We start from the raw sequence: 55434 nt of genomic DNA, 5'->3' as shown, positions 1-55434 counted from the left end.
ACCACATGCGACACGCCACCGATCACCCCGTGGGTGACGTGGCCGGCCGCGCCGGTGAGCCCGGCGACGCCGGATGCCGACCCGGTGATGCCGCCCAGCGCGCTGCCAGTACCGTGCAAGGCCGCGGCGATGGTGCCGTCAACCGTCGCCAGTGCATGGTTGACGGTGCCGGCCACATGGCCCTGCGCCAGCGCGCCACTCGTGTTTTCAAGGCCGCTGGTGAGTGCGTCGACGGTGTGATCCACGCCCGCACCCAGCGCACTGGAGCCCGTCACTCCGGCCAGCACGCCTGCCGCCGTATGGCCGGTGCTGTTCGCCACCGGCGTCGCGCCGTTGACCACGCCGTCCACCAGCGCACCGATGCCGGCCCCCTGCAACAGGCCGCCGGTCAGTTCCTCGACCGCGCTGACCGTGGCGCCGGTCACCGCGCGTACCGGGTTGCCACCTTCCTCCTTGCCCGGCAACAGCACGTTGCCCAGCCCCAGCAGTCCGCCATGGCCCGGTGCCCCGGACGTCGGCGCCGACACCTGCAGCAGGGCCGTTCCGCCCACGCCGGTCTTGATCGCGCCGGCCGCCGACGCCACCGTGGCCAGCGCCGCGGTCGTCGCCGATACCGATGGGGCGGCATGGCCATGCGTGGCGCGTGCGCCGACCGACAGTCCCGCGCCAATGCGGGTCGGTGCAACCTGCAACCGTGCCTGCACCGGCACCTGCACGACCACCGGCGCCGGCAGCTGCACCGCTACCGTCGCGTTGACGCGCGCCTGCACGCCGCCGACCGGCAAGGCGCTGGCGACGATGCTGTGCGCGTCGGTCTGGCTGTACTTGGCGACCAGCGACTGCAGGTCATCCAGCCGCGCGTCGGTGGCGTGTGCCGCACCGGCGAGCCCCAGGGCCAGCAAGCCACCGGCGCCCACCATGGCCACCGACCAGGGGGGCAACAGGCAGTTCGCGCCGCTGCGCTTGCCATGCGCCGCGGTCAGCTCCGAGCCGACCACGTAGGCGTTGAGGGTGCGGTTCCAGATCAATCGATAGATGCGATTCATGGCAGGGGCCTCTGGTAGGAACCGTCCCGGGCTTGGACGATCCGTTTGCGTGAGGCCAGTACAGCGCTGAAACACAACGTCCCTTACCCGCATCCGGCACATCCATGCCGGCAATTGGCAAAGCGTTGCGCGTTACCGGCAGTGCAATGCACCTATTCGGCAACGTCCCGCCAAGTTTGATGGACCGCACATTCCGGACGAACGTGCGCTCAGCTGTTCGAATAAGTTCCGCGCATGAGTGTTTCGCTGGGCAGTTCGCCGAACACGCGGCGGTAGTTGTCGGCGAAGCGCGACAGGTCCCACAGCCCGCAGCTGAGCGCGATCGACTTGACCGACTTTCGCCCCGCGTCGGCGTTGGACAAGCTGCGGCAGGCTTCGCACAGGCGCAGCATGGACAGGTAGCGCACCGGCGAGATGCCGACCAGTTCCTCGAAGGCATAGCGCAGCGCCCGCTCGCTCACCCCGGCCGCGTCGCACAGCTCCTGCATGTAGATGTGCCGGCGCAGGTTGGCGTACATCATGTCCTCGGCACGGCGGAAGATCAGGTAGCGCGCGCGCCGGCTGCGGCTGCACGAGACCCGTTCGGGCGAACCGTTGGCGACGATCTCGCGCACGTGCGCCTCGAGCATCGCGTCGATCTCGTCGCCGGAGATCTCGCCTTCGCAGATGCGTTCGTGCAGCCCTTCGTAGTACGCCTGCAGCGGCACGTGCGTGCGCCCGCTGACCAACGGCACGTTGCCGCCTTCACCCAGTCCGCCCAGGCGCGCGGCGGTGGCACGCTCCTCGAAGCGCTTGAGCGGCACCAGCACGAAGGTGACCTTGCTGCCCGCCCCCAACGCGAACTCGGTGACGCCTTCGGGCATGACCGAGATGATGTTGCCGGAGGTCAACGGCACCCCATGGCACCAACTGGCCTCGGCGTCGACGCTCTGCAGGCAGCCGAGCAGGCACCAATCCAGCGGCAGCACGAAGCGCCCGCGTGCGCGCGCACCGATCTGGAAGGTGCACAGCAAGGCCTGGTCGTGCACGAACGAGGTCACCGCGGCCGTGGGGGGCTGGTCGTCCAGCAGCACCAACTCCACGTGACAGACGCGCAGGGTGCTGCCCAACGCCGCCAGGTCGAACGATTTCAATCCGTTCCCGTCCGCAATCGCATCCATGTCCACGCCTTTGCGGGATCCCTCTGGGATCCGCTCCAGAAGTCCGATTCCCCGTCTGCGGCCTGGCACCTCCGGCCGCAACCCCGTCACGCACGATCTGAAACCAGCAACAAAGCGTAATTCGCGTTTCCAGAGCATCCGCGTTGCGCGGCGCTTGAAGCGGATACTGACAAAAAAAAACGGCACGCTCCGTAAGAGCTTTATGTGAAATGGCGATTGACGTCACACATATGGAAAACATTTTGTTCTTGCCGAATATGCGCATGCATCGCGATGCGCGATTGCAATGATGCTCCCGGGCATGCCATGCGTGCCGACAGGGGAAAACAGCGGAAATAGGGGCTCGTAGGAGTTTTCCTTACACCCCCACGACCATCGACACTCCCGTCGGTGTCAGGCAGATCCCAATGACCTTCATCGGGCAGCGATGCCCATCTTTGCCCGGCTGCAGTCGGTGCAACACCGACACCGGGTCATCAGGGAGAACGCTATGAACGCTATCCGCAAGTTCCTCAAGCAGGAAGACGGTGTCACCGCCCTGGAATATGGCCTGCTGGCCGCCGTCATCGCCGGCATCATCATCTTCTTCGCGCGCGACGGCCTGACCGCGATCTTCACCACCGTGTTGGCGCGACTGGAAGACGTGGTGGCAGGCACCTGAGCCGGGAGGGCATCGCACCATGACCGCCGTCGGGCTGCTGGCACTGCTGCTGGGGTTGCAGGTCACGATCAGTGACCTGGCCGCCCGGCGCGTCTCCAATGGCGTGCTGGCCGTCACGTTGGCCCTGGTGCTGTCCCTCCAGCTCAGCCACAACGCCGCACCGGTGGGGCTGGCAAGCTGCCTGGCCGGCGGCGTGCTGGGCCTGCTCGTGCTGCTGCCCTTCCATGTCATCGGCTGGATGGGCGCCGGCGACGTGAAACTCTTCGCCACCATCGGCTTCCTGCTCGGCACCAAGGCACTGCTTCCCATCTGGGTGATCGCCAGCCTGGCCGCCGGTGTCCACGCGCTCCTCGTCGTCGCGTGGCCCCTGCTGTCCAGCTCGGCACCCGGCATGCAGCGCAGGGTCGCCGGCTGGGGCAACACCGGCTGGATCCGGGATTGGCGGATGGACCTGCGTTCGACACGGCAAGGACGCCGTGGCATCCCGTACGCGGCCTACCTTGGCCTGGCGATGATCGGCTATGTACTGCAAGGAGCCAGCCATGGCTGATCGAGGACGACTGAAGCACCGTGGGCAACGCGGCGTGGTGACGCTCGAGTTCGCCTTCATGCTGATGTTCGGCGTGCTGCCGCTGCTGCTGGTGACCTTCACCGGGGTGATGGTGTTCGCCGCCAAGCAATCACTGACGCTGGCCGCCGGCGAAGGCGCACGTGCCGCCCTGCGATACGGCGATACCGCACAACGTCGCAGCAATGCATGCCAGGCCGCCGCGCATTCGATGCAGTGGCTGCTGAACTTCTCCCGCGCCAGCGCTTCATGCAGCAATCCCAGCGCGGCGCCCATCAACGTGTCGCAACCGTTCGCCTGCACCTCCGATGCCACCGTGAAGTGCATCCGGGTCACCGCGTCCTACGACTACGACAGCCATCCGTTCATGCCCGGCACCGGCCCGCTGCTGGGCTGGACCCTGGGCCAGACCCTGCGCAGCACCGCAACCGTACAACTGGACCTCGGCGGCAACTGACCCACGCTCAACCGGAGCTTCAACGATGCCAAAGGCAATCCGCATTGCGGCCATCCTCCTGCTGGTACTCGCCGGCATCCTGGCTGTACTGGCCTTTGGCCTTGGGCGACGCCCGCCGCCGGCCGAGGCAGGCACGCAGGCCAGCAGCGCGCCGGGCATCCCGCGCCGGGCGGTGGTGGTCGCCACCCGTGCCCTGCCCGCCGGCCAGGCCATCAGCGCCGCCGACCTGTCCACCACCGAGTTGCCGGTGCCCGCCGGCGAAGGCTTCGCCAACGTCGGTGACGTCACCGGGCGGATCCCCGCCGTGGCCATCGCCGCGGGCGCCATGCTGGTGCCCGGGCAACTGCTGCAGGGCATCGCCGCCGGCATCAAGCCCGGCGAGCGGGCGGTATCAGTGCCGGTCGACGAACTGGCCGGCGTCAGCAACCGCATCACCCCGGGCGACTACGTGGATGTCTTCATGAGCCTGCAGGCACCGTCCGAGGCCGGCGCCGGCCGCAACGACAACCCGCAGGCGCGCTTGCTGCTGTCGCGGCTGCGGGTGCTGGGCTACGGCGATGACGACGTCGGCAAGCCGCACCCGGCCACGGCGGCCAGCAGCGGCGACGGCGCCGCACCCGAGCCCGGCAGCCGCGCCGAGACCATCGCCTCGCGCTCCGGCAGTTCCTCTTCCAGCGGCAGCAACGCCACCCAGGCACGCAGCGCGATCCTGGCCGTACCGGTGGAAGACGCCGGCCGCCTGCTGCTGGCCGCGCATAGCGGCAAGTTGTTCCTGGCCCTGCGCAACCCCGGCGATACCGCCCTGGCCGATGCCTCGATCTTCGTCGCACCGGCGCCGGTACTGGCCCTGCGCCGCGATCTCGACGCCGCGACGGCCAGCGCCGCCGAGCGTCCGGAGAACCAGGCGTATGCCGGCATCGACCTGCAGGCGCTGGCCGGCGACAGCCCGGCCAGGCCCGCGGTCACCGCCAACGCCACCCGCGCACCGGCGCGCAGCCGTGCACCGCGTGCCGCCGCCCGGCCGGGCATCGAAATCATCCGCGGGACAACACCGTCCAACCGCCTGTCTTCGCCTTGATCGGGGGATCCGCCTTGCTCCAGCGTCCGTACAACACCGCATCACTCATCGCTGTCCTGGCCCTGTCCAGCGTCGCATCGCTGGCGCTGGCGCCCCTGCAGCCGGCGCATGCCCAGCAGCTGCCGGCCGCCTCCAGCGTGTTGCTGGAGCTCAACGAGCAACGCCCCTGGAACCTGCCGGCCGGCGTGGAGCGCATCGCCATCGCCGACCCCTCCATCGCCGACATCACCCGGCTGGGACGCAACAACGACGCCCTGCTGGTCGGCAAGTCGCCTGGCAGTACCACGCTGCTGCTGTGGATGCGCAACCAGCCGGTGCCCTCGCGGATCCGCGTGGAAGTGCGCAATGCCATCCAGGGAGGCCTGCTCGGCGAGGGGGGCACCCAGGTCACCGTGCAGGGCGGCCAGGCGCTGCTGTCCGGCAGTTCCCCGTCGCTGCTCGAACACGAGGCCAGCCGCAAGGCGGCGGCCTCGGCGGTCGGTGAAAAGGGCGCTATCAACGATGCCGCCACCATCGCCAGCACCGGCGTGGTGCAGGTCGAGGTGAAGGTGGTCGAGTTCAACAAGACCGTGCTGCGCCAGGTCGGCATCAGCTTCAAGAACACCAATGGCGGCTTCACCTACGGCATCAGCTCGCCCACCGGCAGCGGTGGCAGCAGCGCGTTGTCCTCGGCCTTCAACCTGGTGGCCAGTTCCATCCCCGGCGCGTGGAACGCCAACATCGACCTGCTGCAGAGCAACGGCATGGCGCGCGTGCTGGCCGAACCCACGCTGGTCGCCCTGTCCGGCCAGAGCGCCAGCTTCCTGGCCGGTGGCGAGCTGCCGATCCTCGAACCGCAGGGTCTGGGCACCACCACGGTCACCTTCAAGCCGTTCGGCATCGGCCTGACCGTTACCCCGACCGTGCTGTCCGCCGATCGCATCGCGCTGAAGGTCGCGCCCGAAGCCAGCGACCTGGACTACAGCCGGGGTATCAGCCTGGACGGCACCCAGATCCCGGCCATCTCCACCCGCCGTGCCGACACCACCATCGAGCTGGGTGACGGCGAGAGCTTCGTGATCGGCGGGCTGGTCAGCAGCCAGCTGTCCTCGATGGTGGACAAGGTGCCGTTCCTGGGCGACCTGCCGATCATCGGTTCGTTCTTCCGCAACCTCAATTACAAACGCGAAGACAAGGAACTGGTGATCGTGGTGACGCCGCGCCTGGTACGCCCGCTGGCGCGCGGCACCCAGTTCGCCCTGCCCGGCGAACGCGAAGCCCAACCCAACCTGCCGGTCTGGGGCTCCTGGCTGCTGCACCCGGCCAGCCCTGACCAGCTCCCCGGATTCTCACGCTGAAGCACTCCTCATGTCCTCGGTGATGCCGTTGCCGCAAAATCAGAGCAATACCGAACGCAAGCTGTTGCTGTATGCGCCGGACAACCGGCACATGGCCCGGCTGGGTGCCGTGCTGTCCGGCCACGTGGAGCTGCGCTGGGTCGACAGCCGAGACGTCAGCCCGCGTGAGCTGCTCGACACCGCACCGCCCTCGGCGGTGGTGCTGCTGGACTACTGCGGCGGCAACGCCTCCTATTCCACCGACATCGCCCGCCAGCTGAGTCACCTGGCCTCGTTGCCGGTGCTGATCGGCATCGGCACCACCGGCCCGGAACAGGCCACGCACCTGCTGGCGGCAATGCGCGCCGGGGTGCGCGACTTCATCGACGTCGACAACACCAGCGCGCAGATGCTGGAAGTATTCGACCACGCCTGCGCCACCCAGGCACCGGCCCGCACCAGCGTCGCCGCGCCACCGGAACCACAGCCCACCGGGCGCCTGATCGTGCTGCTGGGCGTGCGCGCCGGCGTCGGCACCAGCACCCTGACGACCCACCTGGGCGTCACCCTGGCCGAGCAAAACCCGCCCGCGCTGGACAACGGCCAGCCGCAGGGATGGCTGCTGTTGCTGGACCTGGGCCAGCCCTCGGCCGATGCAGCCCTCTACCTCGGCACCGAGAGCCACTTCAGCTACGAGGAAGCCCTGCGCAACGTCGAACGCATGGACCCGACCTTCGCGGCCAGCGCCTTCGCCCACCACCCCAGCGGCCTGGCCCTGCTCGGCACCACCAGCGGCACGCTGCTGAAGAAGCACGAACCCACCGCGCTGCTGGACCGGCTGCGCAGCGTGTTCCCGCTGACCCTGTGCGATACCGGCGGACTGCCGATCCAGCTGATGCCTACCTCGCTGCTGAAGAACGCCAGCGAGATCTGGCTGGTCACCGACCAGGCGATCGGCTCGCTGGTATCGCTGGACCAGACCATGCGCGAGCTGGAGCAACGCGGCGTGCGCGATGCCCGCCTGCAGCTGGTCGTCAACCGCTACGACCCCAATGGCGGCCTGGCCGACACCCAGATCGCGCAGCGCTTCAACCTGCCCCTGCTGGCGACACTGCCCGACCGCTCGCGCGTGCTGCGCTCCTGTGCCGGGCTCGGGCGCCTGCTCACCGATGCGGCCCCTCGCGACCCGTACCTCAAGGCGCTGCTTCCCCTGCTGCAACGCATCGACCGCCGACGCGCGGGGCCCGCCGCCCCGATGCCCACTTCCCCGCTGGCGCGCCTGGCCAGCCTGCTCGGTAAATAAGCATGGAAGACAAAGTCACCCCGCTCTCCCCGCGCATCGCGGCAACGGCCCTGGCCGCCGAACCCGCCGCGCAGGTGCCGTTCGAGCAGACCGAGCAATTCCAGAGCGTGCTGTCGGCCGCGCACGAGTACCTGCTCAACCACGTCGAGGACCAGCGCGTGGACATCGACGCATGGTCGCCGGAGACGGTCGGCAAGTACGTGCAGGCGCAGACCGCGGCCTTCGTCAAGGAATGGAAGATCCCGGTCAACGCACAGGAGATGGAAGCCGTCGCCAATGCCCTGCAGAAGGAGCTGACCGGCTTCGGCCCGCTCGATGACCTGCTGCATGACCCGGAGATCGAGGACATCCTGATCAATGGCTACAAGGACGTGCATGTCTCCAGCGGTGGCCAGCTCAAGCGCTCCACCCAGCGTTTCAGCGACGACCGCCACCTGTTGCGCATCCTGCGCCGCATCATCGCCCCGCTCGGCCGCCGCCTGGACGACTCCAACCCGATGGTCGATGCACGCCTGCCCAACGGCGGCCGCCTCAACGCGATCATCTCCCCGCTAGCGGTGGATGGGCCGATGGTGTCCATCCGCAAGTTCCGCAAGGACCCGTTCACGCCGGACGAACTGCTCGGTCGCGGCGCGTTCGACAAGCCCATGTACGCCCTGCTCAACGCCATGGTGCGCGGCCGCTGCAACATCCTGATCTCCGGTGGCACCAGCTCCGGCAAGACCTCGCTGCTCAATGCGCTGGCCACGTTCATCCCGCACAACGAGCGCGTCATCACGGTCGAGGACACCGCCGAGCTGGCCCTGAACCACCCGCACGTGGTGCGCCTGGAAAGCCGCATGGGCGGCTTCGACGGCGCCGGCGCGGTCAGCATCCGCGATCTGGTGCGCAACAGCCTGCGCATGCGCCCGGACCGCATCGTGGTCGGTGAAGTGCGTGGCGCCGAAGTGCTGGAGATGCTGCAGGCGATGAACACCGGCCATGACGGCTCGATGGCCACCATCCACGCCAACTCCCCGCGCGACTGCCTGTACCGGCTGGAGATGCTGGCCGGCTTTGCCGGTTTCCAGGGCAGCGAGGAAAGCCTGCGCCGGCAGATCGCCAGCGCCATCGACTTCATCGTGCAGATCTCGCGGCTGGGCAGTGGCCGTCGCGTGATCCTCTCCATCACCGAGATCACCGGCGTCAGCGACACCGTCATCACCAGCCAGGAGCTGTTCAAGCACGAGGCCTGGTTCGACCAGGACAACCGCGAACGCGACCGTTGGCACGGGCTGGGCTTCCACCCGCATTGCTACAAGCTCGAACCGTTCCGGCAGGAACTGCGCGAGGCCAACTTCGGGAGCCAGTCATGACCGCGGCGCTGCTGCTGGCCAGCACCGCACTGCTGCTGGTGGCCGCGGCGATGGGCCTGTGGTGGGGCCTGGCCACGCGCGTGCAGCAGCGTGCCGCCGCCGAACATGCCGAAAGCCGCCTCTCGCATCCGGAGGCAGCGCGCAGCCACGAAGCGCCACGCGCGCCGCGCCCGCCCACCCGTCGCTGGGCCGACCTGCTGCGCCGCGCCGGCCTGAGCGAGTCTCCGCGGACGCTGGTGCTGCTGCTCGTGCCCGGCGTGGTGCTGGCCTTCGGCGCGGGCATGCGCCTGGGCGCGGCGGTGTTCGGCGTGTTCGTGTTCGCGCTGTACCTGCTGGCACTGGGGCTGTGGCTGTTCCGGCGAATGGAGAAGATGCAGCAACGGCTGGTCGCGCAGATGCCGGACTTCCTGGAGAACATGGTGCGTATCGCCGGCATCGGCAACAGCCTGTCGATGGCGTTCCAGAACGCCACCCAGAACGTCGAGCCCCCGTTGCGCCCCATCCTCGACAGTGCGCTGGCCTACACCCGCGCGGGCATGGATCTGGACCGTGCCCTGCAGCAGGCCGCGCAGGCCTACCGCCTGCGGCCGCTGGAAATGCTGGCGGTCATCCTGGGCACCAGCATCCGCATCGGCGGCCGCAGCGACCAGATCCTGCAGCGCATGAGCGACTTCATGCGTGACCTGGAGGAAGTGCAGCGCGAACTGCAGGCCACCACCTCCGAAACGCGCATGTCGGCCTGGGTGCTGGGCCTGCTGCCGATCGGCGCGGCGGTGTTCATGGCCCTGCTGAGCCCGGACTTCTTCCAGCCCATGTTCCATGACCCGCTGGGCAAGAAGATCCTCGTGGCCGCGCTGCTGCTGGAGCTCGGTGGCGGCTTCCTGCTCTACCGCCTGGCCAAGTCGCTATGAGTGCCTCCCTCGCTCCCCACCCGCATCGGAGCCGGCCATGAACACCCTGTTGTTCTTCGCCATGACCCTGGTCGTGCTGGCCCTGCTGCTGGCGGCGGGCGGCCTGCTGTACCACGGCCACCGCAGCCAGCGTGCCACCGCCGCGTTGCAGACCGCGCTGGACCACAACCACCACGTCGCCGACGAGGCGGCACCGAAACAGGGCTGGTGGCGACAGCGCCTGGCCGACCTGTCGGCCATCGGCCAGCAGTTCGAGGGCAGCCGCATCCAGAAGGCGTTGCTGGCGCCGGAGGACAAGCTGCTGCTCGAGCAGGTCGGCTGGAACCACACCACCGGCACGGCCAGCTTCCTGGCGCTGCGCCTGCTGCTGGCGCTGCTGCTGCCGGTGCTGGGCCTGCTGCTGGTGCGGCCACAGGGTTCGCAGGCCTTCATCGTGCTGCTGGTCGGCTTCGCGCTGGGCATCCTGCTGCCCAAGCTGGTCCTGCGCAGCTGGGCCGGACGCCTGCGCCGCAAGGTCGATGAGGAGTTGCCGCTGCTGATCGACCTGCTGCGCCTGCTGCAGGGCGTGGGCTTCAGCATCGACCAGAGCCTGCAGATGATCGGCGACAAGCTGCACATCGCCGTGCCGGTACTGGGCAAGGAACTGCAGGCCGCCAACCTCAGCTACACGCGTGGCCGCAGCCGCGCGCAGTCGCTGCGCCGCCTGTCCGAATCGTTCGACAACGACGACCTGCGCAGCCTGATGCAGATGGTGCTGCAGGTGCACCAGCATGGCGGCGCCGTGCAGGAACCCCTCAAGCAGTTCGGCATGCGCCTGCGCGAGCAGCGAAGGATGAAGATGAAGGAAAAGGTGGGCAAGCTCTCGGTCAAGATGACCGTCGTGATGATGGCGACCCTGCTGCCGGCGCTGATGCTGGTGCTGGCCGGGCCGGCCATCATTTCCCTGGCCAGCGCGATGCGGGGGCTGTGATGCACGGTCCCCGCCCCTTGCTCGCGCTGCTGTTCCCCCTGCTGCTCGTCGGCTGTGGCGGGAAGCAGGCCGCCTACAGGCAGCCGCCGGTGGAACCGGCACTGGTGGAGTCACCGCAGGACGATCGCGGCATGTACCTGGACCTGATCCGCAAGATGCAGGCACAGGGCGCCCACTTCGCTTCGCTCGCGCACATCGACGCCTTCCGCGCCAGCTTCGGCGACAGCCCGGAACTGCGCATCCTGCAAGCCGACGCCCTGCGCGAAACCGGCGACTCCGCCGCGGCCGAACCGATCTACCGCAGCCTGACCAAGGGACCACAGGCCGCCCCGGCATGGCACGGCCTCGGGCTGATCGCGGCCAACCAGCATGACGCCGGCAACGCCAACCTGGCGTTCGCCAATGCCGTGCGCTCGGATCCCTTGAACGCGACCTACCTGGGCGACCAGGGCTTTGCGTTGCTGCAGTCCGGCGATTTCGCCCAGGCACGTGCACCCTTGGCCAAGGCCGCCGAGCTGGCCCCGGGCAATCTGCGCGCCATCTCCAACCTGGCGCTGTGGGCGCTGCTGTCCGGCCAGCCCGGCACCGCGCAGGACATGATGCAGCGCGCGAACCTGCCCGAAGCCACGCGCCTGGAGATCTACCGCCTGTCGCAATCACTGCGCCGCGCACCGGTGGCCGATGCCACCCCGCCGATGCGCCCGGAACCCGCCAGCGAGGCGCCTGCCCCGCGTGGCGCCGCCACCGCGCTGGTCGCACAACCGCAACCGACCGGCGCCGTGCTGCGGCCGCAACCGCCCGGTTCGATGCTGGACCGCTTCAGCCCGACCACCGCCAAGCCGCAGGAGATCACGCAATGAGCCGGTTCCTCGTCACCTCCGCGTTGCTGGCCGCCGTGCTGTGCGCGCCGCTGCCGGTCCAGGCGCAACACGCCCCGCTGATCGAACGCATGGCCGACACCCCTTCCGCGCCGGCGAGCGCGCCACCGGCCGGCGAGGCCAATCCGCCCATCGCCACCGCCGCACCCTACGACAACGCGCCGGCCCCGCGCGCGCAGATCGGCGATGCCACCCGTGCACTGCTGCGCCTGCAGGCCGATGGCGGCAGCGCCGGCAAGCCGCTGCCGATGCTCGGGGAAGCCGCCAGCCGCAGCTACCAGCGCTATCTCACCAGCTTCGATCACCCGATCCCGGAATACTTCGAAACCACCGTGCCGAATTCCTCCAATGGCGGTAACAGCCGCTGAGGTGTTCCATGAAACGCCTGCCCGCGCGCCCCCGCCGGTCCCGGACCGGCACCCCGCCCTCGCCGCCGCGCGGCGGTGCGGCCGTGATGATGATGCTGCTGTTGCTGGGGCTGGTCGTCATCCTCGGCCTGGTCGAGGTCGGCTACCTGTACTGGGTCAAGCGTGACGTGCAGAAAACCGCCGACCTGGCCGCGCTGGCCGGCGCGCAGCGCCTTGAGCAATGCACCACCGACTACACCGACAACCTCGCCGCGCGCCGCAACGCAGTGACCGACAACGGCTTCGGCGGCACGCTCGACGTGCGCTGCGGCTATTGGGGCGCCGAACTGCCGGCCGATGCGCGCTTCGTGGTGGTCACGCCGGAACGCCCGCTCAACGCCGTGCGGGTGACCGCGTCGCGGCAGGCGATCCCGTTCTTCCACCAGCTGGCGTCCATGCCGCAGATCAACGCCACCGCCGTGGCCTGGCATACCCCGCCGCAAGCGGCGTTCACCGTGGGGTCGCGCCTGCTCAACGTCAACAGCAACGCACCGCTGCAGGGCCTGCTGCGGCTGGTCGGCATCGACCTCAACCAGACCCAGATCGCCAGCTACCAGGGGCTGGCCAACGTCAAGATCACCCCGCGCGGACTGCTGCAGGCGCTGGGCGTGGACGTGGCCGCGGACATCAATGCCGGGGAACTGGAAAGCCTGCTGGCCGCCAACAAGGTCAGCGTCGGCCAACTGCTCGACATCATGGCCAACCTCGCCAACCAGCAGGGCGTGCTGGGCGTCAGCGTCAATGCGCTGAAGCAGGAACTGGCACGCGTCGGCTTGCGCGACGTGCTGGTGCAACTCGGCTCCGACGCCGCCAGCAACGGCCTGTTCGCGCGCATCACCGGCGGCAGCGCCGCCAGCAGCGGCGCGCTGGACGTGGACCTGAGCGCGCTGGACCTGATCGGCACCAGTATCTCCATCGCCAACGCCAACCATGCCGTCGCGATCCCGCAGTTGAACCTGCTGGGCCTGGTCGAGGCCAAGGCCAGCATCGTCGAGCCGGCCTCGATCGGCATCGGCCCGGTCGGCACCACCGCCTACAACAGCCAGGTGCGCCTGTTCCTGGACATCGACTCGCAGCGCATCCCGGCGCTGGGCGCGGTGCTGGGCTGGCTGGGCACGCGCATCAAGCTGCCCACCTACATCGACGTGATCGACGGCTTCGGCCGGCTCAGCGCGATCGACTGCAATGCACAGCCGGCCACCGCCACCGTCGACGTCACCAGCGCGGTGGCCAATGTCTGCGTCGGCAAGGCGACCACGCCGTGGGACTCCACGCGCGAACTGTGCCGCACCGGCCTGGGCAACGAGGACATGGTCAGCCTGTTCGGCAAGACCGTGCTCAACCATCGCATCACGCTCGAAGCGCTGTCCGCGCGGCAGTCCCTGACCCTCAGCGCCGGACAGACCGGCACCGTGGCACCCAATCCCCTGGCCGTGGGCGACCTGGTCTCGCGGCTGGTCGATGCCCTGCTCGGCACCGTGCAGGCCTTGTTCAGTCCCTCCGGCACCAGCTCGGACGCCGCGCAGGACATCGCCCGCCAGTACCTGGAAGCCTCCAAGAAGGATGGTTTCTACCAGCCCGAGGCCGTCGTCGCGCTGCTGCGCGACGGCAATGCCAACCTGCCCGCGCTGGGCAACTGGAACACCCAGATCCCGACCTGCGACTACTGGCTGCTCGGCTGCACGCCGAAGAAGGTCGAGGGCAACGTGTGGACGGGGTTCCTCTACGAAACCAACGTCAGCGACCCGAGCATCATCGGCGGCCTGCTCGACGTGCTCGGCATCACCTCGTGCAAGGGCCTGCTGGCCGGATTGCTGGCCTACAACAGCTGCGTGCAGAACGCGCTGGCCAAGTACCTGCAGACCAAGCCCGGCGGCCTCAGCGGGACCGGCAGCTACAACCCGGCCACCGGCAATGGCAGCTGCAGCAGCGTGCTGTGCCTGCTGCTCAAGCCGGTCGTCGATGGCGTGCTGCGCCCGTTGTTGAATGCGGTCGGCCAGCTGTTGTCAGCGGTGCTGTCCGATGTGCTCGGCCTGCAGTTGGGCCGCACCGACGTGCACATGCAATCCATCCAGTGCGGTCGCACGCAACTGGTGGAATGAGCGCTTGCGCCACGCCACGGCAGCCGTTGCAGGACGTGCGTTCCGGCGCATTTGGCCGTGCTATGCTCGCCGCCATCCCGTGCGCATTCACAAATGCGACGGCCATCGCAGTTCGGGGGAATTACGAGGAATTATGACAAGCATCGAGACACTGCCTGCCCGGTTGTGCTGGGCGTTGCTGATTGCCAGCTGCCTCGTAGCGGCCCCCCAGGCCATGGCCGGGCGCTGGCAGCGCGGTGAAGCCGAACCGCCGGCCGCGCCCGCCAACAGCGAAGACACCACCGTGGGCAACACCGTCAGCGAGCTGCAGCGGCTGATGGCCAACCACGAGTTGACCGAACTGCGCACCACCTACAACGGCAACTACGGCGCCAGCCTGTTGTTCCATGCCGACTCGTTGAACTACTACGTCGCCCTGTTCCATGAAAAGGAATTCTGGCGCGTGATCCGCACCGAGGCCTCCGACAACGCCGAGTCGCTGTATGTCACCTTCGCCGACCAGACACGGCAGCTGGCGCAGGTCTACCTGGACACCATCCGCCTGCAGGCCGGCAAGGCCTACAGCGAGAAGCTGGTGACCCTGAACGAGCGTCGCCTGCGTGGCCTGCAGCAGGAAGCCGAGCAGCAGCGCCAGCAGTCGCTGCAGGTCAGCAACGCCCTGCAGGAGCGCAAGCAGCAGGCCGTGGCGCTGAGCTCGGACCTGCGCGCCACCAACTCCCAGCTCGAAGCGCTGGACAAGCAGATCAAGGCGCTGCAGGCGCAGCAGGTCAACCCCGAGTTGAGCCTGCCGGCCACGCCCAACGTCGCCCCGGCGCAGGCCCAGCAGGCACCGGCACAGGCGCAGGAACTACCGACGCAGCACTGAGCCCCTCACGGCTCGTGGTCTTCCGACAGCCCGCCCCCGGCGGGCTGTCGTGCATCCGGCGGTTGAGAAGCGCCGCCACCGCCACCATGAAGGGGATTCCTGTCCGCAATGAAACCAGCCATGAGCGATCTTCCCCACGTATTCGAAGCCACCACCGAGACCTTCGAAGCCGACGTCCTGCAGAAGTCGTTGCAGACGCCGGTACTGGTCGATTTCTGGGCGACCTGGTGCGGCCCGTGCAAGTCGCTCGGCCCGATCCTGGAAAAGCTCGCCGGCGAGTACAACGGCGCCTTCGAGCTGGCCAAGGTCGACGTGGACAAGGAACAGCAGATTGCCGCGGCCTTCCAGATCCGCTCGGTGCCGACCGTGTTCCTGATCAAGGACGGCCAGATCGTCGACGGCTTCCCCGGTGCCATGCCGGAGGGCCAGCTGCGTGAGTTCCTGACCCAGCATGGCGTGATGCCGGCCGAGGCCAGCACCGACGCCGAGCCGGAAGCGCTGCCACTGGATCCGCAGGCCGAAGTGGCCGCACTGCGCCAGGCCATCGTCGCCGAGCCGGACAAGGCCGAGCTCAAGCTCGACCTGGCCCTGGCGCTGCTCAAGACCGGTGCCGCCGAGGAAGCCGGCCAGCTGCTCGACGCCCTGCCCGCCAACCTGTCCACCGACGACCGTGCCGTGCGTGCCCGCGCCCGCCTGGATTTCGGCAACGCGCTCAAGGATGCACCCGCGGCGGCCACACTGGCCCAGCGCGTGCAGGCCGACGGCAATGACCTGGAAGCCCGCTACCAGCTCGGCGTGCATCACCTGCTCGGCGGCGAGGATGAAGCCGCGCTGGAGCAGTTCATCGAAATGCTGCGCATCGACCGCGGCTTCCGCGACAGCCTGCCGAAGAAGACCCTGATCGACGCCTTCCGCGTGATTGAGGACGAGGATCTGGTGGGCCGTTATCGCCGCAGGATGTCCTCGCTGCTGTTCTGAAGCCAGCCAAGGTTCAGGATCGTGAAATGGAAACTGGTGGACAATGTGATGGCGATCAAGTCCTGATCGCCTCGCGGCACTCACCGCGATAACAGGGGGAGAGGGGGAGCACGGCATCATTACCGGGCACCGCTTCCCCTTTGCCCAGGATTCCAGCGTCCGTGACACGTGTTCAACAGCGTCTGTCGTGCCTCCGCTTCATGCTGCCCCGGCTTGCCCTGGCCATGACCCTGTTCCTGCCCTGTCTGGCCGCAGCGGCACAGGACTGGACCTACCGCGTGCGTCCCGGCGATACGCTGTGGGACCTGGGCGGGCGCTACCTCAAGCCCAGCATCAGCTGGCACCAATTGCAGGCACACAACACGGTCGGTGACCCGTACCAGCTGCCTCCGGGCCGTGTCCTCAAGTTCCCGATTGCCTGGCTGCGCGTGGAGCCGGCGCCGGCACGCGTCCTGGCGGTGCGGGGTGAGGTCCAGGTCAGTGGCCCGTCCAGCACCCATCGCACGGTGAGCACGGGCATGCAACTGCCGATCGGCAGCCAGATCAGCACCGGTGCCGATGCCAGCGTGACGCTGGCCTTTGCCGATGATTCGCACCTGTTGCTGCGTGAGAACTCGCAGCTGCTGCTTGACCAGCTCAGCACCTACGGGGCCACCGGCATGGTGGATACCCGCCTGCGCCTGCAGCGTGGCCGCAGCAGCAACCGCGTGACCCCGGCGCGCGGGCCGGCCTCGCGCTACATCATCACCGCCCCCACCGCGACCAGCAGCGTGCGCGGCACGGTGTTCCGGGTCAGTGCCGGTGGCGGGCAGTCCGTGGCCAGCACCGAGGTGATCGAAGGCCGCGTGCAGGTGGACAACCGCGGTGGCCGGCAGATGGTCGACCCGGGCCACGCCACCCTGAGCCGCAGCGCGGAACTCGCCCCCAGCCCGAGCCAGGCGCTGCTGCCGGCGCCGGCCTTCGACGAAGCACGTACCCGCATCGCGGCGCTGCCGCTGCTCGCCGGCTGGCAGCCGGTGGCTGGCGCGGCGGGCTATCGCGTGGAAGTGGTGCGCGCCGATGCCCCTGACGTGCTGCTGTTCGCCCGTGATCTGGCCGACACCCGGGTGGTGATCGACGCCCTGCCGGCGGGCGCATTGCGCCTGCTGGTCCGGGCCGTCGATGCCGATGGCGTCGAGGGCCTGGACGGCAGCCGCGACTTCCTGCTCCCCGATGGCCCCGAGCCGCCACTGACACTGTCGCCGCAGCACGGGCAGACACTGCACCAGCTGCGCCCGCGGTTCGAGTGGGCGCAGGTGGCGCAGGCCGATGGCAGCGTGGTCCAGGTCGCCAGCGAGCCCCTGTTCCTGCAACCATTGGTGGAACAGACGACCCGGAGCACCCATCTGCGCACCGCCGATTCCCTGCCCGCCGGTGACTATTTCTGGCGCGTCGCCTCCGTCGATGCCCAGGGCACGCGTGGCCGCTTCGGCCAGGCGCTGCCACTGTCGCTCAGTGACGCGCCGGTCGATCCGCAACTGCAGCCGGCGCCGGAAGGTCGCCAGCTCACCCTGCGCTGGCAGGCCGCCGCCGAAGCCAGCCGCTACCGCGTGCAGGTGAGCCGCAACGCCGACTTCGAACGCCTGCTGCTCGATGCCGAGGTGGACGCACCCGAGGCCTCGCTCAAGCGACCGCTGCGCGGCGGTACCCTGTACGTCCGCGTGCAGACCATCGCCGGGGACGGCTATGCCGGTCCGTTCTCGGCCCCTCAGCAGGTCAAGCTGCCCTGCCCGCTCTGCTATGGCGCCGGCGCGGGTGCCCTGCTGTTGCTGCTGGCTTTATGAGGCCATTGCGGCTGCCGTGGCACCAACGCCTGCTGCTCGCCGTCACGCTCGGCGCGCTGACCGGCCTTTCCTGCCACTTCCGCCTGTTCTGGCAGCCGGACGAAAGCATCTACGACAACCTCGTCGGCCAATGGGACTACCCCGCCGACCCGCGCCTGGCCATCGTCGCCATCGATGACCGCAGCCTGCAGCAGCTCGGCCAATGGCCGTGGCCGCGCAGCACCCATGCACAGCTGATCGACCGCCTGCAGGACGCAGGCGTCCGGCGCATTGCACTGGACCTGATGTTCCCCGAACCCGACCGCAAGGACAGCCGCCAGGATGCGCAGCTGGCCGCGGCGATCGCGCGCAGCGGCAACGTGATCCTGCCGGTGCTGGCCTCGGCCGGCAGCGACGAGGCGGTGCCGGAGGAACTGCTGCCGGTGCCGCAGATCGCCAGCGTTGCCGCGGCGCTGGCGCATACCGACATCGAGATCGACGGCGACGGCGTGGCCCGCGGCATCTACCTCAAGGCCGGCATGGACTCCCCGCACTGGCCGGCGCTCGGCGTCGCGCTGGCCGGGAGCCCACCGCCGTTGCCGGGCCTGCGTGGCCCGGCGAACGGGGAGGCCAGCCCGTACCAATGGCGGCGCGACAACTACGTCCGCGTGCACTACGCCGGCCCGCCGGGCAGCTTCCCGCAGGTGTCCTACATCGACGTGCTCGAAGGACGCGTCCCCGCCAGCCTGCTGCATGACCGCCTGGTCATCGTCGGCATGACCGCCAGCGGCATGGCGCCGCGCCTGCTCACCCCGACCTCGCGCGAGGCATGGATGAGCGGCAGCGAGTACCAGGCCAACGTTGCCTCCATGCTGCTCACCGACCGGGCGATCGTGCCGCTGTCACCGCTGCAGCAGATGCTGGCCAGCGTGGCATTGGTGCTGCTCACGACCCTGGCCGTCACCGCGCCCACCTCACGGCGCTGGCTGATCGCCTGCCTGCTGCTGCCGTTGCCGCTGCTGTCCAGCCTCGTGCTGCTGCGCGGCTTCCACGTCTGGTACGCGCCGGTCTGCGCGCTCAGCGCCGGCCTCGTGCTGCTGCTGGCCTGGGGGCTGTGGCAGGCACGCTACTGGCGCCGCCAGGCCAACCACGACCCGCTCACCGGCCTGGCCAACCGCATGCGCTTCGAGGGCATCCTGCGCCTGGAGACCGATGCCGCGCGCCGCAGTGGCAAGCCGCTGACGCTGATGCTGATCGACGTGGACCACTTCAAGGCCTACAACGACACCCACGGCCACCACCTGGGCGACCAGATGCTGCGCCAGGTTGCCCAGGCCATCGGCGACATCGCCCGGCGTCCACGCGACGTGGCTGCCCGTTTCGGTGGCGACGAGTTCGCCCTGATCCTCCCCGACACCCCGCAGGAAGGCGCGCTCGCGCTGGTGCAGCAACTGATCACCACGGTACGGCACATGTCGCTGCCGATCGGCAAGGGCAGGACCGCCCACACCAGCGTCACGGTCGGCATCTACAGCGTGGTGCCCGGCATCCACGACACCGCCTCGGCGCTGTACCAGGCTGCCGACGCCGCCCTGTACACGGCCAAGGAAGCCGGTCGCGACGGCTACCACGCCGCCACGCCGTGACCACGGCGCCGGCACCATACGCCGGCGAATGCTAGACTCCAGGCCCCTGCCCGCCGCTGTTCCGCGATGAAAGCCAGCCTGTTCCGCCATGGCATCAACCTGTGGCCGCCGTTCCTGTTCGCCGGCATCCACGCCACCGCCATCAGCGCCGACTACCGCCATGTGCGGGTCGAGCTGCGCCAGCGGCCGTGGAACGTCAACTACGTGCGCACCCATTTCGGTGGCAGCCTGTTCGCCATGACCGACCCGTTCTGGATGCTGTGCCTGCTGCAGAACCTGGGCGGCCGTTACTTCGTGTGGGACAAGAGCGGCAGCATCGACTTCATCAAGCCGGGCCGCGGCGTGGTCTGGACCGAGTTCCGCCTGGACGATGCCACCCTGGACGAGGTGCGCGCGGCCACCGCGGACGGCGGCAAGTACCTGCACTGGTTCGAGAACGACCTCCTCGATGAACAGGGCGAGGTAGTCGCGCGCGTACGCAAGCAGGTCTACGTGCGGCTCAAGCCCGAGGCACGCGCCACGGCGTGAACCGCCGGCACCCGCCTGCCTCAACACAGCGTTCCCCGGCTGCGGTGGTTTCGCCGGTCACCAACGGCATCGGTACCCCGTGGGTACCGCTACAATTCGCCGATGTCGCCCGAAGTCCCCGCCCCCGCCTCCCGTCCCTCCCTGCAACGTCTGTTCCTGACCGGCCTGCTCACGCTGTTGCCGATCTGGTTGACCTGGGTGGTCGTCAAGTTCGTTTTCGTCCTGCTTTCGGGCATCAGCAGCCCGCTGGTCATCCCGCTGTCCGAGCGCATCGCCGCCTCGTTCCCGCACTACCTTGGCTGGGTCAAGGCGGTCTGGATGCAGGACATCATCGCCCTGCTGGCGACGATGCTGGTGATCCTGGCGGTGGGCCTGCTCAGCCGGCGCGTTGTCGGCCAACAGCTGCTGCGCTGGTTCGGTGCGGTGATCCGCCGCATTCCGTTGGCCAGCGTCATCTACGACAGCGCCAAGAAGCTGCTGGACATCCTGCAGACCCAGCCGGGCAGCACCCAGCGCGTGGTGTTGATCGACTTTCCTCACCGTGACATGAAGTCGGTGGGTCTGGTGACGCGTGTGATCCGCGAGCACGGCACCGGCCGCGAGCTGGCGGCCGTCTACGTGCCAACCACGCCCAACCCGACCTCCGGCTACCTGGAAATCGTGCCGGTGGAATTGCTGACCCCTACCGACTGGACCGTCGACCAGGCGATGAGTTTCATCATCTCCGGTGGCGCGGTGGCGCCGGAGACCGTTCCGTTCACCCGCGCCGGCGAACGTTGAGCGCGGCACAGCCACGTCTCCTCACCGGCGTGGCAATCACCCCAGCACGACGCTGGCGTCGCGGTGCCCGCCCGGATGATCGCCGCAGCGTCCTGCACTGCCGCATCGGCCGCATTTAACGGCTTCATAACCGGCTGCATCACGACGTCCCGCATTCAAGCGCCACGCGGCTGGTCGTGGCCGTCGTTATCGGGCAATCTCCCGGACTTGTGTGTTTTTCGGAATACCCGATGTCCTCCAGCCCGCTGCGCCTCCTGGCGCTTGCCATTGCCTCGATCATGACCCTGTCCGCTGCGGCACCGGCCGAAGCGGACAGGAAAAGGAGCCAGCGTCCCGCTGCCACGCAGAGCCGTGGCGCGACCAAGGCCAAGCCGCGTACGGCCCCCGCCCGTCCCGCACCGCGTCGTGCCACGCCCGCACCGCTGCCGATCCGCCAGGACAAGGCCACCCAGCTCAACCGCATCTACGATGAATACTGGGATGCCTCGATGCGGCTCAATCCGCTGCAGGCCACGTTCCAGGGCGATGCGCGCTTCAACGACCAGCTGCCCAACTTCCTGTCGGCCGCTTCGCGCCAGCAATCCCACGAGTTCATGGTCGAATGGCTGGGCAAGGTCGAGAAGCTCGGCGCCGAAGGCCTGCAGGGCCAGGACCTGCTCAGCTACGAAATCTTCGTGCGCGATGCGCAGGTGTCGCTGGCCGGTGAGCAGTACCCGACCTGGATGCTGCCGATCAACCAGTACTACAACCTCTCCAGCATCATCGCCGTGCTCGGCTCCGGTGCCGGCGCGCAGCCGTTCAACACGGTCAAGGACTACGAGAACTGGTCCAAGCGCTCGCTGGGCATCCAGCCGTTGTTCGACCAGGCCATCGTCAACATGCGCGAGGGCAAGGCCGCTGGCGTCGTGCAGCCCCGCGCGTTGATGGAGAAGGTGCTGCCGCAGCTGGACGCGGTGATCAAACCCACTGCCGAGGAGAGCATCTTCTGGGGGCCGATCCGCAACATGCCCGACAGCTTCCCGGCCGAGGACAAGGCGCGCCTGAGCGCCGAGTACAAGCGCATGATCGAGTACCGCATCATGCCGGCCTACCGCGCACTGCGCGGCTTCATCGCCACCGAGTACATGCCGGCCACGCGCACCACCGACGGCATGGGCGGCCTGCCCAACGGCCAGGCCTGGTACGCATACAACGTCTCCAGCTCCACCACGCCGGCGCGCACGCCGGCCGAGATTCATTCGCTGGGGCTGAAGGAAGTGCAGGACCTGCAGGCGCGCATCGCCACCCAGATGAAGGAGGCCAGGATCCGCGGCTCGGTGCAGAAGGTCTTCAACAACATGCGCAGCGACCGGCAGTTCATGTTCCGCGACCCGGATGCGCTGCTGGCGCGTTACCGCGAGGTCGGCCAGCGCGTGGATGCCGCATTGCCGGCGCTGTTCAACCAGCGCCCCAAGGCCGCGCTGGAAATCAAGCCGGTGGAGGCCGAACGCGCGCTCACCGCCAGCCCCGCCAGCTACCAGCCGGGCAGCGGCGACGGCCAGCAACCGGGCGTGCTCTACGTCAACACCAACGACCTGCCCTCGCGCAAACGCTGGTCGGTGACCATGCAGTACCTGCACGAAGGCATGCCGGGCCATCACTTCCAGCTGGGCGCCCAGCAGGAGCTGGCCGGCCTGCCGCGCTTCCGCCGGCACGGCGGCGACGTGGCCTTCGTCGAAGGCTGGGGCCTGTACGCCGAGTCGCTGGGCGAGGAGATGGGCCTGTACAACGACCCCTACGATCACCTCGGTTACCTGCAGACCACCTTGCTGCGCACCGTGCGTCTGGTCGCCGACACCGGCCTGAACGCCGCCGGCTGGACCCGCCAGCAGGCCGTCACCTACATGGTCGACAACGCCGACATCTCCGCGGCCGATGCCGCCGCGGAAGTGGAGCGTTTCATGGCCCTGCCGGGGCAGACGCTGGCCTACCGGGTCGGCGAGATCAAGATCCGGCTGCTGCGCGAGAAGGCGCAGTCCGAGCTCGGGCAGCGTTTCGACCCGCGCGAGTTCCACCAGGAGATCCTCAAGGACGGCTCGATGCCACTGGATATCCTCGAAGCCAAGATCGATCGCTGGATCGCCAGCAAGAAAGCCTGATTCCCACCAAGGAGCCGCCATGACCCGCTGGATGTACCGACTCGCCCCGCTGTGCCTGTCCGCGTTGTCCAGCCTGGCCATGGCCGCCCCGCCGGTGACGCCGCCGGACCCGGGCATCGACGCGCTGCTGCAACGCTACGACGGGCAGGTTCCCGGTGCCGCGGTGCTGGTGCTGAAGGACGGGCAACCGGTGTTCCGGCGCGGCTACGGCCTGGCGGTGGTCGAGGACGGTACGCCGGTTTCGCCGGCCAGCAACTTCCGCCTGGCCTCGGTCAGCAAGCAGTTCACCGCCGCGGCGATCCTGCTGCTGGCCGAGGACGGCACGCTCACCCTGGACGACCCGGTGAAGAAGTGGCTGCCCACCCTGCCGGCGGTCGCCGACACGATCACCCTGCGCCACCTGCTCATCCACGCCAGCGGGCTGATCGACTACGAAGACCTGATGGACCCGGCCGACACCCGCCAGGTGCATGACATCGACGTGCTGCACCTGCTGGAAAAGGAAAACCGCACCTACTTCGCGCCCGGCAACGGCTACCGCTACAGCAACGGCGGCTACGCGCTGCTGGCGCTGGTGGTGGGCAAGGCCTCGGGCAGCGACTTCGCCAGCTTCCTGCGCCAACGCATCTTCCTGCCGCTGGGCATGACCCACACCCTTGCCCACCAGGACGGCGTCGACGACGTGCCCAACCGCGCCTACGGCTACAGCGAGATCGACGGCCGCTGGGAACGTACCGACCAGAGCACCACCAGCGCGGTGCTCGGCGACGGCGGCATCTATTCGTCCATCGACGACCTGGCCAAGTGGGATGCCGCGCTCTACGACGAGCGCCTGTTGCGCCGCAGCTCGCTGCAGCAGGCCTTCAGCCCGGCCAACAGGACCGACGAACCGGACGTGCCGTACTACGGCTTCGGCTGGCGCATCAACGGCCAGGCGCTGTGGCACAGCGGCGAGAGCATCGGCTTCCGCAACGTCATCGTGCGCTACCCCGCGCAGAAGCTGACGGTGATCATGCTCACCAACCGCAACGCACCGGAGCCCTACGCCATGGCCATCGACATCGCCCGCCGCTGGCTGGATGCCGCGCGATGATGCTGCTGGCCGGTATCCACCACGTCGCGGTCATCGCCTCGGACTACGCACGCTCGCGCGACTTCTACACGCGCATCCTGGGCCTGCAGGTGATCGCCGAGAACCACCGCCCGCAGCGGGATTCCTGGAAGCTGGACCTGCGCCTGCCCGACGGCAGCCAGCTGGAGCTGTTCTCCTTCCCCGACCCGCCGGCGCGCCCCAGCCGCCCCGAAGCCCGCGGCCTGCGCCACCTGGCGTTCCGTGTGGATGCCCTGGATGCAGTGGTCGCCCACCTGCAGTCCGAAGGCGTGGCCTGCGAGCCGATCCGCGTGGACGAATACACCGGCCGCCGATTCACCTTTTTCGCCGACCCGGACGAGCTGCCGCTGGAGCTGTACGAAACCCCGTAAGCGCGGCCAGGACATCGGCTTCGCGCCTGAAGGCGCTGCTACCGTAGGAGCGGCCTTGGCCGCGAAGCCGAAAGCGTCACCGCCCGTCCTGCAACCGCTGCAGGATCACCTTCGCCAACGTGGCGTAGTCCCCTTCGAAATGGTGATCGCCCGGCAGCTTGACCACCTGCGCGGTGCCGGCCGGCAGCTTGGGGCACAACGCATCGTCGTCGTCCTCTCCGTATACGCACAGGGTACGGGCCGCCGGCAGCTTGCGCACTTCCGGGGCAATCGGCAGGCCATCATCGCCGTCGCCACCGATCCAGTTGCTGACATGGAATTCATAGTCGGCGCGTTCGCCGACCGACAGCAACGCCGTCATTCGCATGGTCTGCGCGGTGCTGGCCGGTAACAGGTTGATCGCTGCGGGAAGCACGTCCGCGCCCTGCGAGAAACCAATGAACACCACGTTCGGACGCTGCCATTGAGCCGCGTAGTGGCGAACGATGCGGTCCAGGTCCACGGCGAACCCGGCCGGCGTGCGCTCGCTCCAGAAGTAGCGCAGCGAATCCACGCCAACCACCGGGACATTGGCCGCGGCCAAGGCGCCGGCCACGTCCTTGTCCAGCCCCGCCCAGCCACCATCACCGGAGACGAAAACCGCAAAGGTGTCGCCCGTGCCGGCAGCCGGCACCTCGACCAAGGGCAGCCCATCCAGATCGTGCGGCACCGGCGGCAGGCTCACACCATGCTGCGCGCCCAGCACCCGCACCACCGCGCGCTCGCCCGGCAAGGCGCTGCCTGCCCGGGTGCGTTGGAAGCTGCGCGCCCACGGAACCTCCTTGAGGAAACCGTCCACCGCGGCCACCGTGCAGGCCTTGCCCGCACCGCTGGCGGCCAGCCACGGGAACCGCAACGGCTGCGGCTGAAGGTCACGGCCGTGGATCGCATCGCCGCAGGTCATCGTGGCATTGCGCAGCTGCGGGCAGAAGCCGTCGGTCAACAGACCCGCGAACACCTGCGGTTCGGCCTGGGTGGCCACCGCGTACGCCAACGCCGCACCGTCGCCATCACCGCCCAGGACCGGCAGGCGGTAGGTCGGCACATGCAGGTAGGCCTGCACGTAGCGCGAGAAATTCTCGACGTCGCCGGCCGAGAAGCCGCAGCTGCCGCCCTCCCTGGCCAGCACCTGGTAGAGGTGGGCGGTGTCGATGTCCACCACCATCGCGCCGTCGGCACGCAACGCCTGCAGGCGTGCCTGCCGCCCCACCGGGTCACCCTGGCCGGCGAACCACAGCACCACGCGCTGTGGCGCACCTTCCGGCAGATACACCGGCACCTGCTCGAACCGGCCATGACTGACACGCTCCAACGCCGACGCCGGCAACGCACACAACGCCAGCGCAAGGGCTGCCACACCCATCCGTGCACGCACCATCAATGTTCACTCCCCATGGGACCGCGACAGCCTACGCCTGTCCGCGTCGGAAACCTGTGCCTATTCGGTGGCGTCCGGGTGCCGCTGCTTCCAGGCCTCCAGCCGCTGCCGGTACTGGGCCAGCTCGTCGGCATACAGGTCCAGCACGCACAGCGGGCAGCCACTGCCGCAGCATTCATTGGGGCCGGGGGCTTCGGGCGGCAGCGGCCGCGGATCGGGGTCGGGAAGTACGTCGGGGCTCATCACATCGGCCGCCAGCGGCGGCGATCAAACGGTGGCCATAGTCTAGCCAATCGCCGGATCAGGCCGTGGCCCGGCGCAGGTTGGCACGCGCCGCTGCGTCATAGCGTTCATGGAAGAAGTCGCTGAAGAAGATCCGCGGCTGGGCCAGCACGCCCTTGAGGAACCGGCGCCGGTTGAGCCGGAACAGGAAGCCCGGCACCTTGCCCGCGTACTCCTCGGCGATGCCCCGGTCATAGGCATCGAACACCGCCGGCGGTGCCCCCAGGATCGCCATGTCGCTGTCCAGGAACAGGGCCGCATCGGCGTCCAGGTCCTCTGCCCGCAACTTGCCGTGGCGTGCGGTCAGCGCGATCAGCTCGGCCACGCGGTCACCATCGATGCCCGCATCCGGCAGCCAGCGTTCTATCGCATCCACCGCCAGCTGTGCCGAGCGCTGCTCGTTGTCGCCGCGCCCGGCTTCATAGATGGCATCGTGGTAGAGCACGGCCAGCGCCACCTCGGCCGGCTGCTGCCAGCCCGGTCCAACCGCGACGTCGTGATAGTGCTGCAGCAACGCCTGCACATGGCCGAAGTTGTGATACGCCCGCGGCGGCCGCGTGTAGGCGGCTTCAAGCTCGGCCCATTGCCGGGGAGGCACGGTCAGCGGCAGAGTGTCCATGCGCGCATCCTGCCCGAGTACACCCGATCCGTGAAGCGTGCCCGCGCGTTGCCGGGCTGACCCGGGCGCCACGATGACGGCCGGGATTCCAGTACGGCGGCGGTCTCCACGATCGCAGGCAGGTCGGCGGCAGATGTCGCTGCCGCGATCACCCCAACTGCCAGCGACCTTCCAACTGGTAGCGGCTCTGGCCCAGGAAACTGCGGATGAGCACGAATTCGCGCACGAACCAGCGCAGCGGCTGTACCGGCTGCACCGGCATGCGACGCCGGTCATACAGCAGGGTCATGTGCGGTGTGAAGCGCGGGTTGGCCTTGGCCCCCACGCTCTGCAGGCAGCGCGCCAACTCGGCGTGCAGGTCACCCAGCAGCTCGGCGCCGTATTCGCTCTGCAGCACGAACGGGTTCTGGTGGTTGCCGGCGAAGCTGCCCACCTGGTCGAAGCAGACCTCGAATTCCGGGGCCTGCACCCGGCTGGCGGCCTGGCGTACCCGGGCCAGCAGGCTCGGTGGCAGCCCAGCGTAGTCGCCGATGTGGTGCAGGGTGACGTGCAGCCGTTCGGTGTCCAGCGGGCGCCCTTCCAGCCCGTGTTCGTCACGCAGCCCTTCGGCCAGCTCGGAGATCCGCTCGGCGGTGAGCGGATCCGGCAGCACCGCGAAGAACAGGCGCTCGGTCGGGATGTCACTGCCAATGCCCAGCGAAAGCTGTGCCTGGTCAGAGGGAAGGAACTTCTTCATGGATTCGCGCTGGAAGCCGCCGGCCGGAGCCGTCTGTGGCGGAGGCCGATACTGACTGGGGCCGCGGATACTAGCAGACCCCGCCGGTCGCCGGGACCGCCGCGCGCCTCCACTGCGCGGTGCGATGGACAAAAACTCGCCACCGTCGCCAGCCCCCCGTCCCACGGGGGCTGCCGCGGGTTATCCACATGTTTGCCCGGCGCTGGTCCACATGCGCTGTGGATCACGCCAAATACACTTCCACCCTGCCTCCAGAGGCATACACTGGGGCGGCCGCAGCAACCTCCAGGTGGTCGCCATGATCGGTTGGAACGCTTTGACCCTGCTCGCCGCCACAACCCTGGCCCCGCCGCCGCAGGCCCCGGTCCTGCCCGCGCAGGAGATCCCCACGCCCGCCCAGATCATGGAGATCCCGCCGGACGTGAAGGCGGTGCTCCAGGAACAGGTGATCCGCGCCAGCAACTCGCCGGAACGGCGCCTGCAGCGGCTGGTCGAACTGGTATTCCAGCCAACCGAACTCGGGCTGGAATACGACACCGAGGCCACCCTCACCGTGGCCGAGACCTGGCGGCTGCGACGTGCCAACTGCCTGTCCTTCACCCTGCTGTTCGTCGCCATGGCCCGCGAGATCGGGCTGGAAGCACGCATGCAGGAGGTTGGCCAGGTGATGACCTGGTACGAGAACCAGGGGCTGATCTTCAATGCCGGGCACGTCAACGTCGGGCTGCGCGTGGATGGGCGCATGGCCACGCTGGACCTGGACCGCAACGTGCTCTACGACGCACATGGCCCACAGCCGATCTCCGACGCGCGGGCGCTGGCGCACTTCTACAACAACCGCGGTGCCGAGCAGCTGGCGGCGCATGACTACACCACCGCACGCCGCTACTTCGAAGCGGCCCTGGCGATGGACCCCCGCTTCGTCTCGGCGATGAACAACCTCGGCGTGCTGGAAACACGCAGCAACAACGACCAGGCCGCCGCCCGCGACTTCGATGCTGCCCTGGCCATCAACCGCATGCACCCGGCCGCGCTGCACAACGCCGCCTACCTCTACCAACGCGTGGGCGACACTCGGCACGCCGCACTGCTGCGCGAGCGCCTGGAGCGCTCGCGCAAGCGCGACCCGTTCTACCAGTTCATGCAGGGCGTGCTTGCCGAGCGAGCCGGCAACTACCCGCAGGCCTCCCATTTCTACCGTGCCGCGATCGACCTGTACCCGCGGGCGCACCAGTTCCATTTCGGGCTGGCACGCACCTATTTCCTGACCGGCAACAACCGCCAGGCCGAGCGCGAGATGACGCGCGCACGCGCATTGGGCGGGACCAACGAAGTGCGCGCGATCTACCAGGCCAAGCTGGACAGCCTGCGACGGCTGGACCCCCGCCACGCCGTGCGCGACAGCCGGCCAAACGGCCTACCGCCCTTGCCGGCGCCGGCAATCATCCAGCAGCACCTGCGCGGCGAACCGACGGGCAGCGGCGACTGGCGTTGAATCAGGCCTTGCGCAGGAAGCAGGTCTTCAGCACCAGCCCCTTGATCTTGTCCGAGTTGCCTTCGATGTGCTCGGCATCGTCCTCGACCAGGCGGATGTTGCGGATCACCGTGCCCTGCTTGAGCGGGATCGACGAGCCCTTGACCTTGAGGTCCTTGATCACGGTGACAGTGTCACCGGCCAGCAGCACGTTGCCATTGCTGTCGCGGACCACCACCGCATCGGCCTGCGCTTCGCCGGGCGTCCATTCATGGCCGCAATCGGCGCAGATCCACAGGGCGCCGTCCGGATAGACGTTCGGCTGCGAACACTGGGGGCAGGAAGAAACGGGCATGGTGGCTCCAGCAATGCGTAAAAGACCGCCTATTGTAGCCTTTCGCACCTGCCCGCCCGGCCTGGCGCGGGAACGCCTGCATGGCCGCACTGGCGCGTGAATGTCGGCCGCCCGGGGCCGCACCGTGAAATCTGCGGTGCCGGCGGGCGTAGTACAGTGCGCGGCCGATTCAACCGCACGCCCCCGGACGCTCCATGAAACTCGGCATCGACTTCGGCACCAGCAACTCGGCGGCCGCCGCCCATATCGACGGCAAGGTGGTCCCGGTCCACTTTGGCGACGCCCTGCAGTTCCGCACCACGGTGTACTTCCCCGAGGTGATGCGCGACCCCAACGATTTCGAACTCACCCCGGCGCTGGAACAGCAGCTCGAAGCCCTGGTCGAGTCCGGCCGCCGCGATGCCCGCAGCGCCGGCACCGACCGCAGCCCCGCGCAACTGCGTGCGGATGCGCTGCGCGTGGTGCGCCGGCAGTGGATGGAAGAACGCATCCGCGAACCGCAGAGCTCCACCACCCTGCTGCAGAACGCGGTCTACGGTGACGACGCGCTGGAAGCCTACTTCGAGGAGAACGAAGGCAACCTGGTGCAGAGCCCGAAATCGATGCTCGGCTACAACCTGCACCCGCGCGCCAGGCAGACCATCACCGGCATTGCCACGCACATCCTCGAGCACATCCGCCTGACCGCGTCCCGGCAGCTCGGCCAGAACGTGCGCAGCGCCCTGCTCGGCCGCCCGGTGCAGTTCCGCAGCTCGATCGGCGAGGCCGGCAACGACCAGGCGCTGGAGATCCTGCGCAGCGCGGCCCTGGCCGCCGGGTTCGACGAGGTGGACTTCCTCGAGGAGCCGGCCGCTGCGGCAATGCACTACCACGCCGTCAGCGATCAACGCCATGAGGCGGTGATCGTCGACGTCGGCGGCGGCACCACCGACATCGCCCATGCCAGCGTCGGCGGCGACGCGCCGCCACGGATCCACCGCGCCTGGGGCATCGCGCGCGGCGGCACCGACATCGACCTTGCGCTGAGCCTGGCCGCCTACATGCCACTGTTCGGCCGCGGCATCACCCGCGTGCCGACCCATCACTACGTGGAGGCGGCGATGGTGCAGGACACACCGCGCCAACGTGAGTTCCGCCAGCACAACTACGATGCGGTCGATGCCCCCTACGGGCCGCGCCTGCAGGCATTGCAGGACACCGGCAACACCGCGCGCCTGTACCGCGCGGTGGAGCAATGCAAGATCGCGCTGAGCAGCACCGACTCGCACGCCAGCGCGTTGTCCTTCATCGAAGCCGGTTTATCGGTGGAAACCGATGCGCCCCATCTGGGCAATGCCGCCGGCGGCTATCTGGGTGAACTGGAAGCGCTGCTGGCGCAGGTCCGTCAGGACATCGGCCACGAGCCAGCAGCGGTGTTCCTGACCGGCGGCATGTCACGCGCCGGCTACATCCAGCGCGCGGCCGCAGCGGCCTTCCCGAATGCCACGCTGGTTCACGGCGACCCGTCGTTCGGCGTGGTGCAGGGCCTGGCGTTGGCGGCCACCGCCGCCCCGTAGGAGCGCCCTCCGGCGCGAAGCCGGTGCTCGACACCCCCCGCATGAACCGCGGTGATGCACCGGCTCCGTGCCGCGGTTTCGCGGCCGGGACTGTTCCCGCCCGGACCGTCAGCGGTCGCCCAGCTTCACCCGCACGCTGCCCGAGTGCGAGCTGATGCTGATGTCACCATCACCGCCGCCCAGGCGGGTTTCCAGGCTGCGCCCCGGGCCGTACTGCGGGCGCTCCACCGTGCCGACGTCGGACTGGATGCTGCCGCTGAAGCTGTTCGCCTTCAGCTGCGCCGAGGTGCGTGCCGGCAAGGTCAGCGAAACCCCGCCGCTGACCGTCTGCAGGTTGATCCGGCCACCCGGTGCCAGGCCGGCGCTGCGCACGCCCAGGCTGCCGGAGACGGTTTCGGCAGTGAGCCGCTGTACCGCACTCAGGTTCAGGTCGATCGCACCGGACACGCTGTTGGCGCTGACCTCGCCGCCGCTGGAACCGGCCACGTTGATCTGCCCGCTGACCGTCTGCAGGTCCAGCCGGGGGGTCCGCAGCTGCGAGCGGATCGCGCCACTGACCGTGTTCAGGTCGGTTTCGCCGGCCTGGCCTTCGGCGGTGATCGAGCCGCTGACCGAAGTGGCCTGCAGGCGGCGCAGGTCGACCTGGCCGACATCGATGCTGGCGCTGACCGTGCTGGCCTGCAGTTGCGCCGAACGCGGCACCCGCAGCTCCAGCACCGCGCCACGGGTGTTGCGGCTGTTCTGCGGGTAGACCACCTTGAACTGCACGCGGTTGGCGCTGTTCTCCACGTCCAGCCGCTGGCCGTCGCCGAGGGTGCCGGTCAACTGCACTTCGTTGCGGTCCCAGCCACGCACGGTGACCGAACCGGCGACGTTGCCCAGTTCGACCCGGCCACCACTGGACAGCGGCAGGCGTTGGTTGACCGTGCTCTGGGCGAACACGGAGGCAATTGGCGCCAGCAGCAGCGTAGCGGCCAGCAGGTTGCGCAGGGAGGCATTCATGTGGGGCTCCTTCAGGTGGATAGTCCGGTGGCCGCGAGGCCCTGCCGGGTGAGTTCAAGGCGCAGCGCGTAGGTGCGCCGCAGTTGGCCGAGCAGGAACCCGGCATGCGGGCTCTGGTCGATGGCGGTGCGGATGCTGCCGGCGCTGGCATCCAGCTCGTCCAGCGCCGGCCGCAGTTCGGCCGGCACGGTCTCGACCGGAATGGTGGCGATGGCCTGGCGGTACTCGTGGGTGATCACGTTGGCCTGCCGCTGCAGTGGCGTGTCCGTCATCGCCACCGTCGCCGGCCGACCGGGTTGCCACAGTGCGAATGTCCCCACGAATGCCAGCACGGCCGCCGCGGCCCCGGCCAGCCACGGCCAGCGTCGCACCGCACGCCGTGGGCGCGGGAGTTGCGCCGGTACCGGCAGCGGCGTCGCGCCGATACGCGGTGCCGGCGGCGCCTGTTCCAGCTGTGCCGCGATGCGCTGCCACACCGCCGCCGAAGGCAGGCGCTCGCGCGGCAAGGCCGCCAGCTGCCGGGTCAGGTCGTCGTTGTCGTTCTCTTCCATCATGCGTCTCCAAGCCGTGCGCGCAGCAGGCCGCGCGCGCGGTGCAACTGGGCCTTGGAACTGCCTACCGCCATCTGCAGTTCCTCGGCGATCTCGTGGTGTTTCCAACCTTCGATGTCATGCAGCACCAGCACGGCCCGTGCACGCGGCGGCAGCGTCTGCAGCGCGCGTTCCAGGTCCAGCCCGGTGGCATGGCAGCGCGTGACATCGGCCATGCCGGTCAGCACCTCCATCCCGCTTTCACCGATATCCAGCGACTCGAAGGCGGCACTGGCACGCAGTTCCATCAGCGCGGTGTTGACCGCCATGCGGTGCAACCAGGTGCCCAGCGCGCTTTCGAAGCGGAACTGCGGCAACTTGCGCCAGGCCAGGATGAAGGTTTCCTGCAGCACGTCCTCGGCACGCGCGGCGTTGCCGCCGCACAACCGCCAGAGCAGGGCGTTCAAGCGCGGGGCATGCCGGCGATACAGGCGCTCGAACGCATGCACGTCGCCGCCGGCGGCGGCACGGGCCAGCGCGGTGTCGTCCACGGCGGGCGGGGAAAGGCTGGCGAGGGTCACGGTGGCGTCGAGCATATCCATTGGATGCAGGGTCCGCGCAAAAGGTTTAAAGCCCACCGCGATCGGTGGCAGCCGTGCTGGCGCTGGCAGCCCCCGCGCGCTTGGCCGACAATCCAGCCTCGCCTCCCTGTAGCTGTTCCATGCTCCGATCCAGCGCCCTGCTGTGCGCCGCCCTCGCCCTGGCCGGCTGTGCCAGCACCCCACCCGCCGCCGTCCGGGCACCCGCCGATGCGCCGCGCCTGCCGCTTCACGCGCAGGCACCGGTGATCCTGGTGTCCATCGATGGCTTCCGCAACGACTACCTGCAGCGCGGATTGACCCCGAACCTGTCACACATGGCCGCCGGTGGCGCGCGTGCCGAGTACATGCGGCCGTCCTATCCCTCGATCACCTTCCCCAACCATTACACGCTGGTGACCGGGCTGCGCCCGGACCACCACGGCGTGATCGCCAACTTCATGACCGACCCGGCCATCCCCGGCGTGCGCTTCAGCATGTTCGACCCCGCCACGGTGGGCGACGAGCGCTGGTGGGACGATGGCAAGCCGCTGTGGACCAGCGTGCGCGAACAGGGCGGTCGCGCCGCGGCCATGTTCTGGGTCGGCTCCGAAGCGCCGGTGCACGGCGCCCGGCCAGAGTTCTGGCGGCCGTTCGACATCGAGGTGACCTCGCAGCAGCGCGTGCAGACCGTGCTGGAATGGCTGGCACTGCCCGCCGCTGAACGCCCGCATTTCGTCACCCTGTACTTCGATCGGGTCGACACGGTGGGCCACCTGCATGGCCCGGATTCACCGCAGTTGAACCAGGCCCTGGCCGAGGTCGACCAGGCCATCGGCCAGTTGCTGCAGGGCATCCGCGCACAGGGGCTGGAAGAGCGCACCAACATCGTGGTCGCCTCAGACCACGGCATGGCCGCCACCTCGCCCGAGCAGGAGCTGTACCTGGACGACCTGGTCGACGTGAGCCGGCTGGATTTCGGCTGGACCGGCGCCTACGCCTCGTTCGACGCCCTGCCCGGTGGCGAGGCGGCCGCCCGGCAACTGCTGGCCGGCACCTACCCGCACTTCCGCTGCATGACCCGCGAACAGATTCCGGCGCGGTTCGAGTACGGCCACCATCGCCGCGTGCCGGCCTTCATCTGCATGGCCGACGTCGGCTGGCAGGTGACCACCCGCCAGGCGCAGCAACGCAAGGGCCATCGCCTCAACGGCGAGCACGGCTACGACAACACGCTGCCGGAGATGCGGGCACCGTTCATCGGCCATGGCCCTGCCTTCCAGCCCGGCGTGGTGATCGCGCCGATCGACAACGTGGACCTCTATCCGCTGCTGGCGCGCCTGCTCGGCATCACGCCGGCCGCCAATGATGGCCAACCCGCACATACCGCCGCGGCATTGAAGCAATGAAGGCGCGCGCAGCCATGCGCCTGCAAGGAGATTGATGATGAAGCAGTTCCTGCCACCGACCCTGCACGAATGGGTTGCACCGCTCAACACCACCCTGATGATCGTCCTGATCCTGTGCGTGGCCGCCCTGCTGCGGATGCTGGTGCGGCGCCTGTTGTCGCGGCTGGGCCGGCACTACACGCTGCCACAGCCGATCGAACTGGCGATCCGGCGGCTGTCCAACTTCATCATCTGGACCGCCACGCTGTTGACCGTGCTCAACCAGGTGGGGGTGGCCCCGTCGGTGCTGTGGACCGCGTTCACCGGCTTTGCGGCGGTCGGCGCGGTGGCATTCTTCGCGGCCTGGAGCGTGCTTTCCAACATCTTCTGCACCTTCCTGATCTTCACCACCCGCCCGTTTCGCCTGGGCGATCAGATCGAGTTGCTGGAGAACGGCGAGAAGCCAGGCCTGAAGGGCCTGGTGGTCGACATCAACCTGATCTACACCACCCTGCATGAAATCGGTGGTCCTGCCGAGGGCACCCTGATGCAGATCCCCAACAGCCTGTTCTTCCAGCGCGGCCTGCGCCGCTGGCGCACTGGCGAAACGGCGCCGACGACGATCGCCGGCGACGGCTGAGGCTGAGGCCCAGGCGGCGGGATGGCCGCTTGGCCATCCCGCGTCGCGGGCAGCCGACGCGCCAGCGGGGCCGGCACCAAAACTGAACCCTCGGCAGCATGCGCCCGCTGCACCACAGTTTTTCGCTCATGCCGCACTGCAGCATGCGAAAATTGGCGCCATTCCCGGCCCCGCCGCTGCTGCGCCCCGCCCGATGTCCTCCCTGAACACCTCCTGCCCTGCCTCCCCGGCGGATACCCCGTCGCCCGCCGCCGCGATTCCCGCCCCGCGCAGCGACCGCCAACGCTGGGCCAGCGTCATCGCACTGGCGCTGGCCGCGTTCGTGTTCAACACCAGCGAGTTCGTCCCGGTAGGCCTGCTCAGCGACATCGGCGGCAGCTTCGGCATGCCCATCGAGCACGTCGGGCTGATGCTGACCATCTATGCCTGGGTGGTGGCGCTGACCTCGCTGCCGTGCATGCTGCTGACCCGCAACCTGGACCGCCGCCGCCTGTTGCTGGGCGTGTTCGCGCTGTTCGTCGCCAGCCACGTGGTGTCGGGCATCGCCTGGAGCTATCCGGTGCTGATGGCCAGCCGCATCGGCATCGCGCTGGCGCATGCGGTGTTCTGGTCGATCACCGCCTCGCTGGCGGTGCGGGTGGCCCCCGAGGGCAAGCGCCCGCAGGCGCTGGGCCTGCTGGCCACCGGCACCTCGGTGGCGATGGTGCTGGGCATTCCGCTGGGCCGGATCGTCGGCGAATGGCTGGGCTGGCGCATCACCTTCTTCGCCATCGGCGGCGTGGCGCTGCTGGTGATGGTGGTACTGGCGCGGCTGCTGCCGGCCCTGCCCAGCCAGAACAGCGGTTCGGCCAGCAGCCTGCCGGTGCTGTTGCGGCGCCCGGCGCTGGTCGCCCTGTACGTGCTGGTGATGGTGGTGGTGTCGGCGCAGTTCACCGGCTACAGCTACATCGAACCGTTCGTGCAGAGCATCGGCGGCTTCGATGCCCACGTCACCACGCTGGTCCTGCTGCTGTTCGGCGGCATGGGTTTCCTCGGCAGCGTGCTGTTCTCGCGCTACGGCCTGCGCTGGCCTCGTGGCTTCCTGCTGGCGGCCATCGGTACCCTGGCCATCTGCCTGTTGTTGCTGCGTACCGGCCTGGCCAACGCAACGCTGCTGTACATGCTGGTTTCGGTGTGGGGCGTGGCGATGATCTGCTTCGCGCTGTCGATGCAGTCCAAGGTGCTGCACCTGGCCGCCGATGCCACCGACGTGGCGATGGCACTGTTCTCGGGCATCTTCAACATCGGCATCGGTGCCGGTGCCTTGATCGGCAGCCAGGTCAGCCTGCACCTGGGCATGCAGCACATCGGCCTGGTCGGCGGGCTGCTGGCCAGCGCTGGCTGGGTGTGGTGCCTGTTCGCGCTGCTGCGCTGGGGGCGCAGTTTCCACCTGCCCGCCGCCGCGCCCTGAGCGCGCCGGCCTGCACGTTTCCTGCGCACCGGCAGCAGGTATGCTGGCGCCCAACCGCCCCTGCTTCCGGGGGCGTGGCATCGGGGGAGACGTGGATCAGGACATCATCTTGCGCGATGGAACGGTCGCCGACGCCGCCGCGCTCAGTGCGCTGGTCACGCCGTTGGCCCGCCATCTGCTCGACGCCGACACCGGCGCCACCGCCCACGCCTTCCTCGCCTCGCTGGCCCCGGCCAGCTTCGCCGAACGGCTGGCATCAAAGGCATTCGCGCATTACCTGGTCGAAGACGGCAGCGGCCTGTGCGGCATGATCGCCATCCGCGAAGACAGCCATATCCATCACCTATTCGTCAGCCGCGGCACCCGTCGGCGCGGCATCGCCCGGCAGCTGTGGGAACACGCGCTGCGCGTCCACGGCCGCCGCGAGTACACGGTCAATTCATCGGAGGTGGCGGTGCCGGTCTACGAGCGCTTCGGTTTCGTCGCCAAGGCCGCGCCACAGACGGTCAAGGGCGTGCGCTTCGTGTTGATGGAGCGCCCGCGGCTGGTCAAGCCGGTCATCCACAAGCAGTACCTCAACGCCGCGCTGTCGGACTCCCGCTCCGGGCAGTAAGCCCTCCGCCGCGCGGTGGCTTCAACGCAGCTGGCTGTCCTTGCTGCCGCGCCGGTTGTAACCGCTGTGCGCGGCCTCCTCGGCATCCAGCGCCTGCTGGCAGTTGACGCACAACCGCACGCCGGGCACGGCCTTGCGCCGCGCCTCGGGAATCGGCGCCTCGCATTCCTCGCAATGGGTCAGCCCCGGGCCGCTGGGCAGGCGGCTGCGCGCACGCTTGATCGCGTCATCGACGGTGGCATCGATCTGGTCCTGAACGGCGGTATCGCCCGCCCAACCGGTCGCCATGGCTGTTGCTCCTCGTTCGCCAACCCCTAGCGTAGCGCGGCTGGCCAAATGCCAGCACAACCGCGCCGGTTCAGCTCACCACATCAGGTCGTCGGGCACCTGGAACTGGGCGTAGTACGCGTCGTCCTCGGCATTGCCGGTGGAGATCGGGGTATCGGCGCTCTGCCCGTGGTCGAGCACGATCAGCTCGGCGGCGCGCAGGCGCACCTGTTCGGCGGCCACGCGCGGCAGCAGCTCGAAGCCCTCGCCATGGCGCACGATCACCAGCGCGCCGGACGCCAGCTGCTTGCGCAGCGCCTCGCTGACCAGCAGGGTGCGGATCACCTCGCCATCGCTGAAGCGGTATTCCAGCTCACCGCCGCGCGCCACCTTGCGGTCACCGATGATCTGCCGGGCCTGGGCACGCAGTTCGTCGGCGCGGCGCTGCGCGTTGCGCTCGGCGGCCAGCTGGCGGTCCTTCTCGGCCTTCTCGGCGCGGGCGCGGTCGGCCTCGCGCTGGCTCTCGGTCGGTGCCGCCGGGCCCTTGCCATGGCGAGCCTTGACCTGCTCGCGCGCCACCTGGGACACCTGGGATTTCTTGACCAGCCCTGCCTTGAGCAGCTGTTCCTGCAGCGGATTTGCCTTTGCCATCGTCGTGTTCGGTGTTCTGTTGCCAATGCCTGCCATGATAGCGGGCCTCCCGCCCGCAAGCCCGCACCACCGTCGATGCAACCGCTGAAGTACCTGAACGGCTACCCCGAACACCTCCAGCAGGGCGCCCGCGACCTGCTCGCGCAGGGCCGCTTGGGCGAAGTCATCCGGCGTCGCCACGACCAGCCGCATGACGTGCGCAGCGACCGCCAGCTCTACGACTACGTGCAGGCCCTGAAGGAACGCCACCTGCGCCAGTCGGTGCCGCTGGGCAAGGTGCTGTACGACGGCAAGCTGCAGGTGATCAAGCACGCGCTGGGCCTGCATACCGCCATCTCGCGCAACCATGGCGGCAAGCTCAAGGCCAGCCGCGAAATCCGCATCGCCAGCGTGTTCCGCGAGGCGCCGGCGCCGTTCCTGCGGATGATCGTGGTGCACGAACTGGCCCACCTGAAGGAGGCCGAGCACAACAAGGCCTTCTATCAGCTGTGCCTGCACATGGAACCGGACTACCACCAGCTGGAGTTCGACCTGCGCCTGTACCTGACCGCGCTGGAGCATGAAGGCGGCTGAACCCGGCATCGCCGCCTGCCGCCGCGGGCGCTACACTCCCCGCCCGCCGTAGAGCCTTCCGCCCATGACCACGCCCATCCGCCTCGACAAACGCCTCGCCGCGCAGCTGCAGTGCTCACGCGCCCAGGCCCAGCAGTACATCGAGGGCGGCTGGGTCAGCGTGGACGGCGTGGTGGTGGAAACCCCGCAGACCCTGGTTGCCGATGAGCAGGTCAGCCTAGCCGCCGATGCCAGCACCGGGGCCGCCGAGCCGGCCACCCTGCTGTTCAACAAGCCGGCCGGCACCGACGCCGCGCAGGTGTTCGCCCTGCTGCAGGAAGCCAACCGCAGCGCCGACGACGCAAGCGGCATCCGCCTGCTGCGCCGCCATTTCCTGCGGCTGGAAGCCCCGATGCCACTGGGCGATGCCGACAATGGCCTGCTGGTACTGACCCAGGATTGGCGCGTACGCCGGCACCTGCTTGAAGCCGGCCCGTCGCTGGAGCAGGAGTTCATGGTCGATGTGGAAGGCAGCGCCAGCCCGTGGACGCTGTCCCGCTTGACCCACGGCCTGCGCTACGAGGGCCGTGCCCTGCCCAGCTGCAAGGTCAGCTGGCAGAGCGAGCAACGCCTGCGCTTTGCGATCAAGGACGTGCGCCCGGGCCAGTTGCAGCACATGTGCGCGGAAGTCGGCCTGCAGGCCACCCAGGTCCGCCGGCTGCGCATCGGCCGCATCGGCCTGAGCAGGATGCCCGAGGGACAATGGCGCTACCTGGGCGCGGGCCAGCGGTTCTGACCCCACTGCTGCCGGGCCGCGCGGCAATGCAAGTCACCGGTGGGCCCGACGAAAACCGCCGCCTTGCGGCGGCGGGGAGGATTACTTGACCACGCGCAGGTGCGGGCGCTTGCCCGCCGGCGGTGGCGATGGCGCGTCCGGCGGCGTGGTCGGGGGCAGGTCCTCGTCCGCGGCCGGCTCGGTGCCGGGAATGTCATCCGGCAGCGCCATGCCCTGCCCGGTCTCGCGGGCATAGACGGCCAGGATCGCCGGGATCGGCACGTACACCGGGAAGCTCACGCCGGAAAAACGCGCGGTGAAACTGACCGCATCATTGTCGATGTGCAGGCCCATCACCGCGCGCTCGGCGATGTTGAGCACCACGCGCTCTTCCTTGATCGCACTGGACGGCACCTGCACGCCCGGCACGCCGGCATCGACCATCACGTGCGGGGTCATGCCGTTGTCGTTGATCCATTCCACCAGCGCCCGCAACAGGTACGGACGGTGGCTGCTCATGCGGAAAGTTTCTTCAGTCATCGGACAAGTGTACGCGGCATTGATGCACGATCACCGCCCGCAGGCGGTGATCGATAAGTCGGCATACAGCCGCGGCAGGCCTCAGACCGGCAGTTCGCGTAGCTTCTTTTCCTGGTCGGTCAGGCTGCGGATGAAACCCGGGTTGCGGAAGATCCGGTTGCCGTAGTCCTCGATCGCCTTGCCATCCTTGGGCAACGCCACGCCCAGCGATTCCAGCCGCCAGATGATCGGCGCCATGGCGCAGTCGGCCAGGCTCATTTCCGGGTTGAGGAAGAACTTGCTGGCCTTGAACAGCGGCACCGACTGCGCCACCAGTTCCTTCAGGCGCTTGCGGCCGGCCTCGGCCTGGGTCTTGTTGCCCAGCTGGATGGCCTGCACCTGCGGCACCCAGTCATGCTCGATGCGCAGCATCGCCAGGCGCAGTCGCGCGCGCGACAGCGGGTCCACCGGCATCAACGGCGGATGCGGGTAGCGCTCGTCCAGGTACTCGCTGACCACCGAAGCGGCGTACAGCACCAGCTCGCGCTCGACCAGGGTCGGCACCGAGTGATAGGGGTTCAGGTCGATCAGGTCCTCCGGCGGGTTCTGCGGATCCACCGGCACCAGATCGTAGGTGACACCCTTGGCTGCAAGCACCAGCCGCACCCGGTGGCAAAGCACGTCATCGGTCGCCGAAAACAGGGTCAAGGTATTTCGCATACGCACACTCGCCGCCATCAAAAGGCTCTCCAACGGCCGGAATCCGCCGACCTTACGGCCCCGCTGGCCCAGTGCCAGCGGTCGCCACGGTTACCCGAGTGTGCCAACGCACCTGCTCGATTGCCAAGGCCCTCCAGTGGGGCGGCCGCCGGGTCAGTGCACGTCTTTCCAGTACTCGGTCTTCACCAGATAAGCCAGGAACGTCAACAGCGCAAGGAACAGGACCACCCAGACACCCAGGCTCTGCCGCTTCAGGGCGGCCGGCTCGCCGGCGTACTCCAGGAAATTGGTGATGTCACGCACGGTCTGGTCGTACTCGCGGGCGTCCACCTTGCCCGGCTGCGCGATCTTCAGCCCGACCACCGGCGGGTCCAGCCCCGGCTGCTCGGGCTTGCCGTGCTCGGCGTGCTGGATGCCCTGCAGCTCCCACAGCGGGTTGGGCATGGAGGCGTTCGGGAACACGGTGTTGTTCCAGCCCAGCGGCCGCGACGGATCCACGTAGAACGACTTGAGGTAGCTGTAGATCCAGTCGGTGCCGCGCACGCGGGCGATCAGGCTCAGGTCCGGCGGCATCTTGCCGAACCACTTGGTGGCCTCATCGTGCGGCATGGCGACCTGGATCTGCTCGCCGAACGCGGCCCCGGTGAAGTTGAGGTTGTCCATCACCTGCGCCTCGGTCAGGCCCAGGTCCTCGGCCATGCGCGAATAACGCAGGTACTTGAGCGAATGACAGCCGGAGCAGTAGCTCATGTAGGCCTGGGCACCGCGTTGCAGCGAGGCCTTGTCGCCCAGGTCATTGCCGGCCTGCTGCAGCTTGCCCCCCTCGGCGGCATTGGCCGACACGCAGAACACCATCGCGGCGGCCATGGCCAGCCGCACCATCCATTTGTCAGTCATGCGTCGTCACCCGTTCCGGTACCGGCTTGGTGCTGTCGAGCTTGGTCCAAACCGGCATGGTGATGAAGAAGGCGAAGTACAGGAAGGTCAGCACGCGCCCCACCCAGGTCTCCCAGATCGCAGTGCCCGGACCGGAACCGATCACGCCCAGCCACACGAAGCACACCACCAGGATACCCAGCATCACCTTGGAAATCGGGCCGCGGTAGCGGATCGACTTGACCTTGGCCTTGTCCAGCCACGGCACCAGGAACAGGATGGCGATGGCCGAGAACATCACGATCACGCCGCCGAGCTTGTTCGGCACCACGCGCAACATCGCGTAGTACGGGGTGTAGTACCACACCGGCTTGATGTGCTCCGGCGTCACCAAGCGGTTGGCCTCGGTGAAGTTGTCGTGTTCCAGGAACAGCCCGCCGAAGCCTGGCGCGAAGAAGATGATGAACGCCGCCAGCACCAGCAGGAAGCCGACGCCCACCATGTCCTTGACAGTGTAGTACGGGTGGAACGGGATGCCGTCCGTCGGCGCGGTCGACGACCAGCGGTTGCCCTTGGGCCCCTTCTTGATCTCCACGCCGTCGGGGTTGTTCGAGCCCACCTCGTGCAACGCCCCCAGGTGCAGCACCACCAGCAGCAGCAGCACCAGCGGCAGCGCGATCACGTGCAGGGCGAAGAAGCGGTTGAGGGTGGCATCGCCGGGCAGGTAGTCGCCCATGATCCACTCGGTCAAGCCGTTGCCGATCACCGGGATGGCACCGAACAGCGAGATGATGACCTTCGCGCCCCAGAACGACATCTGGCCCCAGGGCAGCACGTAGCCCATGAAGGCTTCGGCCATCAGCACCAGGTAGATCAGCATGCCCAGGATCCACACCAGCTCGCGCGGCTTCTTGTAACTGCCGTACATCAGGCCGCGGAACATGTGCAGGTAGACCACGATGAAGAACAGCGAGGCACCGGTGGAGTGCATGTAGCGGATCAGCCAGCCCCACTCCACGTCGCGCATGATGTATTCGATCGATGCGAACGCCTCGGCTGCACTGGTCTTGTAGTGCATGGTGAGGAAGATGCCGGTGAGGATCTGGTTGACCAGGATCACCAGCGCCAGCGAGCCGAAGTAGTACCAGAAGTTGAAGTTCTTCGGCGCGTAGTACTCGCTGACGTGCTTGCGGTACACCGGCATCAGGCCCGGGGCACGCTCGTTGACCCAGTTGGCCACGCCGGTGGCGGTACGGACGAGGATGTTGGCCATGGTCAGGCTGCCCCCTGCGGATCGACACCGATGACGATGGTGTTGTCATCGGTGTAGTGATGCGGCGGCACCAGCAGGTTGATCGGTGCCGGCACGTCCTGGAACACGCGCCCGGACATGTCGAAGCGCGACTTGTGGCAGGGGCAGAAGTAGCCCCCCTTCCACTGCGCGTCATACGGCTCGGGGCGGATCTCGGCGACCATCTCCGGCGAGCAGCCCAGGTGCGTGCACAGGCCGACCAGCACGGAGATCTCCGGCTTGATCGAGCGGAATTCGGCATTGCCCTTGAGCACGTAGTCCGGCTGCTGGTCCTTGTTGCCGGACTCGGGGTCCTTCAACCGGCCATCAAGGCTGGGCAGTGCCTCGAGGATGGCCTTGGACCGCTTGACGATCCAGATCGGCTGGCCGCGCCATTCCAGGATCAGCCGTTGGCCTTCCTGCAGGGCGCTGATGTCGGCGGTCACCGGGGCACCGGCCAACTTGGCCCGCGCACTGGGATTCCACGATTTGATGAAAGGTACAGCTGCGAAACCTACGCCAACTGCTCCGACCACCGCGGTGGTCGTTGTCAAGAACCGGCGACGCCCGGTATTGACTGGATCGTTTACCCCATCGTTGGCCATCCGGCTCTCCGACTATTGATTAGGTAGCTTGAGGCTGCCAGCAGTCTGGGTGGGGACCAGCCTGCTCTGAAACGAATCGCACGCGAGTGTAACGGAACGCTTAACGCCCGCACAACGCGATCAAACACCAGTCCGCGGGATTTGTCACGACCCGCCGCAACACGTGGCCGAAGCTTACAGGCTGGAGGTACGTTCGCCCCGATAGCGCTCGGCCAACTGGGCCACGCGCTGGACGTAGTACTGGGTCTCGCTGTAGGGCGGCACGCCACCATGACGGTCCACCGCACCTTCGCCGGCGTTGTACCCCGCCGCAGCCAGGGTCAGGTTGCCGTTGAAGCGACGCAGCAGCCAGGACAGGTACTGCACCCCGCCACGGATGTTCTGGTTGGCGTCGTACGAATCGGTCACGCCGAAGCGACGCGCGGTGGCCGGCATCAGCTGCATCAGCCCCTGCGCGCCGGCGCGGCTGAGCGCGGTGGGATTGAACGCCGACTCGGCATGGATCACCGCCCGCACCACCGCCTCTTCGACCCCGAACTCGCGCGCGGCGGCGGCGATCTCGGCGCTGTAAGCCTGCGTATTCAGGCGTACCGTGCCGAAGTTGACCCGGGAGGTCACCCCGCAGGCATAGCAGCGTTCGATGTAGCTGTACTGGATGGTGCGGACCGGGCCGATGCTGGCGACCTGGCTCGGCCGGGTGCTGGAGTAATGCCGCACGCCGTCCTTCATATAGGAGTAGACCTGCCCGCTGACCACGCGCTGGGCACGACCAACCGTGGCCGGTGCCGTCGCCGGGGCGGGATTGCTGGCCGCGACCGGCGCCGGTTGGGCGGCGACCGCGTTGCCCCGGCCTTCGCCGGTGATGGTCGGGACCGACGGCGCGATGGCTGGCGCAGGTGCGCGCGCGGGCTCACGCGCAGGGCGGTAACTGCTCACCACGCTGCAGCTGGCCCCGCTGATGCGGCGGTTCACGTAGTTCGGGATGCCGTCGTTGCCGACGCACTTGTACAGCGTGCCGGCACTGGCCGGCAAGGCGGCCAGTGCGGCGAGCAGAATGCCGGTGATCCCCAAAATCCCCTTCATGGCGGGGGAGTCTCCCAGCTTCGGCGAGGCTTGCCAAGTATTTGACGCGGCGTGTTCTCACCCAGCCGGCCGGGGCCGATACAATAGCCCGCTTCGAATGCGGCCCCCGGGCCGCCTGCCCGCCCACCCGTCTGGAATAAGCACCATGCCCGGGACGCCAGCCACTCCCTCGCCGATCACGGCCGGCCCTGCCGTGCCGCCTGCTGAAATGACCACTCCTGAATTGATTCCCCTGCCCGGCGCCAAGCCGAAGGTTGCCGGCGGTGCGCGCGGCAAGCTCTACATCAAGACCCACGGTTGCCAGATGAACGAGTACGACTCAGCCAAGATGGCCGACGTGCTGGCCGAGTCCGAAGGCCTGGAGCTGACCGACAACCCCGAAGAGGCCGACGTGGTGCTGGTCAACACCTGCTCCATCCGCGAGAAGGCACAGGAGAAGGTGTTCAGCCAGCTCGGCCGCTGGAAGGCGCTCAAGGCCGGCGGCCGCGACGTCATCATCGGCGTGGGCGGCTGCGTGGCCTCACAGGAAGGCGAAGCCATCGTCAAGCGCGCGCCCTATGTGGACCTGGTGTTCGGCCCGCAGACCCTGCACCGCCTGCCGGAGCTGATCCGTGCCCGCCGCGAGCAGAACAAGCCGCAGGTGGACATCAGCTTCCCGGAGATCGAGAAGTTCGACCGCATGCCCGAGCCGCGCGCCGAAGGTGCCTCGGCCTTCGTCTCGATCATGGAAGGCTGCTCCAAGTACTGCTCGTTCTGCGTGGTGCCGTACACCCGCGGCACCGAGGTCAGCCGCCCGTTCGAGGACGTGGTGGTCGAATGCGCGCAGCTCGCCGCGCAGGGCGTGCGCGAGATCAACCTGCTCGGCCAGAACGTCAATGCCTACCGCGGCCCCTACGGCGACGGCGAGATCGCCGACCTGGGCCTGCTGATCCGCACCCTGGCCGAGATTGACGGCATCGGCCGCATCCGCTTCACCACCTCGCACCCGCTGGAGTTCAGCGACTCGCTGGTCGACGCCTACCGCGACGTGCCCAAGCTGGCCAACTACCTGCACCTGCCGGTGCAGGCCGGCAGCGACCGCATCCTCAGCGCCATGAAGCGTGGCTACACCGCGCTGGAGTTCAAGGCCAAGATCCGCAAGCTGCGCGCGGTGCGCCCGGACATCTCGATCAGCTCGGACTTCATCGTCGGCTTCCCCGGCGAGACCGACGCCGACTTCGAGAAGACCATGAAACTGATCGAGGACGTGGGCTTCGACCAGAGCTTCTCCTTCATCTACTCGCGTCGCCCGGGCACCCCGGCCGCCGACCTGGAGGACACCATCAGCGACGCCGAGAAGCATGCGCGCCTGTCGCGCCTGCAGGCCCGCATCAACGCGCATGCCGCCACCATTTCCAATGCGATGGTGGGGACGGTGCAGTCGGTGCTGGTCGACGGCCCTTCGCGCAAGGACCCGAACGAACTGACCGGCAAGACCGAGAACATGCGTTCGGTGAACTTCGCCGGCCATGCCCGCCTGGTCGGGCAGTTCGTCGACGTGCTGATCACCGAGGCCTTGAGCAACTCGTTGCGTGGCCGGGTCGTCACCCCGACGTAAAGGCCTGCCGATCCCGGGTGAGCGGCGCCCACCCGGGAGTGCATCCCAGCCGACAGACGGACGTCACTCAGGAGCGCCCACAGGCGCTCTTACGGGCCGGGCACGGTCATTTTTTCGCCATGCCGTTGAAAGGCCCGCCGTTGCTGGGCTACGGGCGGTTATCCACACCTTCATGCAGATTCGATCCACATCCAGTGTGGACAAGCTGCCCGCCCGTGGCACTTTTTTGACCGATGTGCCTGAAGCCTTGCAGCACAAGGGCTGCAGCACGATATCCACAGCTTCGTCGCGTCCGCATCCACACCGCCTGTGGAGAACCCGGTCTCAGTCCAGCCGCTTGCGGAAACGCAGGATCGCCCCGGCCATCATCACCGTGCTAAAGGCCAGCAGCGCGACCACGCCGGGCCACAGCTCCCACAGGCTCGCCCCGCGCAGCATCACGCCCCGGATCAGGCGCAGGAAGTGGGTCAGCGGCAGCACTTCGGCCAGCCACTGCACCGAGCGCGGCATGCCGGCGAACGGGAACATGAAGCCGGACAGCAGGATCGACGGCAGGAAGATGAAGAAGGTCATCTGCATCGCCTGGAACTGCGACTGTGCACGCGTGGAGATCAGCAGCCCCAGTGCCAGGTTGGCCACGATCAACAGGCCGGCGGCGATGAACACGTCGAGCAGGCTGCCGCCGATGGGCACGTGGAACAACCAGGTGCCCAGCGCCAGCACCATGCCGGTCTGCAGCAGGCCGATGATCACGTAGGGGATGACCTTGCCGATCATCAGCTCGGCGCTGGTCACCGGCGTGGCGATCAGCAGCTCCATGTTGCCGCGCTCGCGCTCGCGCACGATGGCCACCGCGGTGAACAGCACCATGGTCATGGTCAGGATCACCCCGACCAGGCCGGGGACGATGTTGACCGCCGAACTGCGCTGCGGGTTGTAGAAGCCCACCACGCTGATCGCGGTGGGCGCCAGCGGCTTGAAGCCGGCCCCATCGAACGGCATCCGTGCCAGTTGCGCGGCCGCGCTCTGCACCGCGTTGTCGCTGCCGTCGACCAGGATCTGCAACGCCTCGCGGCCTTCGGCCCGGCGCCGTTCGTAATCCATGGGGATGACGATGCCGATGCTGATCTGGCCACGCCGCATCGCCTCCACCAGTTGCTGCGGGGTTTCCGCCTCCAGTACCGGCGCGACCACGCCGGTGGCGACGATGTCCCGTGCCAGCATGCGCGAGGCAGAGGTGCGCGCCTGGTCGGCGAAACCGGCCGACAGGTCGCGCAGGTTGGTGTTGATCGCGTAGCCGAACAGCAGCAGCTGCATCACCGGGATACCGATGATCATGGCCAGGGTGATGCGGTCGCGGCGCATCTGCCGAAGCTCCTTGACCATCACGCCGAGCAGTCGTCGCAGTTTCATGCGTCCTCCGCCGTATCCACGGCCCTGCCCCGGGTCGCGGCAACGAACACATCCTCCAGGCTCGCCGCCTGCGGGTGCACCTGCGCGGTGATGCCCGCCGCTTCGAGTGCCCGGGTCAATGCCTCGCCGCCCTCATCGTCGGCCCGCAGCACGCGCAGGCTGTTGCCGATCTGCGCGACGCTGATCACGCCCGGGCAGTCGGACAGCACGCGCGCGGCCTGCCGCGGCTGTGCCGCCTCGACCACCAGCGTGCGCCCGGCCAGGCGGGCGGTGAGTTCGGCCGGGGTGCCGTCGGCGACCAGCGCGCCATGGTCGAGGATGGCGATGCGATGACAGCGCTCGGCCTCGTCCATGTAATGCGTGGACACCAGCAAGGTCGTGCCTGCATCGGCCAGTTCGAACAGCTTCTCCCAGAAATCGCGGCGCGATTCCGGGTCCACCGCGCTGGTCGGCTCGTCCAGGAACAGCAGCTCCGGCTCGTGCAGCACCGCGGCAGCCAAGGCCAGGCGCTGCTTCTGGCCGCCGCTCATGGTGCCGGCCAACTGCTTCTGGCGGTCCTGGAACCGGTACTGCTCGAGCAACACCTCGATACGCTGGCGCGCCCGCGCGCGCGGCAGGTCGTACACGGCGGCCAGGAACTCTAGGTTCTCGCGCACGCTCAGGTCCTCGAACAGCGAGAACTTCTGGGTCATGTAGCCGATGCGGCTGCGCAATGCCTCGGCCTGCTCGGGGATCTGCAACCCCAGCACCTCGATCTGGCCGGCACTGGGGGTCAACAAGCCGCACAGCATGCGGATGGTAGTGGACTTGCCCGAGCCATTGGGCCCCAGGAAACCGTAGACCTGCCTGCGCGGCACATCCAGGTGAATGTCATCCACGGCCTTCAGCGCACCGAACAGCCGGCTCACGCCGCGCGCGCGGATCGCGATGTCATCCGACGGAGCGACGACGCGCACCGGCGCGGCCAGTTCAACGCCGGCCATCGTCCAGCACCTTCAGCGGCGCCCCGACCGGGAGCGTGGCGGCCTCCTTGCCCAGGCTGATCTCGGCGAGGTAGCTCAGGCGCTCGGCGTCCTGGCCGGTCAAGGCAAAGTACGGCGTGAACACCGGTTCGCTGCGGATCATGCGTATCCGGCCCGGGTAGACCTGCGTGGCCGCATCGCCCTGCAATTGCACCTGCAAGGCATCCCCGACCTGGAGCCGGTTGCGCAGCGCCTGCGGCAGGTAGACGCGTGCATACGGCGCCTCGCCCACCAGCAGTACCGCCAGCGGCGCGCCCTGCGCGGGCTGGTCGCCCAGCTTGTAGGGGAGGCTGTCCACGCGCCCCGCGCGTGGCGCGACCAGCGCGAGCTTGCCGAGCAGCACCGCCTGCGCGCTTACGTTGGCCTGCGCCGATGCCAGCGCCGCTTCGCCCTGCGCCACCTGTTCGATGCGGCTGCCATGCAGCAGTTCGGCCAGCGCCGCGTCAGCGCGGACGGCGTCGGCCTGCGCGCTCTGCGCCGCCGCCCGCGCGCGGTCCAGTTCGGAGGCGGCAACCAGCTGTCGCGTCCCCAGTGGCTGCAGCCGGGCGTAGTAGGCCTGCGCTTGGCGTGCCTGTGCCTGTGCGGCCACCCGTGCGGCACGCGCCTGCGCGATGTCTTCGCTGCGGGGCCCGTTGTGCAGTTCGGACAACGCCGCCGTGCTCTGTGCCACCTGCCCCTGCAAGGCGGCCAGCTGCGACTGTGCGTAGGTCAGCTCCAACTGCATCAGCGGCGCGCCCGCCGCCACCTGCTGCCCCTCGCGCACGTCGATCCGCACGATTCGTTCCGACGCCGGTGCCGGCAGCGTCACCCGGTCCCATTCCAGCGTCCCCAGCGCCTGCGGCGCCTGCCCGCGACAGGCCGCCAGCGACAACAGCATCCCGATGACAAGGAACCCACGCCGCTTGTTCATGCCTTCAGCTCCAGTCCGTGCGTCAGCAGCGCCAATGCATGGCGTTGCACCTCTTCGGCGCCCAGGTCCTGGGCGCCGGACAGCGACTGCCAGATGGGGGCACTGGCCAGCGGGAACATGGTCAGCCCCATCAACGAGACCACCATCAGACGCGGATCCAGCTGCGGGTTCAACTGGCCATCGCGTTGCGCCGCGGCGAAACGCTCGACCAGCATCCGCGGCAACACCGGGCCAACGCGTTCGATCATCAATTCGCGCAGCGCGCCCCCTTCACAGAGGATCTCGCGCACCCACAGCGTCGGTAGCCACGGGTGCTCGGCCACCGCCCGCACCACGCCCCCCACGAAGGCCGCGACCAACCCCGCCACGCCTTCGCCCGCCTCCTGCACCCCGGCATGCACCTGCGCCATCACCGGCCACAGCCGTTCTTCCACCACGGCCTGTTGCAGCCGCGGCTTGTCACCGAAGTAGTAGTGGACCAGTGCCGGCGTCACGCCCGCACGCTGCGCGATGTCCCGCAGTGATGTCGCGGCGATGCCCCTGGCGACGAAGCATGCCAGCGCGGCATCCAGCAACTGGACGCGCAGGTCCGCCGCATCCTGCGTGGGGCGACGCCCGGGGGTACGTTTGCGGGGCTTGCGGGACGGCGCTGCCGGGACAACCGGCGCGACCACGGGGGCCTGCGCGGCGGGGGCATCCACGGAGGGCTTGGCGGGCTTTCGATTCATCCGCTCATTTAATTCAACGATTAATTAAATTTCAAGCCCCCCGCTCTCCCGGGCACCCTGGCGATTGCCGGGACACCCGGACCGTGGCTCAGGACCGCCCGCCGCGTCCCCTGCGGCGGCCTTGATGTCCCCGCCATCGCCACCATCTATCGCCCATGACTGCCATCACCCATCGCGACTTCACCCTGGACCCCATCGACAACGAACGACTGGCCAACCTGTCCGGTCCGTTCGACGAGCACCTGCGCCAGATCGAGCTCAAGCTCGGCGTGCAGATCGCCAACCGCGGCCATGTGTTCCGGGTCAGCGGCCCCGGCAAGACCCCCGCCGAGGCCGAGAAGCTGATCAACGCCCTCTACGCGGAGGCTGCCGACACCGTGTTCGACAGCCACGCCATCCACCTGCGGCTGAACCAGGCCAACGTCGAGCAGGTGGTCGATCAGGCCTACGAAGCCCAGGAAGTGGCGATCAAGGTCAAGCGCGGCACCGTGCGCGGCCGCGGTGCCAACCAGGCCAAGTACCTGCACCAGATCACCACCCACGACATCAACTTCGGCATCGGCCCGGCCGGTACCGGCAAGACCTTCCTGGCCGTGGCGATGGCGGTGGAAGCCTTGAATGAATCGCGCGTGCAGCGCCTGATCCTGGTGCGCCCGGCGGTGGAGGCCGGCGAGAAGCTGGGCTTCCTGCCCGGCGACCTGACCCAGAAGGTCGATCCCTACCTGCGCCCGCTCTATGACGCCCTGTACGAAATGCTCGGCGTGGAGAAGGTGGCCAAGCTGCTGGAGAAGAACGTCATCGAGATCGCGCCGCTGGCGTACATGCGCGGGCGCACGCTCAACGATGCCTTCGTGATCCTGGACGAGGCGCAGAACACCACCATCGAGCAGATGAAGATGTTCCTGACCCGCCTGGGCTTCGGCTCGACCGCGGTGGTCACCGGCGACCTGACCCAGACCGACCTGCCCAAGCACATGAAGTCCGGCCTGCGCGATGCGATCGAGGTGCTGCGCGACGTGGATGGCGTCAGCTTCACCTTCTTCGAGGCCCGCGACGTGGTCCGTCATCCGCTGGTGGCGCGCATCGTCAACGCCTACGACCGGCGCGACCTGCAGCAGGTCAAACCCGGCGCCGAGTAAGCCTTACACTCCGGGCATCACCTGCACAAAGGAAGTGTGATGCCCAACGTGTATCGCCTCTTGTCCGCCTGCACGCTGCTGGTCGTGATCTGCATGCCTGGCACGGCCATCGGCGAGAAGAAGGATGCCCGGGCCGATGTCCGCCCCTACGTTGAAACCAGCTACCTGATCGCCCCCAGACAGGTTGGCGACTTCGAATTGCAGGGCAGCAGCTTCGACCCCGGCCAGAAGTTCGATGGCGCGGGCTTTCGTTACGCGCTGAAGGACCACCAGGAAACCCGGGTGGACATCTACGTCTACCCGGCCGGGCGCATGAGCCCGGCCGAGGCGATCGACAGCGGCATCAGGGACTTCCGCGCCAGCATGAAGTACGCCGCCGAGCACGGCACCTATTCGCGGCTGCAGGAACTGCGCGACGATCCCTTCCCGCTGGACGCAGCCGGTACCCGCAGCAGCGAGACCCCGGCCAACGATCTCGATGCGCAGGTGATCCAGGCCATCGCCCAGGCCGAGCAGGTCACCGGCCGCAGGTTGCAGATGCAGCTGAACCTGATGCCCCGCGACTGGCCGATGTATTCCAATGGCTACCTGTTCTACAAGCAGCTGTACTACTTCAAGCTGCGTGCCTCCGCGGCGCAGGAGCGCATCCGCCAGGAACAGTTCGATGCCCTGACGGACCAGGCCGCGCGCACCCTGATCCCGGCGTTGCAGGTGGCCAACGTCGGCGGCTGCAAGGACGCCACGATCTACCTGGATCCCGACGCCAGCCCGGAGCAGGGCGCACTGGCGCTGGCTACCCAGGTCAGCCTGCACAAGGGCTACAACTGCCATGGCTCGGCCGAGGAAGCCGGCATACCGGCGCGCCGTGCGGACAGTGCGGTCGTGGAGATTCCGTTCACCGCCGCGGAATGGAAGTCGCGATGAAACCTCCAGCGCGCGATACTGTGCCCCTCTGTACTGCCTGAATTGCCGGAACCTGCCATGACCAAGGGCCCTACCCGCCTTGATGTAGCCATCAGCTACGCCCTCCCCCGCGCCGGACTGCCGGCCGCGGTCAGCTTTCGCAAATGGGTGGCGGCCGCATTGAAGGGGCGCATCCGCGAAGCCGACCTGGCCATCCGCGTGGTCGATGCCAAGGAAGGCAAGTCGTTGAACCGCCACTACCGCGGCAAGGACTACGCCACCAACGTGCTGAGCTTCCCCGCCGAGGTGCCCGAAGGGCTGCCCAAGGGCGTGAAGTTCCCGCTGCTGGGTGACCTGGTGATCTGCGCGCCGGTGGTGGCACGCGAGGCCAAGGAACAGGGCAAGGCGCTCAATGCCCACTACGCCCACCTCACCGTGCACGGCGTGCTGCATCTGCTCGGCTGGGACCACGAGGACGACAAGGAAGCCGAGGCCATGGAACAGCTCGAGCGCGAGATCCTGACCGAACTGGGCATCGAAGACCCCTACGCCGGCGAACATTGAGCGGCCCAGGAGGCGGCTGACATCGCCAACTTCGCGGCCAGGCTGCGGGTGACCCCATGGCCGGGCTGCACCGGAACGGACATGCGTGGCTATCATTGACAGCCCCCGTCCTGCGGAACACCCGTGCGCCTGACTCCGTTGCTGCCCCTGCTGCTCGCCTTCGCTGGCACCGCCCGGGCCCAAGGGCCGATCGACCTGGCCGCGCTGATCGAGTGCCGGCAGAGCGTCAGCGAGTTCGCCGCGCTGGCACCGATCGTCAACGACCCGCTCAAGGCCGTGGCACTGGGCTGGCGACCGCTGCCACAAGGCAACCTGTTCATGGCCGAGTACATGCTGAACACGCCGATCCGCGTGTTTGGCCACCAGGTCGACCATGTCGCCATGGCCGGCGGCACCGTGCTGGCCATCCTCGACCTGCCCGAACCCCGCGACCTGGCCAGGACGCTGGACCTGGAAACCGGCTATGACGCCCCGGACAAGTTCATGGCCGGCCGCGAACTGGTCAGCCGCGACGTCATCGATGCCCGCTCCGGCGAGGCGCTGATCGAGTCGGTGGTGCTGGGCGTGTCCAACGTCAAGTCGCACCCGGGCAAGACCCTGGTCAGCTGCACCTACAGCCTGGACCACCCGGCCGAAGGCGAGGCCCCGGGCGCGCCGGCACCGGCCGACCCGGCGCCGTCCAAGCCCGCCGAACCCGACGTCCAGGCACCGGGCCAGCCCCCGGCCGGCTGAGCCGGGAGCGGTAAACATCCTCTGCTAGACTTGCCGGCACCGCCCGGCGAGCCGGGTGCCGTCAAACCAAGAGATGTCTGAAGACGACAGTAGTACCAGCCCTGAACCGGGCGAGAAAAAACGCAGTTGGCTTGAGCGCCTGAGCTCGGCCTTCTCCAGCGAACCCCACACCCGCGACGAGCTGGTGACGATCCTGCAGACCGCACAGCAGGACGGCCTGATCGCCGCAGACACCCTGCGCATGATGGAAGGCGCCATCTCGGTGGCCGAGCTGACCGTGGGCGATGTGATGGTGCCGCGCTCGCACATGGTGTCCCTGCCGGTGGATTCACCCTTCATCGAACTGATGAAGCAGGTGGTCGAATCCGGACATTCGCGCTTCCCCGTGCACGGCGAGAACAAGGACGACATCCTTGGCATCCTGCTGGCCAAGGACCTGCTGCGCGGCGTGGTCGCCGACAACAGCCATTCCACCATCCGCGAGCTGCTGCGCCCGGCGGTGCTGATCCCCGAGGCCAAGAAGCTCAACGTACTGCTCAAGGAGTTCCGGCTCTCGCGCAACCACATGGCCATCGTGGTCGACGAGTACGGCGGCGTGGCCGGCGTGGTCACCATCGAGGACGTGCTGGAACAGATCGTCGGCCAGATCGACGACGAGCATGACGAGACCGAGGACCACACCGCGCAGATCGCCATCCTCGCCGATGGCCGCTACGTGGTGGACGCGCTGACCACCATCGGCGATTTCAACGAGCGCTTCGGCGCCGACTTCTCCGACGACGATTACGACACCATCGGCGGCCTGGTCACCGAAGCCATCGGCCACCTGCCGGAAACCGGCGACGAGCTGACCCTGGAGCGTTTCGTGTTCCGCGTGGCACGTGCCGATGCGCGCCGCGTGCAGGCCTTCCACGTCACCATCCTGCCCCCCGAAGACCAGGACGACGCTTGATCACCTTCCGGTTGCCGCGGCGGTTGTCGGCCGCATTCGCGTTGCTGTTCCTGCTGCTGTTCGCCGGCGCTGCCGGCGCACAGGCCAGCACCACCGCAGCGGAGCCGCCGCCGGTGCCCCGCATCGGCGTGGTGACCATGCAACCGGGCGAGATCTTCTTCGAGCGCTTCGGCCACGACGCACTGGTGGTGGCCGACCCGGTCACCGGCCAGGCCACCTCGTACAACTTCGGCTACTTCGACCCGGGCGAGGCGGACTTCGTCGGCAACTTCGTGCGCGGCCACATGATGTATTACCTGGTGGCACTGCCGCTGGAAGAAGACCTGTCGCAGTACCAGCAGGTCGGTCGCGGCGCCAGCATCCAGTGGCTGGACCTGCCAGCGGACCAGGCCCGCGCGCTGGCGGCCGGCCTGGTCGAGCGCGCCAGGCCCGAGAACGCGCGCTACCGCTACGACTACTACACCGCCAACTGCGCCACGATGGTCCGCGACACCCTGGACCAGGCCATGAACGGCGGCTTGAAATCACAGCTGGCCGGACGTTCGCGCGGCAACACCTACCGCAGCGAGTCGGTGCGGCTGGCCTCGCCGGCGCCGTGGATGTGGCTGGGCTTCGACCTGGGCCTGGGCCCGAGCGCGGACGTGCCGCTGTCGCGCTGGGAGGAAGCGTTCGTGCCGATGCGCCTGGCCGACAGCCTGCGCGAGGCCCGCAACAGCGAAGGCCGCCCGCTGGTGCTGGAGGAACACGCGCTGTTTCCGCAGCGCCTGGCCGCCGAACCCAAGGAGCAGGTCCGCCGCTGGTGGCCGTGGCTGCTGACCGGGCTGGCAGTGGCGACGCTGCTCCTGGCCGCGCGTCGCCGCCCGCGCCTGGTGGCCGGCTTCGCGCTGCCGTTCTGGCTGTTCTGCGCCGTCGCCGGCGGATTGCTGACCTACCTGTGGGGCTTCAGCGAGCACCATGCCGCGTGGGCCAACCGCAACCTGTTCCTGCTCAACCCGCTGGCGCTGGCGCTGCTTCCCGGCGCCTGGATGCTGCTGCGCGGACGTCGCCCGGGGCGCGGGTTCACC

Annotated in this window: 58 protein-coding genes (2 of these 58 only partly in view); 36 read left to right on the top strand and 22 right to left on the bottom strand. The window is 68.3% G+C overall.

All coding sequences use genetic code 11. The features are described 5' to 3' along the window. Positions 1 to 1046, bottom strand: the start of a protein-coding gene (locus AC06FE_RS10700; RefSeq protein ID WP_478073018.1) for an ESPR-type extended signal peptide-containing protein. 3853 nt of this gene lie to the left of the window's left edge; the window shows 1046 of its 4899 coding nt (coding positions 1-1046); the start codon lies at positions 1044 to 1046; its stop codon lies off the left edge, out of view. 209 nt (positions 1047 to 1255) lie between these two features. Beyond that, entirely contained in the window at positions 1256 to 2179 is a 924-nt protein-coding gene (locus AC06FE_RS10695; RefSeq protein ID WP_225591575.1) for an AraC family transcriptional regulator, read from the bottom strand. Between the two features lie 517 nt (positions 2180 to 2696). Between AC06FE_RS10695 and AC06FE_RS10690 the strand changes: the two genes are divergently transcribed. The 21 genes from AC06FE_RS10690 (at position 2697) to gloA2 (ending at position 24431) form a co-directional block, all read left to right on the top strand. Beyond that, positions 2697 to 2867 carry a Flp family type IVb pilin gene (locus tag AC06FE_RS10690; protein ID WP_132864433.1) on the top strand — a complete coding sequence of 57 codons (171 nt, stop codon included), beginning with the start codon at positions 2697 to 2699 and terminating at the stop codon, positions 2865 to 2867. 19 nt (positions 2868 to 2886) lie between these two features. Further along, complete coding sequence (locus tag AC06FE_RS10685) at positions 2887 to 3417, top strand: A24 family peptidase (protein ID WP_446541129.1); 531 nt, start codon at positions 2887 to 2889, stop codon at positions 3415 to 3417. Then, positions 3410 to 3892 (top strand): TadE/TadG family type IV pilus assembly protein, encoded by a 483-nt coding sequence (locus AC06FE_RS10680; RefSeq protein ID WP_192286256.1) that lies wholly within the window; start codon positions 3410 to 3412, stop codon positions 3890 to 3892. The genes AC06FE_RS10685 and AC06FE_RS10680 overlap by 8 nt, the downstream gene beginning before the upstream one ends. Positions 3893 to 3917: 25 nt before the next feature. After that, positions 3918 to 4970, top strand: a complete 1053-nt coding sequence (gene cpaB, locus AC06FE_RS10675) for a Flp pilus assembly protein CpaB (protein WP_313256152.1) — start codon at positions 3918 to 3920, stop codon at positions 4968 to 4970. A 47-nt stretch (positions 4971 to 5017) separates the two neighbouring features. Further along, a complete protein-coding gene (locus AC06FE_RS10670; RefSeq protein ID WP_192287253.1) occupies positions 5018 to 6307 on the top strand; it encodes a type II and III secretion system protein family protein in 1290 nt (429 codons plus the stop codon). Between the two features lie 10 nt (positions 6308 to 6317). Next, entirely contained in the window at positions 6318 to 7589 is a 1272-nt protein-coding gene (locus AC06FE_RS10665) for a CpaE/TadZ family protein (RefSeq protein WP_478073017.1), read from the top strand. A 2-nt stretch (positions 7590 to 7591) separates the two neighbouring features. Beyond that, positions 7592 to 8944 (top strand): TadA family conjugal transfer-associated ATPase, encoded by a 1353-nt coding sequence (locus AC06FE_RS10660; RefSeq protein WP_132864438.1) that lies wholly within the window; start codon positions 7592 to 7594, stop codon positions 8942 to 8944. Continuing rightward, entirely contained in the window at positions 8941 to 9855 is a 915-nt protein-coding gene (locus AC06FE_RS10655; protein ID WP_313256147.1) for a type II secretion system F family protein, read from the top strand. The genes AC06FE_RS10660 and AC06FE_RS10655 overlap by 4 nt, the downstream gene beginning before the upstream one ends. Before the next feature lie 37 nt (positions 9856 to 9892). Next, complete coding sequence (locus tag AC06FE_RS10650) at positions 9893 to 10825, top strand: type II secretion system F family protein (protein ID WP_478073016.1); 933 nt, start codon at positions 9893 to 9895, stop codon at positions 10823 to 10825. After that, positions 10825 to 11685, top strand: coding sequence for a tetratricopeptide repeat protein (locus AC06FE_RS10645; RefSeq protein ID WP_478073015.1), 861 nt, complete (start codon positions 10825 to 10827; stop codon positions 11683 to 11685). Before AC06FE_RS10650 ends, AC06FE_RS10645 begins: the two co-directional genes overlap by 1 nt. Further along, positions 11682 to 12071 (top strand): DUF3613 domain-containing protein, encoded by a 390-nt coding sequence (locus AC06FE_RS10640; RefSeq protein ID WP_478073014.1) that lies wholly within the window; start codon positions 11682 to 11684, stop codon positions 12069 to 12071. Before AC06FE_RS10645 ends, AC06FE_RS10640 begins: the two co-directional genes overlap by 4 nt. Before the next feature lie 8 nt (positions 12072 to 12079). Next, a complete protein-coding gene (locus AC06FE_RS10635; protein WP_192286262.1) occupies positions 12080 to 14212 on the top strand; it encodes a TadG family pilus assembly protein in 2133 nt (710 codons plus the stop codon). A 133-nt stretch (positions 14213 to 14345) separates the two neighbouring features. Then, positions 14346 to 15077 carry a DUF2968 domain-containing protein gene (locus tag AC06FE_RS10630; protein WP_132864444.1) on the top strand — a complete coding sequence of 244 codons (732 nt, stop codon included), beginning with the start codon at positions 14346 to 14348 and terminating at the stop codon, positions 15075 to 15077. A 120-nt stretch (positions 15078 to 15197) separates the two neighbouring features. Next, positions 15198 to 16055, top strand: a complete 858-nt coding sequence (gene trxA / locus AC06FE_RS10625; protein WP_313255635.1) for a thioredoxin — start codon at positions 15198 to 15200, stop codon at positions 16053 to 16055. Between the two features lie 161 nt (positions 16056 to 16216). Then, on the top strand, positions 16217 to 17878 hold the full coding sequence (locus AC06FE_RS10620) for a FecR family protein (protein ID WP_478073013.1): 1662 nt from the start codon (positions 16217 to 16219) through the stop codon (positions 17876 to 17878). Continuing rightward, positions 17875 to 19503 (top strand): CHASE2 domain-containing protein, encoded by a 1629-nt coding sequence (locus AC06FE_RS10615; protein WP_313255632.1) that lies wholly within the window; start codon positions 17875 to 17877, stop codon positions 19501 to 19503. Before AC06FE_RS10620 ends, AC06FE_RS10615 begins: the two co-directional genes overlap by 4 nt. A gap of 66 nt (positions 19504 to 19569) precedes the next feature. After that, positions 19570 to 20031: a DUF4442 domain-containing protein gene (locus tag AC06FE_RS10610; protein ID WP_478073012.1), complete on the top strand. Its 462-nt coding sequence runs from the start codon at positions 19570 to 19572 to the stop codon at positions 20029 to 20031. A 102-nt stretch (positions 20032 to 20133) separates the two neighbouring features. Further along, on the top strand, positions 20134 to 20811 hold the full coding sequence (locus AC06FE_RS10605) for a DUF502 domain-containing protein (RefSeq protein WP_132864448.1): 678 nt from the start codon (positions 20134 to 20136) through the stop codon (positions 20809 to 20811). Positions 20812 to 21041: 230 nt separating this feature from the next. Beyond that, positions 21042 to 22949 (top strand): DUF885 domain-containing protein, encoded by a 1908-nt coding sequence (locus AC06FE_RS10600; RefSeq protein WP_478073011.1) that lies wholly within the window; start codon positions 21042 to 21044, stop codon positions 22947 to 22949. Between the two features lie 19 nt (positions 22950 to 22968). After that, entirely contained in the window at positions 22969 to 24042 is a 1074-nt protein-coding gene (locus AC06FE_RS10595) for a serine hydrolase domain-containing protein (protein ID WP_478073010.1), read from the top strand. Then, positions 24039 to 24431, top strand: coding sequence for an SMU1112c/YaeR family gloxylase I-like metalloprotein (gene gloA2, locus AC06FE_RS10590; protein WP_478073009.1), 393 nt, complete (start codon positions 24039 to 24041; stop codon positions 24429 to 24431). Before AC06FE_RS10595 ends, gloA2 begins: the two co-directional genes overlap by 4 nt. 76 nt (positions 24432 to 24507) lie before the next feature. Here gloA2 and AC06FE_RS10585 read toward each other — a convergent pair whose 3' ends face one another. The 4 genes from AC06FE_RS10585 to thpR all read right to left on the bottom strand — a co-directional run bounded on the left by AC06FE_RS10585 (position 24508) and on the right by thpR (position 27485). Beyond that, positions 24508 to 25848: a virulence factor family protein gene (locus tag AC06FE_RS10585; RefSeq protein WP_478073008.1), complete on the bottom strand. Its 1341-nt coding sequence runs from the start codon at positions 25846 to 25848 to the stop codon at positions 24508 to 24510. Between the two features lie 60 nt (positions 25849 to 25908). Further along, positions 25909 to 26091: an oxidoreductase-like domain-containing protein gene (locus AC06FE_RS10580; protein WP_192286268.1), complete on the bottom strand. Its 183-nt coding sequence runs from the start codon at positions 26089 to 26091 to the stop codon at positions 25909 to 25911. Between the two features lie 58 nt (positions 26092 to 26149). Next, complete coding sequence (locus tag AC06FE_RS10575) at positions 26150 to 26749, bottom strand: HD domain-containing protein (protein ID WP_478073007.1); 600 nt, start codon at positions 26747 to 26749, stop codon at positions 26150 to 26152. A gap of 148 nt (positions 26750 to 26897) precedes the next feature. Continuing rightward, positions 26898 to 27485, bottom strand: coding sequence for an RNA 2',3'-cyclic phosphodiesterase (gene thpR, locus AC06FE_RS10570; protein ID WP_132864454.1), 588 nt, complete (start codon positions 27483 to 27485; stop codon positions 26898 to 26900). Between the two features lie 298 nt (positions 27486 to 27783). On the opposite strand from thpR, the gene AC06FE_RS10565 reads away from it, so the two are divergent. Next, the gene (locus tag AC06FE_RS10565) at positions 27784 to 28980 is read left to right on the top strand and encodes a tetratricopeptide repeat protein (RefSeq protein WP_478073006.1); all 1197 of its coding nucleotides are present in this window, start codon (positions 27784 to 27786) and stop codon (positions 28978 to 28980) included. A 1-nt stretch (position 28981) separates the two neighbouring features. On the opposite strand, the gene AC06FE_RS10560 is transcribed toward AC06FE_RS10565, so the two are convergent. Then, positions 28982 to 29314, bottom strand: a complete 333-nt coding sequence (locus AC06FE_RS10560; RefSeq protein ID WP_132864456.1) for a zinc ribbon domain-containing protein YjdM — start codon at positions 29312 to 29314, stop codon at positions 28982 to 28984. Positions 29315 to 29508: 194 nt separating this feature from the next. Between AC06FE_RS10560 and AC06FE_RS10555 the strand changes: the two genes are divergently transcribed. Next, the gene (locus tag AC06FE_RS10555) at positions 29509 to 30870 is read left to right on the top strand and encodes an Hsp70 family protein (RefSeq protein ID WP_478073005.1); all 1362 of its coding nucleotides are present in this window, start codon (positions 29509 to 29511) and stop codon (positions 30868 to 30870) included. 108 nt (positions 30871 to 30978) lie between these two features. Here the strand turns inward: AC06FE_RS10555 and AC06FE_RS10550 are convergent, their stop codons facing one another. Genes AC06FE_RS10550 through AC06FE_RS10540 form a run of 3 tightly spaced genes read right to left on the bottom strand, consistent with a single transcriptional unit; the run spans position 30979 to position 32998 of the window. Continuing rightward, on the bottom strand, positions 30979 to 31872 hold the full coding sequence (locus AC06FE_RS10550) for a DUF4097 family beta strand repeat-containing protein (protein ID WP_192286272.1): 894 nt from the start codon (positions 31870 to 31872) through the stop codon (positions 30979 to 30981). Positions 31873 to 31883: 11 nt separating this feature from the next. Then, a complete protein-coding gene (locus AC06FE_RS10545; protein ID WP_478073004.1) occupies positions 31884 to 32426 on the bottom strand; it encodes a hypothetical protein in 543 nt (180 codons plus the stop codon). Further along, positions 32423 to 32998, bottom strand: coding sequence for an RNA polymerase sigma factor (locus tag AC06FE_RS10540; RefSeq protein WP_313255611.1), 576 nt, complete (start codon positions 32996 to 32998; stop codon positions 32423 to 32425). Before AC06FE_RS10540 ends, AC06FE_RS10545 begins: the two co-directional genes overlap by 4 nt. A 125-nt stretch (positions 32999 to 33123) precedes the next feature. Between AC06FE_RS10540 and AC06FE_RS10535 the strand changes: the two genes are divergently transcribed. From AC06FE_RS10535 to AC06FE_RS10520, 4 genes are all read left to right on the top strand, one after another. Continuing rightward, positions 33124 to 34389, top strand: a complete 1266-nt coding sequence (locus AC06FE_RS10535) for an alkaline phosphatase family protein (RefSeq protein ID WP_478073003.1) — start codon at positions 33124 to 33126, stop codon at positions 34387 to 34389. Between the two features lie 34 nt (positions 34390 to 34423). Beyond that, entirely contained in the window at positions 34424 to 35008 is a 585-nt protein-coding gene (locus tag AC06FE_RS10530; protein WP_207911801.1) for a mechanosensitive ion channel family protein, read from the top strand. Between the two features lie 193 nt (positions 35009 to 35201). Continuing rightward, positions 35202 to 36458, top strand: a complete 1257-nt coding sequence (locus AC06FE_RS10525) for a sugar transporter (RefSeq protein ID WP_478073002.1) — start codon at positions 35202 to 35204, stop codon at positions 36456 to 36458. 109 nt (positions 36459 to 36567) lie between these two features. Then, entirely contained in the window at positions 36568 to 37071 is a 504-nt protein-coding gene (locus AC06FE_RS10520) for a GNAT family N-acetyltransferase (protein ID WP_313255605.1), read from the top strand. A gap of 21 nt (positions 37072 to 37092) precedes the next feature. Here the strand turns inward: AC06FE_RS10520 and AC06FE_RS10515 are convergent, their stop codons facing one another. After that, positions 37093 to 37359, bottom strand: coding sequence for a DksA/TraR family C4-type zinc finger protein (locus AC06FE_RS10515; protein WP_192286278.1), 267 nt, complete (start codon positions 37357 to 37359; stop codon positions 37093 to 37095). 75 nt (positions 37360 to 37434) lie between these two features. Beyond that, the gene (locus AC06FE_RS10510; protein WP_132864466.1) at positions 37435 to 37989 is read right to left on the bottom strand and encodes a DUF2058 domain-containing protein; all 555 of its coding nucleotides are present in this window, start codon (positions 37987 to 37989) and stop codon (positions 37435 to 37437) included. A 75-nt stretch (positions 37990 to 38064) separates the two neighbouring features. On the opposite strand from AC06FE_RS10510, the gene AC06FE_RS10505 reads away from it, so the two are divergent. Next, positions 38065 to 38562 carry a M48 metallopeptidase family protein gene (locus AC06FE_RS10505; protein WP_313255601.1) on the top strand — a complete coding sequence of 166 codons (498 nt, stop codon included), beginning with the start codon at positions 38065 to 38067 and terminating at the stop codon, positions 38560 to 38562. A gap of 64 nt (positions 38563 to 38626) precedes the next feature. After that, complete coding sequence (locus AC06FE_RS10500; RefSeq protein ID WP_313255599.1) at positions 38627 to 39337, top strand: RNA pseudouridine synthase; 711 nt, start codon at positions 38627 to 38629, stop codon at positions 39335 to 39337. Positions 39338 to 39418: 81 nt separating this feature from the next. Here the strand turns inward: AC06FE_RS10500 and AC06FE_RS10495 are convergent, their stop codons facing one another. The 6 genes from AC06FE_RS10495 to AC06FE_RS10470 all read right to left on the bottom strand — a co-directional run bounded on the left by AC06FE_RS10495 (position 39419) and on the right by AC06FE_RS10470 (position 44410). Then, entirely contained in the window at positions 39419 to 39856 is a 438-nt protein-coding gene (locus tag AC06FE_RS10495) for a ClpXP protease specificity-enhancing factor (RefSeq protein WP_132864469.1), read from the bottom strand. An 81-nt stretch (positions 39857 to 39937) separates the two neighbouring features. Next, the gene (locus AC06FE_RS10490; protein ID WP_132864470.1) at positions 39938 to 40573 is read right to left on the bottom strand and encodes a glutathione S-transferase N-terminal domain-containing protein; all 636 of its coding nucleotides are present in this window, start codon (positions 40571 to 40573) and stop codon (positions 39938 to 39940) included. Positions 40574 to 40708: 135 nt separating this feature from the next. Beyond that, a complete protein-coding gene (locus AC06FE_RS10485) occupies positions 40709 to 41452 on the bottom strand; it encodes a cytochrome c1 (protein ID WP_478073001.1) in 744 nt (247 codons plus the stop codon). Further along, positions 41445 to 42704, bottom strand: coding sequence for a cytochrome b (locus tag AC06FE_RS10480; protein WP_478073000.1), 1260 nt, complete (start codon positions 42702 to 42704; stop codon positions 41445 to 41447). The genes AC06FE_RS10485 and AC06FE_RS10480 overlap by 8 nt, the downstream gene beginning before the upstream one ends. A gap of 2 nt (positions 42705 to 42706) precedes the next feature. Further along, the gene (petA, locus tag AC06FE_RS10475) at positions 42707 to 43327 is read right to left on the bottom strand and encodes a ubiquinol-cytochrome c reductase iron-sulfur subunit (protein WP_132864473.1); all 621 of its coding nucleotides are present in this window, start codon (positions 43325 to 43327) and stop codon (positions 42707 to 42709) included. 174 nt (positions 43328 to 43501) lie between these two features. Beyond that, on the bottom strand, positions 43502 to 44410 hold the full coding sequence (locus AC06FE_RS10470; protein WP_192286284.1) for a lytic transglycosylase domain-containing protein: 909 nt from the start codon (positions 44408 to 44410) through the stop codon (positions 43502 to 43504). 145 nt (positions 44411 to 44555) lie between these two features. On the opposite strand from AC06FE_RS10470, the gene miaB reads away from it, so the two are divergent. After that, the gene (gene miaB / locus AC06FE_RS10465; protein ID WP_313255594.1) at positions 44556 to 46007 is read left to right on the top strand and encodes a tRNA (N6-isopentenyl adenosine(37)-C2)-methylthiotransferase MiaB; all 1452 of its coding nucleotides are present in this window, start codon (positions 44556 to 44558) and stop codon (positions 46005 to 46007) included. 324 nt (positions 46008 to 46331) lie between these two features. Here miaB and AC06FE_RS10460 read toward each other — a convergent pair whose 3' ends face one another. From AC06FE_RS10460 to AC06FE_RS10445, 4 genes are read right to left on the bottom strand one after another with little or no spacing between them, the layout of a single operon-like run. Then, entirely contained in the window at positions 46332 to 47420 is a 1089-nt protein-coding gene (locus AC06FE_RS10460) for an ABC transporter permease (RefSeq protein ID WP_192286286.1), read from the bottom strand. Next, entirely contained in the window at positions 47417 to 48403 is a 987-nt protein-coding gene (locus tag AC06FE_RS10455; RefSeq protein WP_225591577.1) for an ABC transporter ATP-binding protein, read from the bottom strand. The genes AC06FE_RS10460 and AC06FE_RS10455 overlap by 4 nt, the downstream gene beginning before the upstream one ends. Beyond that, positions 48390 to 49352 (bottom strand): HlyD family secretion protein, encoded by a 963-nt coding sequence (locus AC06FE_RS10450; RefSeq protein WP_478072999.1) that lies wholly within the window; start codon positions 49350 to 49352, stop codon positions 48390 to 48392. The genes AC06FE_RS10455 and AC06FE_RS10450 overlap by 14 nt, the downstream gene beginning before the upstream one ends. Continuing rightward, complete coding sequence (locus tag AC06FE_RS10445) at positions 49349 to 50080, bottom strand: TetR/AcrR family transcriptional regulator (protein ID WP_478072998.1); 732 nt, start codon at positions 50078 to 50080, stop codon at positions 49349 to 49351. Before AC06FE_RS10445 ends, AC06FE_RS10450 begins: the two co-directional genes overlap by 4 nt. Positions 50081 to 50235: 155 nt before the next feature. Here AC06FE_RS10445 and AC06FE_RS10440 point away from each other — a divergent pair, with 155 nt between their 5' ends. The 6 genes from AC06FE_RS10440 to AC06FE_RS10415 all read left to right on the top strand — a co-directional run. After that, the gene (locus AC06FE_RS10440; protein WP_478072997.1) at positions 50236 to 51219 is read left to right on the top strand and encodes a PhoH family protein; all 984 of its coding nucleotides are present in this window, start codon (positions 50236 to 50238) and stop codon (positions 51217 to 51219) included. A 39-nt stretch (positions 51220 to 51258) separates the two neighbouring features. Next, positions 51259 to 52143, top strand: coding sequence for a hypothetical protein (locus AC06FE_RS10435; protein ID WP_478072996.1), 885 nt, complete (start codon positions 51259 to 51261; stop codon positions 52141 to 52143). 57 nt (positions 52144 to 52200) lie between these two features. Then, positions 52201 to 52686 carry an rRNA maturation RNase YbeY gene (gene ybeY / locus AC06FE_RS10430; RefSeq protein WP_478072995.1) on the top strand — a complete coding sequence of 162 codons (486 nt, stop codon included), beginning with the start codon at positions 52201 to 52203 and terminating at the stop codon, positions 52684 to 52686. 123 nt (positions 52687 to 52809) lie between these two features. Beyond that, positions 52810 to 53418, top strand: a complete 609-nt coding sequence (locus tag AC06FE_RS10425; RefSeq protein ID WP_132864481.1) for a hypothetical protein — start codon at positions 52810 to 52812, stop codon at positions 53416 to 53418. Positions 53419 to 53491: 73 nt separating this feature from the next. Next, positions 53492 to 54370: an HlyC/CorC family transporter gene (locus tag AC06FE_RS10420; RefSeq protein WP_132864482.1), complete on the top strand. Its 879-nt coding sequence runs from the start codon at positions 53492 to 53494 to the stop codon at positions 54368 to 54370. After that, positions 54367 to 55434, top strand: the 5' portion of a protein-coding gene (locus tag AC06FE_RS10415; protein ID WP_478072994.1) for a lipoprotein N-acyltransferase Lnb domain-containing protein. Its footprint extends 165 nt past the window's final position; only the first 1068 of its 1233 coding nucleotides appear in the window; its start codon is at positions 54367 to 54369; its stop codon lies off the right edge, out of view. The genes AC06FE_RS10420 and AC06FE_RS10415 overlap by 4 nt, the downstream gene beginning before the upstream one ends.

The organism is Stenotrophomonas sp. Steno-C18 (assembly GCF_056393195.1).
Note: the sequence above shows the minus strand (reverse complement) of the source record. Positions and strands in the feature narration are given on the sequence as shown.

Bases quoted from the DNA above. Each gene is read 5' to 3' on its own strand.
- AC06FE_RS10495 (WP_132864469.1), bottom strand. From the start codon at position 39,856: ATGACTGAAGAAACTTTCCGCATGAGCAGCCACCGTCCGTACCTGTTG.
- AC06FE_RS10580 (WP_192286268.1), bottom strand. From the start codon at position 26,091: ATGAGCCCCGACGTACTTCCCGACCCCGATCCGCGGCCGCTGCCGCCC.
- AC06FE_RS10545 (WP_478073004.1), bottom strand. From the start codon at position 32,426: ATGATGGAAGAGAACGACAACGACGACCTGACCCGGCAGCTGGCGGCC.
- AC06FE_RS10435 (WP_478072996.1), top strand. From the start codon at position 51,259: ATGCCCAACGTGTATCGCCTCTTGTCCGCCTGCACGCTGCTGGTCGTG.
- miaB (WP_313255594.1), top strand. From the start codon at position 44,556: ATGCCCGGGACGCCAGCCACTCCCTCGCCGATCACGGCCGGCCCTGCC.
- cpaB (WP_313256152.1), top strand. From the start codon at position 3,918: ATGCCAAAGGCAATCCGCATTGCGGCCATCCTCCTGCTGGTACTCGCC.
- AC06FE_RS10565 (WP_478073006.1), top strand. From the start codon at position 27,784: ATGATCGGTTGGAACGCTTTGACCCTGCTCGCCGCCACAACCCTGGCC.
- AC06FE_RS10550 (WP_192286272.1), bottom strand. From the start codon at position 31,872: ATGAATGCCTCCCTGCGCAACCTGCTGGCCGCTACGCTGCTGCTGGCG.
- AC06FE_RS10610 (WP_478073012.1), top strand. From the start codon at position 19,570: ATGAAAGCCAGCCTGTTCCGCCATGGCATCAACCTGTGGCCGCCGTTC.
- AC06FE_RS10485 (WP_478073001.1), bottom strand. From the start codon at position 41,452: ATGACTGACAAATGGATGGTGCGGCTGGCCATGGCCGCCGCGATGGTG.
- gloA2 (WP_478073009.1), top strand. From the start codon at position 24,039: ATGATGCTGCTGGCCGGTATCCACCACGTCGCGGTCATCGCCTCGGAC.
- AC06FE_RS10630 (WP_132864444.1), top strand. From the start codon at position 14,346: ATGACAAGCATCGAGACACTGCCTGCCCGGTTGTGCTGGGCGTTGCTG.
- AC06FE_RS10665 (WP_478073017.1), top strand. From the start codon at position 6,318: ATGTCCTCGGTGATGCCGTTGCCGCAAAATCAGAGCAATACCGAACGC.
- ybeY (WP_478072995.1), top strand. From the start codon at position 52,201: ATGACCAAGGGCCCTACCCGCCTTGATGTAGCCATCAGCTACGCCCTC.
- AC06FE_RS10640 (WP_478073014.1), top strand. From the start codon at position 11,682: ATGAGCCGGTTCCTCGTCACCTCCGCGTTGCTGGCCGCCGTGCTGTGC.
- AC06FE_RS10660 (WP_132864438.1), top strand. From the start codon at position 7,592: ATGGAAGACAAAGTCACCCCGCTCTCCCCGCGCATCGCGGCAACGGCC.
- thpR (WP_132864454.1), bottom strand. From the start codon at position 27,485: ATGAAGAAGTTCCTTCCCTCTGACCAGGCACAGCTTTCGCTGGGCATT.
- AC06FE_RS10525 (WP_478073002.1), top strand. From the start codon at position 35,202: ATGTCCTCCCTGAACACCTCCTGCCCTGCCTCCCCGGCGGATACCCCG.
- AC06FE_RS10645 (WP_478073015.1), top strand. From the start codon at position 10,825: ATGCACGGTCCCCGCCCCTTGCTCGCGCTGCTGTTCCCCCTGCTGCTC.
- AC06FE_RS10440 (WP_478072997.1), top strand. From the start codon at position 50,236: ATGACTGCCATCACCCATCGCGACTTCACCCTGGACCCCATCGACAAC.
- AC06FE_RS10455 (WP_225591577.1), bottom strand. From the start codon at position 48,403: ATGGCCGGCGTTGAACTGGCCGCGCCGGTGCGCGTCGTCGCTCCGTCG.
- AC06FE_RS10530 (WP_207911801.1), top strand. From the start codon at position 34,424: ATGATGAAGCAGTTCCTGCCACCGACCCTGCACGAATGGGTTGCACCG.
- AC06FE_RS10490 (WP_132864470.1), bottom strand. From the start codon at position 40,573: ATGGCGGCGAGTGTGCGTATGCGAAATACCTTGACCCTGTTTTCGGCG.
- AC06FE_RS10650 (WP_478073016.1), top strand. From the start codon at position 9,893: ATGAACACCCTGTTGTTCTTCGCCATGACCCTGGTCGTGCTGGCCCTG.
- AC06FE_RS10585 (WP_478073008.1), bottom strand. From the start codon at position 25,848: ATGGTGCGTGCACGGATGGGTGTGGCAGCCCTTGCGCTGGCGTTGTGT.
- AC06FE_RS10470 (WP_192286284.1), bottom strand. From the start codon at position 44,410: ATGAAGGGGATTTTGGGGATCACCGGCATTCTGCTCGCCGCACTGGCC.
- AC06FE_RS10615 (WP_313255632.1), top strand. From the start codon at position 17,875: ATGAGGCCATTGCGGCTGCCGTGGCACCAACGCCTGCTGCTCGCCGTC.
- AC06FE_RS10420 (WP_132864482.1), top strand. From the start codon at position 53,492: ATGTCTGAAGACGACAGTAGTACCAGCCCTGAACCGGGCGAGAAAAAA.
- AC06FE_RS10540 (WP_313255611.1), bottom strand. From the start codon at position 32,998: ATGCTCGACGCCACCGTGACCCTCGCCAGCCTTTCCCCGCCCGCCGTG.
- AC06FE_RS10575 (WP_478073007.1), bottom strand. From the start codon at position 26,749: ATGGACACTCTGCCGCTGACCGTGCCTCCCCGGCAATGGGCCGAGCTT.
- AC06FE_RS10505 (WP_313255601.1), top strand. From the start codon at position 38,065: ATGCAACCGCTGAAGTACCTGAACGGCTACCCCGAACACCTCCAGCAG.
- AC06FE_RS10480 (WP_478073000.1), bottom strand. From the start codon at position 42,704: ATGGCCAACATCCTCGTCCGTACCGCCACCGGCGTGGCCAACTGGGTC.
- trxA (WP_313255635.1), top strand. From the start codon at position 15,198: ATGAGCGATCTTCCCCACGTATTCGAAGCCACCACCGAGACCTTCGAA.
- AC06FE_RS10685 (WP_446541129.1), top strand. From the start codon at position 2,887: ATGACCGCCGTCGGGCTGCTGGCACTGCTGCTGGGGTTGCAGGTCACG.
- AC06FE_RS10690 (WP_132864433.1), top strand. From the start codon at position 2,697: ATGAACGCTATCCGCAAGTTCCTCAAGCAGGAAGACGGTGTCACCGCC.
- AC06FE_RS10560 (WP_132864456.1), bottom strand. From the start codon at position 29,314: ATGCCCGTTTCTTCCTGCCCCCAGTGTTCGCAGCCGAACGTCTATCCG.
- AC06FE_RS10535 (WP_478073003.1), top strand. From the start codon at position 33,124: ATGCTCCGATCCAGCGCCCTGCTGTGCGCCGCCCTCGCCCTGGCCGGC.
- AC06FE_RS10555 (WP_478073005.1), top strand. From the start codon at position 29,509: ATGAAACTCGGCATCGACTTCGGCACCAGCAACTCGGCGGCCGCCGCC.
- AC06FE_RS10445 (WP_478072998.1), bottom strand. From the start codon at position 50,080: ATGAATCGAAAGCCCGCCAAGCCCTCCGTGGATGCCCCCGCCGCGCAG.
- AC06FE_RS10605 (WP_132864448.1), top strand. From the start codon at position 20,134: ATGTCGCCCGAAGTCCCCGCCCCCGCCTCCCGTCCCTCCCTGCAACGT.
- petA (WP_132864473.1), bottom strand. From the start codon at position 43,327: ATGGCCAACGATGGGGTAAACGATCCAGTCAATACCGGGCGTCGCCGG.
- AC06FE_RS10515 (WP_192286278.1), bottom strand. From the start codon at position 37,359: ATGGCGACCGGTTGGGCGGGCGATACCGCCGTTCAGGACCAGATCGAT.
- AC06FE_RS10500 (WP_313255599.1), top strand. From the start codon at position 38,627: ATGACCACGCCCATCCGCCTCGACAAACGCCTCGCCGCGCAGCTGCAG.
- AC06FE_RS10680 (WP_192286256.1), top strand. From the start codon at position 3,410: ATGGCTGATCGAGGACGACTGAAGCACCGTGGGCAACGCGGCGTGGTG.
- AC06FE_RS10635 (WP_192286262.1), top strand. From the start codon at position 12,080: ATGAAACGCCTGCCCGCGCGCCCCCGCCGGTCCCGGACCGGCACCCCG.
- AC06FE_RS10510 (WP_132864466.1), bottom strand. From the start codon at position 37,989: ATGGCAAAGGCAAATCCGCTGCAGGAACAGCTGCTCAAGGCAGGGCTG.
- AC06FE_RS10600 (WP_478073011.1), top strand. From the start codon at position 21,042: ATGTCCTCCAGCCCGCTGCGCCTCCTGGCGCTTGCCATTGCCTCGATC.
- AC06FE_RS10460 (WP_192286286.1), bottom strand. From the start codon at position 47,420: ATGAAACTGCGACGACTGCTCGGCGTGATGGTCAAGGAGCTTCGGCAG.
- AC06FE_RS10595 (WP_478073010.1), top strand. From the start codon at position 22,969: ATGACCCGCTGGATGTACCGACTCGCCCCGCTGTGCCTGTCCGCGTTG.
- AC06FE_RS10450 (WP_478072999.1), bottom strand. From the start codon at position 49,352: ATGAACAAGCGGCGTGGGTTCCTTGTCATCGGGATGCTGTTGTCGCTG.
- AC06FE_RS10655 (WP_313256147.1), top strand. From the start codon at position 8,941: ATGACCGCGGCGCTGCTGCTGGCCAGCACCGCACTGCTGCTGGTGGCC.